Here is a 57,671-nt window from a genome sequence, read left to right as displayed (position 1 = left end):
TCGGGGGTCGCCGTGTAGAAGAGCGGAAGGATCGGGTTGTCTTCCACGCTTTCGTAGAAGACCTCGCTGCCCAGCTCCTTGGCGAGCAGCTCGGCCACGCTCGTCTTGCCGATCCCGATCATGCCTCCGACGCAGATCACCGGCATACCTCACTTCTCCCTGGGGGTCTTCTGTTCACGGGCGGGGGGCTGTGCACCCCACACCACTGAGACGCGTGTCGGCGGTCGCCCGATTCCCCAAGACCTTCTCGACCAGCGTCCTGTGGTTCCCGTCCGGAGCAGGGCCCCCACGCACGCCGCGCACCTCGACCGGCCGGACCCGACCGTTCCGAGGTGCCGCGGACCGCGACGAGCCACCGCCGCGCGGCCGCCTTGAAGCATAAATGACAACCCGACCCATTCCGGCCAGTGCGCCGGCGCCCCCTCGCCCCGCTCTCCCCGGAACGCGCCCCCGGCTCCGTGACGTCCTGTCGGGCGGGAACCCGGCCGGAGTGGCACGGCGGCGTTCCCGTCCTCTCCCGGACCCCGGCACGCGCTCTCCGCGTACGGCGCCGGCGGCCGGGCGGCTCCGTCACACGCCCTCGGCGGATCCGAACAGCAGTACCGAAACACTTCGGGCGCCGCGGCGCCGACGGCCGGTGGGAACTCCCGTCATCACAGGTCACACGGCACGCCCTCGGCTCCAGGGCACCTCCGGATCTTCACGGTTCGAAGGTCAACCTTCAAAGGCTGAGCACAAGTTGCATACATTCCCCTCTTCAGGGGGCCCACCATGCTCTAGATTGACCGTGCTTCGCATCCTTGGACGCGAGGCGGCAAGAAGTGATCTACAAGTCTGACGTCATGGACCGCCGGCATTCGCGTCCCCGGCGTCCGACGTGAGTGATCGATTCGTGGAGCCCGAGGGGGGAGCCTTGGGTCGGGGGGCAATCGTCAACGGGTTCCCGCGCGCCTCGGGGCCCTGACAGGACATACGTATCCGCTGTCGGCCGAGTGGGGTCTTCCACCCGTGCCGCACGGGCAGGCATGCCATGCGGGGGGCCGAGCCCCCCGGGGAAAGCACAGCGCGACGCGGGGGGCGGGGGCCTCCCGATGGGGACGAACAGCGCGGCACGGGAGGTGGGGCCTCCCGGGGGACGAACAGTGCGGGGGGCGCGGGCCTCCCGGGGGGAGGAACCGTGTGGAACGAACACGTGGAGTCCACGGGCGACCTGGGGGGAACCGTGCAGCAGGGGGAAGGGGAGTTGATCGGGCCGTTATTATCGGCGCCCGGACGTACGGCGAGCCGAGCGATCAGCCGGCCCGCCATCGACTGGGCGCAGCGGTACCGCCACACGGTGATCATCAGCGACACCGTGGCCACCGCCTTCGTGGTGATGGCGATCGGCGGCTTCTTCGGGGTCAGGGACGCGGCCAACTGGCACGAGAAGTGGAGAATTCTCGCCTTCGGCACCGAACTGCTGGTGCTGGGAGCGCTTGCGGTGACCCGGTCCTGGGCGCCGGCCGTGCTCGGGCAGGGCGCCGAGGAGTTCCGCCGGCTGGGGCGCTCGCTGTTCACGGCGGCCGTCGTACTGGCCCTCGGCGGGATCGCCCTCACCTCGCACAACATCAAGCTCTGGATCTTCGTCGCGATACCGGCCATCGCGCTCGTCACGATGACCGAGCGGTACCTGCTGCGCCTGTGGCTGCACAAACAGCGCAAGGAAGGGCGGTGCCTGCGACCGGTGCTCGCCGCCGGAAGCCCGGCCACCGTGCGCGATCTGATCGCCCGAACCCGCAAGTTCCCGCACCTCGGGTGGCGAGTGGAGGCCGTGTGCACACCGGACGGTCTCTGGCTCGACGGTGACCACCTGGACGGAGTGCCCGTCGTCGGCCGGCTGACGGACGTCGCGGGCCACGTCCACCGTGACGGCTACCGTGTCGTCGCGGTCACCCCGGACCCGCACTGGTCCCCGGACCGGCTGCAACGACTGGCCTGGAACCTCGAAGGCAGCGATGCCGAGATGGTCGTGGCCCCCGTGCTGATGGAGGTGGCCGGCCCGCGGCTGCACGTCGACGCGGTGCTCGGGATCCCGCTCCTGCGGGTCAGCATGCCGATCTTCACCGGGGCCCGCCGGGCGGTCAAAGAGGTCGTCGACCGGCTGGGCGCGGCGGTGTTGCTGATGCTGTTCACGCCGCTGATGGCGCTCGTCGCGCTGCTCGTCCTGGTGGACAGCCGGGGCGGGGTGTTCTACCGCCAGCGCAGGGTCGGCAAGGACGGCCGCGAGTTCACCATGGTCAAGTTCCGCACCATGGTCGCCGGGGCCGACAGGGCACGTGCCGCGCTGGCCGAGCTCAACGAGGGCGCCGGCCTGTTGTTCAAACTGCGCCGGGATCCGCGGGTGACCCGGGTGGGATCGATGCTGCGCCGGTACTCGCTCGACGAGCTCCCGCAGCTCCTCAACGTGCTCACCGGATCGATGTCGCTCGTCGGTCCGCGGCCTCCGTTGCCGGAGGAGTCCGCCGCGTACGGCCCGGACATCCGGCGGCGCCTGCTGGTCAAGCCCGGGCTCACCGGCCTGTGGCAGATCAGCGGACGCAGCGACCTGCCGTGGGAGGAGGCGGTCCGGCTGGACCTGCGGTACGTGGAGGACTGGTCACTCGCCCTCGACACGGTGATTTTGTGGAAGACACTGCGCGCGGTGGTTCAGGGGCAGGGCGCCTACTGATGCGCGGGGAACGTTGTCCGGTCGGCTCACGTACCGCAGGCCACAAGGGCCTGCCTGGGGGGAGGAACGGGTTATGAGGGTCAGCGTCTTGGGGCTCGGCTACGTCGGCTGTGTGTCGGCCGCGTGCCTGGCCAGCCTGGGGCACGAGGTCATCGGGGTGGACGTGAACCAGGCGAAGGTCGACCTGGTCAACGACGGCAAGGCCCCGGTGGTCGAGGAGCGGATCGGCGAGCTCATCGCCGAGGTCGTGGGGTCCGGTGCGTTACGCGCCACCAGCGACGTCCGCGAGGCGATCATGGGAAGCGACGTGTCACTGGTCTGCGTGGGCACCCCGTCGGAGCCCAACGGCAGCCTGTGCACCACGTACCTGGAGCGGGTCACCGAGCAGATCGGTGCCGCGGTGGCCGAGCGGGGTGGGCGGCAGACCATCGTGTTCCGCAGCACCATGCTCCCGGGCACCTGCCTGAACCTGCTGGTACCGATCCTGGAGAAGTACATCGGCGGCACCGCCGGCGTGGACATCGGGATCGCGGTCAACCCGGAGTTCCTGCGCGAGGGCACGAGCGTGCAGGACTTCTTCGACCCGCCCAAGACCGTCATCGGCGAGCTCGACCCGGCGAGCGGCGACGTGGTGGAGGCGCTGTACGACGGACTGCCCGGTGAGGTGTTCCGGGTGCCGATCCCGACGGCCGAGGCGATCAAGTACGCGGACAACGCCTTCCACGGCCTCAAGATCGGCTTCGCGAACGAGCTGGGCGCGGTGTGCCAGGCCCTCGGAGTGGACACGCACCAGGTGGTGGACGTGTTCCTGGCCGACCGCAAGCTGAACATCAGCCCCGCCTACCTGCGGCCGGGCTTCGCCTTCGGTGGCTCCTGCCTGCCCAAGGACCTGCGCAGCCTGCTCCACGCGGCACGGCGGGCCGACGTCTCGGTGCCGATCCTCGCCCATGTGTTGCCGTCCAACTCCGAACACCTCCAGCGCGCGGTGGAGTTGGTCGAGCGCACCGGAAAGCGTCGGGTCGGCATGTTCGGGCTGTCCTTCAAACCCGGCACCGACGACCTCCGCGAAAGCCCGCTCGTCGAGCTGGCGGAGAGACTCTTCGGCAAGGGCTACGACCTGCGGATCTACGACCCCAACGTCAACCTCTCCCGGCTGCTCGGCGCGAACCGCGAGTACATCGAGACCCGGCTGCCGCACCTCGCGCAATTGCTCGCCGAGTCGGTGGGCGAGGTGCTCGAACATGCCGAGGTCTGCCTGGTGGGGACCAAGGACCCGGCCGTGTTGTCGGCGCTGCCCCATGGCGACGGCCCGCTGATCGTCGATCTCGTCCGCCTTCCCGACGCCGACGCGCGCCGGACCGAACCGGGGTACATGGGCCTTGCTTGGTAACTCGAACCGCGGCGACGGCAGGACGCGTCGCGCGCTGGTCCTCGTGGAGAACCTTTCCGTGCCGTTCGACCGGCGGGTGTGGCAGGAGTGCACGACGCTGCGCGACGCGGGCTGGACGGTGCACGTGATCTGTCCCCGGGGGACCACGCGGGACACGGAGTCGGAGGTCGTGATCGACGGGGTGCGGATCCACCGCTACCCGTTGCGCGCGGCCACCGGAGGACCGGCCGGCTTTGTGCAGGAGTACGGGTCGGCGTTGTGGCACACGGTCCGGCTGGCCCGCAAGGTCGGCCCGGTCGACGTGGTCCACGCCTGCAATCCGCCGGACCTGCTGTTCCTGCCGGCGCTGTGGATGAAGCGGCGCGGGGCACGGTTCGTCTTCGACCAGCACGACCTGGTACCCGAGTTGTACCTCTCCCGGTTCGACCGCGGCCAGGACCTGCTGTACCGCGCCGTGCTCGCGCTGGAACGACGGACCTACCGGGCCGCCGACGTCGTGCTCGCCACGAACGAGAGCTACCGGGACGTCGCCATCCGCCGTGGCGGCCGGCGGCCGGAGGACGTCTTCGTGGTGCGCAGCGCGCCCGACACCGACCGGTTCCGGCCGGTTCCGGCGGAGCCGGAGTTGAAGCGCGGCAAGCCCCATCTGCTGTGCTACCTCGGCGTCATGGGTCCGCAGGACGGCGTCGACTACGCCCTGCGGGCTCTGGCGAAGCTGCGCGACGAGCTGGGGCGGACCGACTGGCACGCGGTGTTCGTCGGCGCGGGTGACAGCTTCGACGCCATGGTGGAGCTGTCCCGGCAGCTCGGCCTGTCGGATCAGGTGCAGTTCACCGGGCGCATCCCGGACGGCGACCTGGTGCGCTACCTGTCCACCGCGGACGTGTGCCTGTCCCCCGACCCGCTCAATCCACTCAACGACGTGTCGACCATGAACAAGGTCCTGGAGTACATGGTGATGGGTCGGCCGATCGTCTCGTTCGACCTCCGTGAGGCGCGGGTCTCGGCCGGTGAGGCCGCCGTCTACGCGCCCGCCAACGACGAGGCGGAGTTCGCCAAGCTCATCGCGCTGCTGCTGGACGATCCGGAGAAGCGGGCCCACATGGGCAAGATCGGCCAGGAGCGGATCAACGGACCGCTCTCCTGGCGGAACTCGCAAGCCTCGTTGCTCGCCGCCTACGCCGCTGCCCGCCCTGACGCCGCCCGCGTGTCGAAGGGCGACCCGGACCGGGCGGGAGGAGACCGCACCGTTGAGTGATGACACGATACGCCTGGTCACGATGGGGCGGATCATCCGTCGGCGCCGGCGACTCCTCACCCTCCTCGCCGTGGTGGGTGCGCTCGTCGGCTACGGCACCTCGTTGCTGTTCCCGCCGCAGTACACGACGTCGGCATCGGTACTGCTGCCAGGGGCGTGGCAGGAGCGCGAGCTGCTGACCCAGGCGGAGATCGCGACCAGTTCGGTGGTGCTCGACCGCGCCGCCGCCACCCTCGGCTGGACCGAGGTCAGCGGCGGCGAGCTGCGGGACCGGGTGAGCGCCACCACCGCCGACGGGAACATCATCACGATCTCGGGTACCTCGGACACCCCGGAGCGCGCACAACGGCTCTCCGACGAGGTGGCCCGGCAGTTCGTCACGTTCGCCGCGCGGATCGCGGGCGCCGGCGCCGACCCCGAAGCGGCGGCGCGGCCCGAGGCTCTGCGGCAGATGGTGACGCAGACCAGCCGTCGCATCACCGAGCTCGCCGATGCGGCCGATCCGGGGAAGTCCGTGGAGAGCGTGCAGACCCGCACCGAACTCGCGAAGCTGCGTACCGCGTTGCAAGAGGCCGTCAAGAAGCTGGAACAGGCCGACCCGTCCGCCGCCAAGGCCAACATGGTCGTCATGGGGCCGTCGGCCAGGCCGGCCGGCGAGGCGCCGCCGACGAGGCTGCAACTCATCGTCGGCGGGGCGGGGTTGTTCTTCCTGCTCGCGGTCATCGGTCATCTCGCCACCGCACGGATGAGTCGCCGGCCGCGCACCGAGGCGGAGATCGCCTCGGCGCTCGGCTCGACGCTGCTGGGTACCGTCGACGTACCCGGTGAACGGCCCGCGCACCGGCCGGAAGGCCGTGGCCCGCGGGCCACGATCCGCCGGCTGCTCGGCCTCGACGTCCGGTGGGACGTACCGGCGCCCCGGGCCTCCGGCGACGAGGCCGGCAGGCGCGTCCGCTACCGGCGGGTGTGTGCCCGCCTGCGGGAGCAAGTGCCGCACCCCCGGCCGTTGTTGGTCCTCGTACCGGACGGCGATGAGATCGCCCTCAGGGCCGCCGAGCAGCTCGTCGCCGAAGCCGAGGGCGAGCCGCCGCTGCGGGTGGTCGAGGTTTCGGTGTCCCGGCCGCTCGTGCAGGAGCGCGACGACGAGTCCGGTGTCCTGGTCGTACTGAGCGCCGGCAACTGGACCACGGCCGAGCTCGCCGACATCGCCGGGGCGTGTGCTGATGCCCGGCAGGAGGTCGTCGGCATCGTCCTCGCCGGCCCGGTCCGGGCCCGCCCGGCCAAGTCCGCCGGCGAACCTCCGCAGGACGCCACGCCGGTGTTCGCGGGGGGCGTCGACACGGCGGGGGGTTCGGCGTGAGCACGCCCACGCCTTCGGAGCCGGCGGCCACCGCTCCCCTGATAAACCTCCAGGCGCTGGTGGTCGCGGTGCGTCGGCGTCGCCGCCTGTGGTGCTGCATGGCGCTGTTGGGGCTGCTCGCCGGCGTGGCGGTGGCGGTCCTCATGCCCCCGCCGCCGACCGCGGTGACCACGGTGCTGGTGGCACATCAGGCGGACCAGCCGAACGACCCCGGAACGCTGATCCGCACCGACGTCGGACTGCTGCACACCACGCGGATCGCCGGCAAGGCCCTGCAGGCCCTCGGATCCCCGGAGAAACCAGAGGACTTCATGCGGGACTACGGGGGCATCGGCTTGTCCAACAACCTGCTCCAGATCACCGTGACGGCGGGCAGCGACGCGGAGGCGACGGCGCGGGCCAAGGCACTGGCCGACGCGTTCGTCGCGGACCATGTGCGGCGGATCCGGGAGGCCGCGGACGCCGAGGCCAAGACCCTGCTGGACCAGCGTGACCGCATGCAGGCCGAACTCGCGCAGGTCAACAAGTCCATCGGGGACTCGTCGCCGCAGAGCGGGCCGAAGGCTTCGGCGAACATGGAGTCGCTCTTCACCCGCCGGGCCGAACTCGGTTCGCGCATCACCGACTTCGGCCGGCGGGCCGCGGAGGCGCGCATCGGCACGCCCCGGCTCGTCGCCGGCACCCAGGTCGTGGACGACGCACGCGCGGTGCGGCACTCCCTGCCCAGGAGCGCCGTCACCAATGCCGGGGTGGGACTGGTCCTCGGGCTCGTCCTGGGGCTCGCGGTGGCCGCGGTCGGCGCCGTGGTGGCGGACCGTCCCGTACTGCGCCGGGAGATCGCCGCGAACCTCGGCGCCTCGGTCATCGCGGAGCTGCGCCGCACGCCCCGACGGTCGGCCGGGCCCTGGCAGCGCCGACGGACCCGGACGGCGAGGACACGGCTCACCACGACCCTGGCCCGTACCGTGCGCGGCTCCGCGGAACCGGTGTCGCTGCTGGAACTGGGCTGTGCGGGCACCGCGAGTGTGATCGCCCTGGACCTCGCCGGCGCGCTGACGGAGGAGGGGCCGGGTCCGGTGGTGATCGTCGACGGTCTGCCCGGCCGGCGGCTCGCCCACCACCAGCCGAAGCCGGGAGACCCCGCCGTGGTCGACGGCGAGAGCGCCGCGGGCCTGTCCGAGCAGGAGCGGCGGCTCGGTGTCGGCTCGGTGGCGCCCGGCTCGGCGTGGACCGACCTCCAGTACCTCGGCACGCGGACCGTGCTCGTCGTGCGTGCCGGGCACGGCAGCGCCGCATGGCTGCACACCGTGGCGCGACAGCTCGCGGACCTGGGCATCACGGTGATCGGTGTGGTGCTGATCGACCCCGATCCGCGTGACCGGACCGACGGCACGCTGTGGGACGGGGCGCACACCACGCCGCGCGGCCGGAAGGAGCGGACGGCCCGGCAGAACGGGACGGAACGGCCGCGGACGGAACGGCCGTCATGGGCACGGGTCCCCAACATCGACCAGGAAGCGCGGTAGGACATGTGTGGCATCGCAGGCACGTACCGATGGCCGGACGGGAAGGTGGTGACCGACCGGCTCACCGACACCCTCGCCCATCGCGGTCCGGACGGGGCGGGCCGGTACAGCCACAACGCCGGTGACGGCGAAGTGCACCTCGGGCACCGTCGGCTGGCCATCATCGACCTGTCCGAGACCGGCGCCCAGCCGATGGTCTCGGGCGGCCTCGTCCTGACGTACAACGGCGAGCTGTACAACGCGCCCGAGCTGCGCGCCGAACTGGCGGCCGCCGGGGTGCGCTTCCGCGGCACCTCCGACACCGAGGTGGTGTTGGAGGCCTGGCGGCGTTGGGGCACGGACTGTCTGCCGCGGCTGCGCGGCATGTTCGCGTTCGGGATCTTCGACGAGCGAACCGGTGACCTGGTGCTCGCCCGCGATCAACTGGGCATCAAGCCGCTGTTCCTGCTCCGGCGCGGTGGGGGCCTGGTGTTCGCCTCCGAACTCAAGGCGCTCGCCGCCGCCACCGGCGGGTCGCTGCAGGTGGACCATGCGGCGCTGGTGGCCTCACTGCTGTACTACTGGGTGCCCGACTCGCGCTGCGCGTTCCGCGAGGCGGAGAAGCTGCCGCCGGGGAGCTGGCTCCGGTGCCGGCCCGACGGCAGGGTGGAGCGCGGCCGGTACTGGAACCTCCGGGACGTCGCCGCCGAAGGCCAGGAGCGGGCTCGGAGCGGCGAGCGGCCGGATGTGGCCGCCGTCGTCGAGGAGTCGACCCGGCGCCACCTGCTCTCCGACGTACCCGTGGCGACCTTCCTCTCGGGCGGTCTCGACTCCAGCTATCTGACCGCGCTGGCGGCCCGTGACCGACCCGGGATCTCCGCCTACACGATCGGGTTCCGCGCCGAGGACGCCAAGTTCGAGGCGATGCCGGACGACCTCCACTACGCGCGGCGGGTGGCCGAGCGGTTCGGCGTCGACCTGCACGAGATCGAGATCGCTCCGAACGTGCTCGACCTGCTGCCGCGGATGACGTATCACCTGGACGAGCCGATCGGCGACCCCGCAGCGATCAACACCTTCCTGATCTGCCAGGCCGCCCGGGAGGCCGGGGTCAAGGTGATGCTCTCGGGGATGGGTGCCGACGAGCTGTTCGCCGGCTACCGCAAGCACCTGGCCAACCTGCTCGCGCTGCGCTACCAGCGCGTCCCGCGGCCCCTGCGGCGCGGCCTGTCCGGGGCCGTGGACCGGCTGCCGGTCGCCACGGCCCGTCGGGGGTACCGGTCGGTGCGGTTCGCGAAGCGCTTCCTGTCCTTCGCCGATCTGCCGGAGGAGACCGCGTTCCGGCGGAGCTACACCATGTACGACCAGGACGAGTTACTCGCCCTGATCGATCCGGACCTGGCCGGGACGGTGGAGGACGTCCTGACCGAGCACGCGGACGTCTACCGGGACAACGACCTCGACGACTTCGTGAACCGGATGTGCCTGGGCGACGCGCGGATGTTCCTGCCGGGCCTGAACCTCGCCTACACGGACCGCTCCAGCATGGCCGCGTCGACCGAGGTGCGGGTGCCGTACGTGGACGTCGAGGTGGTCAAGGCGGCGTTCGCCGTGCCCGGCGATCGCAAGATCGTCGGCCGGCAGGGCAAGGCCGTCCTCAAGGAGGCGGCGACCTCGATCCTGCCCCGGGAGATCGTGTACCGGCCCAAGGGCCTGTTCAGCGCCCCGCTGCGCGCCTGGATGAGCCGGGATCTGGCACCGCTGGTGCGCGAGGTGGTGCACGACGGGGTGCTCGTCAATTCCGGGTTCCTGCGCCGTGACGCGCTGGCGCGCATGGTCGCCGAGGACGCCTCCGGGCAGCGGGACTTCTCCAAGCATCTGTGGCACGTGCTGACCCTCGAGTACTGGTACCGCGGCGCGACCTCTGGCTCCGGCCAGGGCCCTGACTTGACGGCTTAGAACAACAGGAGTTCTGGTGAAACAGGTTGTGCAGAACTACAAGAGCGGCGAACTGGCACTGCTCGACGTGCCGGTGCCGGGGTGCAAGCCGGAGGGCGTGCTGGTCAGGACCGCCTACTCGCTGATCTCCACCGGGACCGAGCTCATGAAGGTGTCCGAGGCCGGCATGTCGATGGTGGGCAAGGCCCGCTCGCGTCCGGATCAGGTGGCCAAGGTCATGCAGAGCGTGGCCACCAACGGGGTACCCGCCACCTACCGCAAGGTGATGGGCCAGTTGGACTCGTACACGCCGCTGGGTTATTCGCTGTGCGGGGTGGTCGAGCAGGTCGGCGCCGGGATCGACGACGTCAAGGTCGGCGACCTCGTGGCCTGCGCGGGCAACGAGCACGCGCTGCACGCCGAGCTGAACTGGGTGCCGAAGAACCTCTACACCCCGGTGCCGGACGGTCTCGCGCCCCGGCACGCGGCCTTCGGCACCGTCGGGTCGATCGCGATGCAGGGCGTGCGCCAGGGCGAACCGCAGCTCGGCGAGGTGGCGTTGGTCATCGGTCTCGGGCTGATCGGGCAGCTGGTGGTGCAGCTCCTCGGCGCCTCGGGGGTCCGTGTCATCGGGGTCGACCCGGACCCGGCGCGCTGCGAGCTCGCCGAACGCCTGGGCGCCGCGGCCTGCGGTGATCCCGCGTCCGCGGCCGTGGAAGCCGCCGTCGCCGAGCTGACCGGCGGTCACGGCGTTGACCAGGTGTACCTGGCCGCCGGCGGCGACAGCAACCAGCCCGTCGAGCTGGCCGCGCGGCTCTGCCGGGACCGCGGCCGGGTCGTCGACATCGGCAAGTGCCGTCTGGACCTGCCGTGGAACGCGTACTACGAGAAGGAGCTCGACGTCCGGTTCTCCCGCTCGTACGGCCCCGGGCGCTACGACCCGGCGTACGAGCTCGAGGGGCGGGACTACCCGATCGGCTACGTGCGCTGGACCGAGCGCCGCAACCTGGCGTGCTTCCTCGATCTCCTCGCCCGCGGTCGCGTCGACGTGGAGCCCCTGGTCTCCCACGTCGCCGACTTCGACGACGCCGTCGAGACGTACGGGCGTCTGAAGGACGGCGATCTGAAGGCCGTGGCCGTGCTGTTCCGCTACCCCGAACAGAAGGAGGAGGCGGGCGTGGCGCAGGCCACGGCGGTGAGCGTCCCCGCCGTGCGACGCGGCGGCGGAGCCGCCGGGCCGACCCGTTCCGTCAAGGCGCCGGTGCGGCTGGGTTTCGTCGGCGCGGGCAACTACGCGACGTCGATGCTGCTGCCGCACCTGGCGGGGCGCGAGGGCGTCGAGTTGTCCGCGGTCGTCACCACGACGGCGCTGTCCGCGGCCAACGCCCAGCGGAAGTTCGGCTTCGCCCGGGCGACCACCGATCTCGACGCCGTGCTCGGCGACGGGTCCATCGACGCGGTGGTCATCACCACCCGGCACAGTTCGCACGCCGAACTGACCCGCAGGGCGCTGTCGGCGGGCAAGGCGGTGTTCGTGGAGAAGCCCCTGGCCCTCACCGAGGACGAACTCGCCGGGGTGCTCGCGACGGTGGAGGAGTCCGGCAACGACCGGTTGCAGGTGGGCTTCAACCGCCGGTTCGCACCGCTCCTGCGGGAGGCCAGGAAGCGGTTCGGCGCCCGGACCGGTCCGGCGAGCCTGCGCTACCTGATCAACGCCGGTCGGTTGCAGCACGGTAGCTGGTACCTGCGACAGGGCACCGAGGGAACGCGTTTCGTCGGCGAGGGCGGGCACTTCATCGACACGGCGAGCTGGCTGCTGGGTGCCGATCCGGTCTCGGTGTACGCGGTCGCCACGTCCGGCAACGAGGACCTGCAGGTCGTGCTGCGCTACCCGGACGGGTCGACCGCGACCATCAGCTACGTCACCACCGGCTCGCCCGGCTTCCCCAAGGAGACGCTGGACCTCGTCGCGGACGGCAAGGTGCTGCGGCTCGACGACTTCGTCCGCGCGTCGGTGTATTCGGACGGCCGGGGCGGCCCCAAGCGGTGGGTCAGTTCACGACTGCCCAAGGCCCGGGACAAGGGACAGTCCGCCGAGTTGGCCGCGTTCGTTCGGGCCGTACGGACCGGCGGGCCGATGCCGGTGTCCCTGGAGTCGTTGGTCGCCACCACGACGGCCACCCTCGCCGTGCGGGCCGGCCTGGCCGGTGGGGCGCCGGTCACGTTGACGGGGGCGCGATGACCACGAGCGCGGGCTGGTACCTGCGCCGGCTGTCCCGGATGGGTCCGCGGGAGGTGGGCGGCCGGGTGGGCGACACGGTGCGCAGGCGCCGGTGGCGGTCCGCGCTGCCGGAGCGCCCGGTCGTGGCCGGCGCCCGGTTCACCGCGGTACTGCCCGCCGGGACGCTCGACGCGGTGCCGGCGGACGCCGCGAAGCGTCTCGTGGCCGAGGCGGACCGGCTGATGGCCGGGCACGCCGAGTACTTCGGGGTGGACCGCGACGACCTGGTCGACCCGGACTGGTGCCTCGACCCGAAGACCGGGCGCCGCGCTCCGTGGGGTTACGCCTTCGACGTGCCCTACCGGGACGAGGACGCGGTCGGGGACATCAAGCAGATCTGGGAGCTGTCCCGGCACCAGTACCTCACCGTGCTCGCCGCCGCCTACGCGGTCTCCGGGGACGAGCGGTACGCCGAGCGGGTGGCCGAGCACCTGCGGGCGTGGTGGGCGGCCAACACGCCGCTGCGCGGGGTGCATTGGATCAGCGGCATCGAGTTGGGGATCCGGCTGCTGTCCTGGGTGTGGGTCCGCCGGCTGCTCGACGGCTGGCCGGGAGCGGCCGGGCTCTTCGAGGACAACCCGGTGGCGCTGGACCAGATCTGGCATCACCAGCGTTGGCTGGCCGCCTTCCCCAGCCGGGGGTCCTCGGCGAACAACCACGTCATCGCCGAGGCCGCCGGGCAGTTCGCCGCGGCCTGCGCGTTCGGCTGGTTCCCCTCCTCGGCGCGTTGGCGGGACGAGGCCCTGCGGTCGTTGGACCGGAACCTGCGGGGCAACACCTTCGGCTCCGGCCTCAACCGCGAGTTGGCCACCGAGTACCACGGTCTCGTGCTGGAGCTGGGGCTCGCCGCCGTCGCCGAGGCGGACGCCCGCGGTGTGGCGGTCCCCGCGACGACGCGGCTGGTGCTGCTGCGGATGACCGACGCCCTCGCGGCCGTCGTGGACGGCCGGCTTCGGCCACCGCGCCAGGGGGACGCGGACGACGGGCACGGTCTGGTCGTGGACGGCGCGGGCACCGACCGCTGGGGCTCGCTGCTGGCCACCGGGGACGCCGTGTTCGGCCGGCTCCCCTGGTGGCCGACGGTGACCGGCACCGACGTGCGTACCCCGCTGCTGGCCGCGCTCATCCGCCCGGGCGCGCCGGCCGTGACCCGCCCGGCGAGCAGGCCGGCCCACTTCGCCGACGCGGGAATGACCATCCTGCGCGGTCCGGGGGAGATCTGGTGCCGCTGCGACGGTGGCCCGCACGGGTTCCTGTCCATCGCCGCGCACGCCCACGCGGACGCGCTGTCCGTGGAGGTCCGGCACGACGGGGTCGACGTGCTCGCCGACCCGGGGACGTTCTGCTACCACGGCCAGCCCGAGTGGCGGCGGTACTTCCGGTCGACGCTCGCCCACAACACCCTGGGGTTGGACGGCGGTGACCAGTCCGTCTCCGGAGGCCCGTTCCTGTGGACCCGGCACGCCCGCAGCCGGGTCCTGGTCGCGGACACGTCCGGCGCCTCCGACGGGGGGACGGCCCGCTGGTGCGCCGAGCACGACGGCTACGAGGGCTCCGTGCACCGGCGCCGGGTGGAGCTGTCCGCCGCGAGCCGGGAGCTGCGGGTGGTCGACGAGGTGCGCGGACCGCGCCGGGCCGCGCGGTTGGCGTTCCACCTCGGCCCGGTGATCGCCGCGGACCTGGTGGGGAACCGGGCGGAGCTCACCTGGACCCGGGACGGCGAGGACCGTTCCGCCGTGCTCGACCTGCCCGGGCGGTTGTCCTGGCGGGCGCATCGCGGCGAGACGGACCCGCCGCTGGGCTGGTACTCCGACGGCTTCGGGCGCAAGGAACCCACGACCACGCTGATCGGCACCGGTTTCGTCGACGGCTCGGCGGGGTTCACCACCGTGCTCAGATTCCGCGACTAGGGAGGACGCGTGGTGATCAAGAAGCGGCACTGGACGCTGCCGACGGCAACGCTGGTGCTGCTCCTGCCGGCGACCGGGTGCGTGGGCGCGCCGGGGGCACCGGGCCCGTCGGCGGAGCCGACCGTCGCACCGACCACGTCCGTGGCCCGGGTGTGCGCCACGCCCGCGCCGGGGCCCGCGCAGGCTCCGGCGGGGGCGGTGACCGTCGACCCCTCGGTGGTGGGTGACCTGGCCGCGAAGACCAGGAGCAGCCCTCCGAAGACGACGTTCTGGCTCCTGCCGGGAACGCACACGCTCGAAGCCGACCGTTACGCCCAGGTCCTGCCGAAGGAGGGGGACAGCTACCTCGGGGCGCCGGGCGCGGTGCTCGACGGCAGGAAGACCAACCAGTACGCGTTCGGTGGTGCCGCCGAGAACGTCACCATCCGCCGGTTGACCGTGCAGGGGTTCGTCGCGCCGCAGAACGAGGGTGTGGTCAACCACGACTCGGCCGACGGGTGGGTGATAGAGAACGCGACGATCCAGAACAACTCCGGTGCCGGACTGATGGCCGGTGCCCGCCAGCGGATCCGTGCCAACTGCCTGCGTGACAACGGACAGTACGGAGTGAACGCGTACAAGTCCGGGGGCCCCATCAGCGATCTGGTGGTCGAGGGCAACGAGATCGTGGGCAACAACGTCGACGAGTGGGAGCGCCGGCAGCCGGGCTGCGGCTGTACCGGTGGGATCAAGTTCTGGGCCGTCAACGGCGCGGACGTGCGCGGCAACTGGGTGCACGACAACCGGGGAACCGGAATGTGGGCGGACACCAACAACAATGACTTCCGCATCGAGGAGAACGTGGTCGAGGCCAACGACGGTGCCGCGCTGATCTACGAGACCAGCTACAACGCGGTCATCCGGAAGAACACGATCCGGCGGAACAACTGGGTCGAGGGCCGCAAGAAGGCCGACAGCGGCGACGCCTTCCCGTTCGCGACCGTCTACCTGTCCGAGTCCGGCGGTGAGCCACGGGTCCGGGCCCGCACGGACAAGATCGAGATCCATGACAACGTGCTGGAGGACAACTGGTCCGGGATCACCCTCTGGGAGAACGCCGACCGGTTCTGCAACAGCCCCGCCAACACCTCCTCCGGTGACTGCACGCTGCTGGTGAAGGACACCGACACCTGCGCACAGCCGACCATCACCACCGCGCCGCTCTACGCCGACTGCCGGTGGAAGACACAGCGGGTGGACATCCACGACAACCGCTTCGTGCTGGACACGTCCGTCGTCGGGTGCACGGTGAAGTGCGGCCGCATGGCGGTGCTGGCCAACTACGGCACCTATCCGGACTGGTCGCCGTACAAGGGCGAGCCGGTGGCCGAGGCGATCACCCACGAGCAGGAGAACCGCTGGCACGACAACGTCTACGTCGGACCGTGGAGCTTCGTCGCCCACGACCCGAGCCGGGAGCTCGACTTCGGGCAGTGGCAGGGCGCGCCGTACCGGCAGGACGTGGGCAGCACCTTCCGGTCACAGGCGGGGGGTTGAGATGGGTCGCAACCCGACGCGCGACGGACTGACACACGACAGGCCGGCGCGCGAGGCACTGCCGGGCGGACCGGACACGGCGGCCACACGGCCCGGGGCCGAGCCGCGCCCTCCTGTCGCTCCGCGGTTCGTCGGGATCGCCTGGGGGCTGCTGATCCTCAACACGCTCGGCTCCGCCGGGGCGCAGACCATCATCCCGTTGCCCCGCTCCCTCATCCAGATGGTCACCATGGGCTCGCTGGTCGCCGCGTTCGCGCTGGCGCTCGCCGTCAATCTCCGGCTGCGGATCCGGGCGAGCGCCTTCCTGTTCCTGCTCACGCTGCTGTTGGTGCCGAGCGTGATCTCCAGCGCGCACCTGGAGTCCGGGTTCGGGGCGCTGTTCCGCTGTACTCGGCTGGCTCTCTTCGTGGGTACGTTGTGGCTGCTCAGCCGCTGGTGGGACGGTGGGCACACATTCGTCCGGCACCACATCCGGATGTACTTCGCGGTACTCGCGTCGGTGGCCGCCGGCCTGCTCGTCTCACCGGGCGCGGCGATGCCCGAGGTCTACGGCGGGCGGCTGGTCGGCGCGCTGTGGCCGCTCACCCCGCCGCAGATCGGACAGTACGCCGCGGTGATCATCGGGCTGACCGTGCTGCTCCTCCTGGGCCGCCGGACCGACCGGGGCAACGCCGCGTTGGTCATCGTGCCGGCGCTCGTCCTGCTCGCGCTGACCCATACCCGGACGGCCACGCTCGGCCTGCTGATCGGGCTGGTGCTGGCGATCGGCTCGCTCGTCCTGACCAGCGCCGCCGCCCGCCGGTTCTTCGCCTGGGCGGTGCTGTGCTCCGTCGTGGTCGCGGTGGGGTTCAACTCCGCGTTGCAGGCGTGGTTCCTGCGCGGGCAGAGTCAGGAGAACTTCTCCAACCTCACCGGTCGGGCCAAGGTGTGGGACGCCCTGCTGGCGGCGCCCCGGACGGCCTCGGAGCAGATGTTCGGCGCGGGCCTGGGCGACAAGTCGTTCGGGGGGCTGCCGATCGACAACAGCTGGCTGGCCGTCTACAACGAGCAGGGTCTGACCGGTGTCGCGCTCGTGGGGGCGATCGTGATCGTGCTGGGCGGCGTCGCGCTCCTGCGCCCGCCGTCGCTCCAACGGGCCTGCGCGCTCTTCCTGATCAGCTACTGCGCGATCGCGTCGTACACCGAGGCCGGGCTCGGCGACGCCTCGCCGTACCTGCTGCATCTGACCGTGGCCGCCTCGCTGCTGGCGTCACCCGCCGCGGCCCCTCCCCTGTCGACGCCCGAAGTGTCCCGACGACGCACAGCCCAGCGGGCCCGGAAATCGGAGGTGATCTGAGCATGCACGTCCTCGTGGTGCACAACCGCTACGCCTCGGCGCAGCCGAGCGGTGAGAACAAGGTCGTCGACCAGGAGGTGGGGCTGCTGCGCGAGGCCGGCCACCGGGTAGAGGTGTTCGAGCGGCGCAGCGACGACATCGCCGCCCGGTCCCTGGTGTCCAAGGCCGCGTTGCCGTTCCTCGTGCCGTGGAACCCGACGGTCCGCTCGGAGCTCGCCGCCCGGCTGCGCTGCGAGCGGCCGGACGTGGTGCACGTCCACAACGTCTTCCCGCTCCTGTCGCCCGCGGTGCTGGCCGCCTGCGCCGACGCCGGTGTGCCCGCCGTCGCCACCCTGCACAACTACACCCAGGTCTGCCCGCCCGGCACGCTCCAGCGGGACGGCCGGCCCTGCACCGAGTGCGTCGGGGCGACGCCGCTGCCGGCCGTACGGCACGGCTGCTACCGGGGCTCCCGGCTGGCGACGGTGCCGCTCGCGGTCAGCCTGTCGGTCAACCGGCGGCGGTGGTGGTCCGGTGTGGAACGGTTCTTCTGCATCTCCGGGGCGCAGCGCGACGTGCTGGTGCGGGCCGGCATGCCGGCCGATCGGCTGGCGGTGAAACACAACTTCGTGCCCGAACCGGGCACGGTCAGAACGGGCGACGGCGAGCACCTGCTCTATCTCGGCCGGCTCGCGGAGGCCAAGGGCGTCCGGCTGCTCATGGCCGCCTGGGACGAGATCGCCGCCGGCGGCGGTGTGGGCGTGCCGTTAGTGATCGCCGGCACGGGGCCGCTGGAGCGGGAGGTGACCGCCTGGGCGGCGGGCCGGGACGACGTGCGGTACGTCGGCCTGTACGACGAGGCCCAGTGCCGGCAGGCCGTCGCGCGGTCGGTCGCCGTGGTGGCTCCCTCGACCTGGCTGGAGGCGTTCGGCCTGGTGGTCGTGGAGGCGATGGCGGCGGGGGTCCCGGCCGTCGCCGCCGGTCACGGCGCCTTCGTCGAACTCGTCGAGGACGGGGTGAGCGGTCTGCTCCACCGGCCGGGCGACCCCGCCTCGCTCGCGGACCGCTTGCGCCGGGTCACGGCCGAGCCGGACCGCAACCGGGAGATGGGGCGGGCCGCCCGGCGCCGTTACGAACAGGGGTTCAGCCCGGCCGTCGGGCTGGAGCGCCTGGTGGAGGGGTACCGCACCGCGATCGCGGTGCGGTCCGGTGGCGGGCACGGCGCGCCGCCGGTCGGAAATGGAGGCTCGCCGCGGGAGACCCGCGCGGGCAGGGATGGGGGCAGTTGATGACACGATGCCGACTCTGCGGCTCGGCGACGCTGGCGAGCGTCGTCGACCTGGGGGCGACCCCGCCGTGCGAGAGCTTTCTCGCCGCGGACGAACTGGACCGGCCGGAGCCGACGTACCCGCTGCACCTGCGGGTCTGCACCGACTGCTGGCTGGCGCAGATCCCTCCGCTGATCACGCCGGAGGAGACCTTCACGCAGTACGCGTACTTCTCCTCCTACTCGACCTCCTGGGTGGAGCACGCGCGCACCTTCGTCGCCGACGCCGTGCGGCGCCTCGCCCTGGGCCCCGACGCCTTCGTGGTCGAGGTCGCGAGCAACGACGGGTACCTGCTGCGGCACATGGTGGACCGGGGGGTCCGCTGCCTCGGCATCGAGCCGTCGGTGAACGTCGGCGCCGCGGCGCGGGAGGCGGGTGTGCCCACGCTCACGGAGTTCCTGGACCCGGCCACCGGTTCGGCCGTCCGCGCCGAGCACGGTCCGGCGGACCTGGTCGTGGCCAACAACGTGTACGCGCACATCCCCGACGTGGTCGGGTTCACCCGGGGGTTGCGCGCCCTGGTCGCCGACGACGGCTGGGTCTCCATCGAGGTGCAGCACCTGCTGACCCTGATCGAGGAGAACCAGTACGACACGATCTACCACGAGCACTTCCAGTACTACACGGTCGCGTCCGCGATCCGGGCGTTGGCGAGCGGCGGACTCTCCCTCGTGGACGTCGAGTTGCTGCCCACGCACGGCGGTTCGATCCGGCTGTGGGCACGGCCGAGCGAGGCGGCCGGCGAGCCGAGCCGGCGCGTGGCCGACGTGCTGGACCGGGAGAAGGCCGCCGGGTTGCAGGACCTGTCCGGGTACACCGAGTTCTCCGATCGAGTGGCCAAGGTCCGCCGGGACCTCCTGCGGTTCCTCATCGAGGCGGCCGAGCGCGGCGAGAGCGTCGTCGGGTACGGCGCCCCGGGCAAGGGCAACACGCTGCTCAATCACTGCGGCATCCGCCCCGACCTGCTTCGGTACACGGTCGACCGCAACCCGTACAAGCACGGCAGGTTCACCCCGGGCACCCGCGTCCCGATCCTGTCACCCGAGCAGATCGCCATCGACCAACCGGACTACGTGCTCGTCCTCCCGTGGAACCTGCGGGACGAGCTGATCGAGCAACTGTCCTTCGTGCACGCCTGGGGCGGCCGACTGGTCTTCCCCATCCCGGAACTGAGCATCGTGGAGGTCACACCGTGAAGGTCGTCCTGTTCTGCGGTGGTTACGGGCTGCGCATGCGCAGCGGAACCTCCGACGACGTGCCCAAGCCGATGGCGATGGTCGGCCCTCGGCCGCTGATCTGGCACGTCATGCGCTACTACGCGCACTTCGGGCACACGGAGTTCATCCTGTGCCTGGGGTACGGGGCGCACCACATCAAGGACTTCTTCCTCAACTACGAGGAGACGACGTCCAACGACTTCGTGCTGCGGGGCGGACGGACCGAGCTGTTGTCCACCGACATCGCCTCCTGGACGATCACGTTCGTGCAGACGGGCATCGAGTCCCCGATCGGGGAGCGGCTGCGCCGGGTGCGGCAACACCTGGACGGCGACGAGATGTTCCTCGCCAACTACGCCGACGTGCTCACCGATGCCCCGCTGCCGGAGATGATCGACTCCTTCTCGCGGCGCGACGCCGGCGCGTCGATGATGGTGGTGCCGCCCCAGTCCTCGTTCCACTGTGTGGAGCTCGGCGAGAACGGCCTGGTGGGGGGCATCACCGCGGTGAGCGACATGCCGCTGTGGGAGAACGGCGGTTACTTCGTGCTCCGACAGGAGGTCTTCGACCACATACCGGAGAACGGGGACCTGGTCGCCGACGGATGCGCCCAACTCGCCAAGCAGGGACGGCTGGTGGCGCACCGGCACCGCGGTTTCTGGAAGCCCACCGACACCGTGAAGGAGCGGGCCGCACTCGACGCCGCCTACGCCGTCGGCGACCGTCCGTGGGCCGTGTGGGAACGGAACGGCGCGGGGGCGGACGCGACCGCCGGCAAGGGCGGCGCCGGGGCGTGGATCTCGTGATCCGGCTCGGGACCGGGCGCCTGGACCGGATCGTCGCGGTGGGCGCGCACTGCGACGACGTCGCCATCGGCGCCGGCGGCACGCTGCTGACGTTGTGCCTCGCGCGGCCCGGCATCCGCGTCGACGTACTGGTGCTCTGCGGTGGGGGCGGGGAGCGGGAGCAGGAGGAGCAGGCCGCGCTCGCCGCGTTCTGCCCGGGCGCCGACCTGCGGCTGACCGTGCTCAAGCTGCCGGACGGCCGGCTGCCCGCGCACTGGGACGAGGCCAAGGCCGCGGTCGAGGAGCTGCGCGGGCAGACCGATCCGGATCTGGTGCTCGCGCCGCGCACCGAGGACGCGCACCAGGATCACCGCGGGCTGGCGAAGCTGATGACCACCGCGTTCCGCGACCATCTCGTGCTCGGCTACGAGATCGTCAAGTGGGACGGCGATCTCGGCAGGCCGACGGCGTACCAGCCGCTGTCGCCGGAGATCGCCGAACAGAAGGTGCGGCTGTTGCAGGAGCACTACCCCTCACAGCAGCACCGGCCCTGGTACGACCGGGAGGCCTTCCTCGGGCTGGCCCGGATCCGGGGCATCGAATGCAACGCGCGCTACGCCGAGGCGTTCGCCGTCACCAAACTCACTCTCGACCTGGGGGAATGAACCTTGCGCGTACTGCTGACCGGACACCAGGGCTATCTGGGCACCGTGATGGCCCCGGTCCTCGCCGCCGCCGGGCACGAGGTCGTCGGGCTTGACGCCGGCCTGTTCGCCGACTGCGTTCTCGGCCCGATGCCCGCCGACCCGCCGGGGCCTCGGGTGGACCTGCGCGACATCACGGCCGACCACGTGGCCGGGGTGGACGCCGTGATCCATCTGGCCGCGCTGTCCAACGACCCGCTGGGATCGCTGGCGCCGGAGCTCACCTACGACATCAACCACCACGCCTCCGTGCGGCTGGCCGAACTGGCCCGCGACGCCGGAGTGCGGCGCTTCCTGTACGCGTCGACCTGCTCCGTCTACGGCGCGGCCGGCGGAGACGACCTGGTGACCGAGGACGCCCCGCTGCGCCCGGTGACGCCGTACGCGGAGTCCAAGGTGCGGGTGGAGGACGACCTGCACGCGCTGTCCGACGGCGACTTCAGCCCGGTGTTCATGCGTAACGCCACCGCGTTCGGCTACTCGCCCCGGCTGCGCGCCGACATCGTGCTGAACAACCTGGTGGGTCACGCGCTGCTGTCCGGTGAGGTGTTGGTGCTCTCCGACGGCACTCCCTGGCGCCCGCTGGTGCACGCCGCCGACATCGCGCGGGCCTTCGCCGCCGCGCTGACCGCGCCGCGCGAGGCGGTGCACGACCGGGCGTTCAACATCGGCAGCGAGACCAACAACGTCACGGTCGCCGAGATCGCCGAGCAGGTCGCCGAGGCGGTGGACGGCTCGAAGGTGGTGATCACCGGGGAGACCGGTGCCGATCCGCGGTCGTACCGGGTGGACTTCTCCCGGTTCCGCGCCGCCGTGCCCGGCTTCGACTGCGAGTGGACGGTGAAGCGGGGCGCGCTCGAACTCGCCGACGCCTACCGGCAACACGGCCTGACCCGGAAGGACTTCGAGCAGCGTTTCACCCGGCTGGCCGTGCTGCGCGCGGCGTCCGAGTCCGGCGCCGTCGACGACACCCTGCGGTGGCGCCGATGACCGCGGTGGGCGCGCGGATGCACGAGCTGGTGGAGCGGTTGTATCCGCTGTGCCGGAGCATCACCGGCGACGGTGTGCGCGCCACCTTGGAGATCGTCGGCGAGTACATCCCGTTGCAGGTGCACGAGGTGCCGACCGGGACCCAGGTGCTCGACTGGACGGTGCCGCAGGAGTGGAACATCCGGGACGCGTACATCGCCGACGCGGCCGGCAACCGGGTCGTCGACTTCGCCGCGTCCAACCTGCACGTGCTCGGCTACAGCGTGCCGGTGTCGGCGACGATGCCGCTGTCCGAGCTGCGTGAACACCTGCACACCCTGCCGGAGCAACCGAGCCGGGTGCCGTACCGCACCAGCTACTACACACCGGAGTGGGGGTTCTGCCTGGCCCAGGAGACCTTGGACGCACTGCCGGACGGCGACTACGAGGTCCGCGTCGACTCCACGCTCGCGGACGGACACCTCACCTACGCGGAGCACGTGGTCCCCGGGCAGGTCGCCGACGAGGTGATCGTCTCCTGCCACGTGTGCCACCCGTCGTTGGCCAACGACAACCTGGCCGGCATCGCGGTGGCGACGTTCCTGGCGCGGGCGCTGGCGGAGCGGACCCCCTACTACACCTACCGGTTCCTCTTCGCACCCGGCACCATCGGCGCCATCACCTGGCTGGCCCGCAACGCGGAGCGGGTGGAACGCGTCAAGCACGGGCTGGTGCTGGCCTGCGCCGGCGACTCCGGCCGGCTGACGTACAAGCAGAGCAGGCGCGGCGACGCGGAGATCGACCGGGTGATGCGGCATGTGCTGGGCGCCTCCGAACGCCCGCACCACGTGGCCGAGTTCACTCCGTACGGCTACGACGAGCGGCAGTTCTGCTCGCCGGGGTTCGATCTCGGCGTGGGCTCGCTCAGCCGGACCCCGTACGCGGGCTACCCCGAGTACCACACCTCGGCGGACAACCCGGACTTCGTCTCCCCGGAGGCGATGGCGGACACGCTCGCCGTCTGCCGGGAGGCGTTCGCCGTGCTCGACCGCAACCGGCGGTACGTCAACCTCAGCCCCTACGGCGAGCCGCAACTGGGACGGCGCGGGTTGTACGCGTCGCTCGGCGGCCGCAGCGACGCGAAGCAGGCCCAGATGGCCATGCTCTGGGTGCTCAGCCTCTCCGACGGCGAGCACGGTCTGCTGGACGTCTGCGAGCGGTCCGGGTTGCCGTTCGACACCGTCGCCGCCGCGGCCGACGCCCTGTGCGGCGCCGGACTGATCAAGGCGTGACACCGATGACCACCGAGGGGGAGAAGACGGCGACACCGGCGGTCCGGGCCGAGGAGGGCCGGCGGTCCGCCGCGCGGGCCGTCCTCGGCCGGCTGTCCTGGGGGCTGGCCGATCAGGCGGCCTCCAGCATGACCAACTTCGCGGTGGGCATCTACGTGGCACGCTCGCTGGGGCTTGCCGCGTTCGGCGTGTTCAGCCTGGCCTGGCTGACCTACGGCGTGGTGCTCAACGTCGCGCGCGGGCTGGCCACCGACCCGCTCGTGGTGCGCTTCAGCGGTGCGCCGGAAGCCTCGTCGCGGGTGGCGGCGGCCCGCTCGTCGGGGGCCGCGCTCGGCGTCGGCATCGTCCTCGGCGCGGCGTGTCTGCTGGTCGGGCTCGGCCTCGGCGGCAGTGTGGGGCCCGCGTTCGCCTGCCTCGGCGTCGTGCTGCCGGCGCTGCTGCTGCAGGACGCCTGGCGGTTCGCGTTCTTCGCCGCCGGCACCGGCCACAAGGCCTTCGCCAACGACCTCGTGTGGGGCATCGCCCTCGTCCCGGCCATGGTCATCGCCGCCCGCGTGGGCAGCGTGGCCGCTTTCGTTCTCGCCTGGGGCGCGTCCGCCGCGGTGGCCGCGGGGTACGGCTGCTTCCAGTCCGGCATGCTGCCCCGGTTGTCCCGGGCTCGCGAGTGGCTTCGCGAGCAGCGCGATCTCGGCTACCGGTACTTGGTCGAGAACGTCACCCTCAGCGGCGCGAGCCAACTGCGGGCGTACGGGCTCGGTGCGATCGTCGGGGTCGGCGCCGTGGGTGCGGTCCGGGGCGCGGAGCTGCTGCTCGGCCCGTTCCTCGCCCTGCTGATGGGGCTGTCGCTCGTCACCGTCGCCGAGGCGGCGCGGGTGCTGCGGCAGGCCCCGCACCGGCTGGGCCCGTTCTGCCTCGCGCTGGGCGGCGGGCAGGCCGCCGCCGCGCTGCTCTGGGGCGGGGCGCTGCTGCTGGTCCCGGACCGGCTCGGCGAGTTCGTGCTCGGCGGCGTCTGGCATTCCGCCTCGCAACTCATCCTGCCGGCCACGCTCGGCGTCGCGGGCGCCGGCCTCGGCAGCGGCGCGGCGGCCGGGCTGCGCGCGCTCGCCGCGGCGCGGCGCAGCCTGCGCTGCCAACTGTTCGCCTCCGCCTGCTACGTCGGCGGCGGGCTCGGCGGGGCCGCCGTGGCCGGCACGGTCGGCTCGGCCTGGGGCGTCGCCGGCGCGACCGTCTGCGGTTCGGCCGTGTGGTGGCTGCACCTGCGGTCCGCCCTGCGCGAGCGCCACCACGACCACATCCCCGAAGTGAGGACATCATGACCGCCCAACCCCGGCTGAGCATCGGCCTGCCCGTCTACAACGGCGAGGAGTACCTGGAGCAGTCGCTCGACGCCCTGCTCGGCCAGACCTACGAGGACTTCGAGCTGGTCATCTCCGACAACGCCTCGACCGACGGGACCCGGGACATCTGCCGCCGTTACGCCGCGCGGGACTCACGGATCCGCTACCTCGGGCTGCCCCGGAACATCGGAGCGGCGCCGAACCACAACCACGTGTTCACCGAGTGCCGCGGCGAACTGTTCAAGTGGGCCTCGCACGACGACCTGTACGCCCGGGACCTGCTGCGGCGCTGTGTGGAGGCGCTGGACGAGAGGCCGGACGTGATCCTCGCGCACAGCGGCCAGGCGGTCATCGACGGCGACGGCAAGGTGACGGTCCCGTACGAGTACGGGCTCGCCACCGACTCCCCCCACGCGCCGGAGCGCTTCCGCAGCCTGCTGTTCGAACCCGGTGGCGACGACTTCTACGGGGTGATGCGGGCGGACGTGCTGCGCCGGGTGAAGCCGCACGACAGCTACCACCACGCGGACCGCACGTTCGTCGCCGAGATCACCCTGCACGGGCCCTTCCACCAGGTGCCGGAGCTGCTGTACTTCCGTCGCGACCATCCCACCCGCGCCGAGCGGGCGAACCCTTCCAAGCGCTCCCGGTGCGTCAATCTGGACCCGCGCCGGGCGGGCCCGCTGCACCCGACGCCCCGGCTGCTCGCCGAGTACGTGTGGGGCTTCGCCTCGGCGATCCGGCGGGCGCCGTTGTCACCGTCCGACCGGCGCGCGTGCCGGCGCCACCTGGCCGCGTGGATGACCAGCCGGTTCCGGCCGGGCGCCGGCGAGCGGGTCGAGGACCGCGCCCCGGTCGACGCGTCCCTCCTCGACGTCTCCGTCGACGCCCTCGTCGCCGGCCGTGAGGGGAGGCGGGCATGACCCCCCGAGACGGAACCCGGACGCGTGTCGGGGTGTTCGGCCTGCTCGGCTCCGGCAATCTCGGCAACGACGGGTCGCTCGAAGCCGTCCTCGGGTACCTCCGCGCCGAGCACCCGGGGGCGGTCGTGGACGCGCTGTGCGGCGGACCCGAGGTCGTCACGGCCCGGTACGGCATCCCCGCGACGCGACTGCACTGGTACCGCGGGGAGTACCGGACCGCGTCGCGGGCGGGCGCGATCGCGGGCAAGGGTCTGGGCAAGATCGTCGACGTCTTCCGCACCGCCGGCTGGGTGCGCCGGCACGACGTGGTGATCGTGCCGGGCATGGGCGTCCTGGAGGCCACGCTGCCGCTGCGTCCGTGGGGCTTCCCGTACTCGCTGTTCCTGCTCTGCGCGTCCGGCAGGCTGTTCGGCACCCGGGTCGCGCTGGTCGGCGTCGGGGCCGCCGCGATCGGCAACCGCCCGACCCGCACCCTCGTGCGCTGGTCGGCGCGGCTGGCCGGCTACCGGTCGTACCGGGACGCCCTGTCCCGCGACGCGATGCGGGCGATGGGCGTGGACACCACGCACGACGAGGTCTACCCGGACCTGGCGTTCGCCCTGCCGACGCCGCGGGCCGGCGCTCCCTCGGACCCGCCGGGCCCGGTCGCCGTCGGTGTCATGGCCTTCCACGGTGGCGACGACGACCGCGCCCGCGCCGAGGAGATCCACCGGCGCTACCTCGACGGGACGATCCGTTTCGTCCGCGCGCTGGTCGAGGACGGCAGGCCGGTCCGGCTGCTCACCGGCGACGCGTGCGACGCGCCGGTGGTCGCCGCGATCCTCGACGCGGTGGACTCGCCGCTGGTCACCGCTGCCGAGGCGGCCTCGCTGGCCGACCTGATGGAGGAGACGGCCGCTGCCGACACCGTGGTGGCGACCCGCTACCACAACCTGATCTGCGCGCTGAAGGTCGGCACCCCGACGCTCGCGCTGAGCTACGCGGCGAAGAGCGACGCGCTCATGGCGCGGATGGGGCTGGAGGCGTACTGCCACCCGGCTCGCGAGGTCGACGCCGACCGCCTGCTCGAACAGTTCCGGGAGCTGGAGAAACGGTCGGCGGAGCTGCGCCGGGTCCTCACCGAGCGCAACGCGGTCGCCGTCCGGCAACTCGACCGGCAGTTCACCGCCCTGACCGCGGCCGTCTTCCCGGCGGCCGTCCACACCCACGCCCTGCGGGAGACCCCATGAAGGCGACCGAAGTCCCGACGATCGCGGGCGCGTACCTGTTCGAACCGACGCCGTACGCCGACGAGCGCGGTTTCTTCTGCCGGACCTTCGACGCCGGCCTGGTCCGCTCGGTGGGCCTCGACCCGAACGCCTTCATCCAGGACAGCGTGTCCCGCTCGGTCCGGGGCGTTCTGCGCGGCCTGCACCTGCGCTCCGGCGCGGGCGAGGCCAAGCTGGTGCGGTGCTCGTACGGGAAGATCTTCGACGTCGTCGTGGACCTGCGGCCCGACTCGCCGACCTACCGCGGCCGGGCCTTCTTCGAGCTGTCCGGCGAGACCCAGGCGACCCTGTACATCCCGGCCGGGTGCGCGCACGGTTTCCAGGCGTTGACCGAGACCGCCGACACCTCGTACCGGATCGACCGCGCGCACGATCCGGCCGAGGACGTGACGATCGCCTTCGACGACCCGGAGCTCGCCATCCCCTGGCCGCTGCCGGTCGTATCCATGTCCCGGCGGGACCGGGAGGCGCCGAGCCTCGCCGAGGTCCTCAAGCACCAGGAAGGTTGAGGTTCGGCGTGCACACCGAAGACACCGAAGACGCCCAAGAGACCGACGACTTCCGGCTGCCCCGCTCGCGGCTGGCCAACGAGCGGCTGCACGCCCTGATCCCGGGAGGCGCGCACACCTACGCCAAGGGCGACGACCAGTACCCCGAGAACCTGGCCCCGGTCATCAGTCACGGCCGCGGTGCCCACGTGTGGGACGTGGACGGCAACCGCTACATCGAGTACGGCTCGGGCCTACGGTCGGTCAGCCTGGGCCACGCCCACCCCCGCGTGGTCGAGGCGGTACGGCGGGAACTCGACCGCGGCAGCAACTTCGTCCGGCCGTCCATCGTCGAGGTCGAGGCCGCGGAACGATTCCTGGCCACGGTGCCTACCGCCGAGATGGTGAAGTTCGCGAAGAACGGCTCCGATGCCACCACCGCCGCGGTCCGTCTGGCCCGCGCCGTCACCGGGCGCCCCAGGGTCGCCGTCTGCGGCGACCATCCGTTCTTCTCCGTCGACGACTGGTTCATCGGCACCACTCCGATGTCCGCCGGCATTCCGGCGACGACCACCGAACTCACCGTGGCCTTCCCCTACGGGGACCTGGCCGCCACGCGGGAGCTGCTCACCCGGTACCAGGACGAGATCGCCTGCCTGATCCTGGAACCCGCCGGCCACACCGAGCCGCCGCCCGGGTACCTCGCCGGCCTGCGCGAGCTGGCCGACCGGCACGGCTGCGTACTGATCTTCGACGAGATGATCACCGGCTTCCGCTGGTCCGAGGCGGGCGCCCAGGGCCTGTACGGCGTCGTCCCCGACCTCTCCACGTTCGGCAAGGCACTGGGCAACGGATTCGCCGTCTCGGCGCTGGCCGGGCGCCGCGACCTGATGGAGCGGGGCGGGCTGCGTCACTCCGGCGACCGGGTGTTCCTGCTGTCCACCACGCACGGTGCGGAAACGCACTCGCTGGCCGCGGCGATGGCCGTGCAGACCACCTATGCCGAGGAAGGCGTCACCGCACGGCTGCACGACCTCGGCGAGCGGCTGGCCGCCGGTGTACGCGAGGCCGCGGCGGCCATGGGCGTCGGCGACCACGTCGTCGTCAAGGGCCGTGCCAGCAATCTGGTCTTCGCCACCCTCGACAAGGACCTGCGGCCGTCGCAGCGGTACCGCACCCTGTTCCTGCGCCGGCTCCTCGCGGGCGGGGTGCTGGCCCCGTCGTTCGTGGTGAGCAGCGCGCTCGACGACGCCGACATCGATCACACCGTCGACGTGGTGGCCCAGGCGTGTGCGGTGTACCGGAAGGCGCTGGACGCCGCCGACCCGAACCCTTGGTTGGCCGAGCGTCCGGTGAAGCCCGTGTTCCGCCGCCTGGCGTGACATGACGTGAGGTCAGTGGGACTGGTGCCGACCGGTGTTGTCCGGCCGGTCGGCCATCCGGTCAGCCGTCCGGTCGACCAGCCACGCGGTCGCCGGTACCAGCGCCAGCGCGGTGCACCAGCCACCGAGGACGTCGGTCGGGTAGTGCGCGCCCAGGGCGACCTGCGCCCAGCCCATGGTGGCCCCGGCGACCAGCGCCGCGGCGAGCGCGAGGAGCGTGCCGGCCGTCCGGCCGAGACCGAGGCGACCGGTCGCGAGCAGCGCCCCCACGAGGGCGAGGGCGGTGAGGAAGGCGGTGTGCCCGCTCGGGTAGGACAGGTACCCGCCATTGATGGTGCGCCCCACCAGGTGCTTGAGCAGCGTCGTCGTCCCCACCGTCACGCCGACACCGGCGACGACGAGCACCGCAGCACGCGGACTGCGGAGCAGCAGGCAGCCCCCGACCACGGCCGTGACCACCACCGCCGCTCCGGCGGGCTCCCCCAGGAAGTCCGTGGCCAGAGCGACGTGCCTCCACGGCGATCGCACTCCGTACACCGCCGAGTGGACCCACGCGTCCACCGTGCCGGGCTCGCTGTGACCGGCGTACAGGAACCCGAGCAGGGCGACCACCAGCGCGGCGAGGACCGCGATCAGCCCGATCCACGCGCGGAGCGACGGGGGCAGCACCGCGGGCGCCGGCCGGCCGGGCACACGCCCACCGCGCGGGTCCGTTCCGGCCAGACGATCCAACACGGCCCCTCCGTCATGTCCGACCGACCATCAGGCCGATCAACCGCCCTGCCGACGGCGGCTCCTGTCCTACGACTCCTCCACACCCTAGTGCTGTGACCGGAAAGGTTCACCAAGTCACAGCGAGCGGTCGAGTACCCGGGTGAGGAAGCGTTGTGTGGCCTGCTCCCGCGGGGCGGTGAGGACTTGCTCCGCGGTGCCCTGTTCCACGATCACGCCGTCCTCCAGGAAGCAGACCTGGTCCGCGACCTGTCGGGCGAAGCCCATCTCGTGCGTGGCCATGAGGATGGTCAGGCCGCGCTGCTTGAGGTCCGCGACCACGTCCAGCACCTCGCCCACCAGTTCGGGGTCGAGGGCCGAGGTGATCTCGTCGAAGAGGAGCAGCTCCGGCTCGGTGGCCAGTGCCCGGGCGATGGCGGCGCGCTGTTGCTGTCCGCCGGACAGCCGGTCGGGGTGTTCGTGCGCCTTGTCCGCGAGTCCGAGTCGGGCCAGCAGTTCGCGGGCCGACTCCTCGGCCCGCTTGCGCGGGACGCCGTGGACCCGGCGCGGCGCGAGCGTGATGTTGTCCAGCACGCTCAGGTGCGGGAACAGGTTGTAGGCCTGGAAGACGATGCCGATCCGCCTGCGGGCGACGTCGGGATCCAGGCGGGGGTCGGTCAGTTCGCTCTCGCCCAGGTGGATGGTGCCGTCGTCGACGACGTCCAGCAGGTCCACGCAGCGCAGCAGGGTGGACTTGCCCGAACCCGAGCCGCCGATGAGGCAGACGACCTGGTGCTCGGCGACGTCCAGGTCGATCGAGCGCAGGACGAGACGCGACCCGTACTGCTTGCGCACGCCGCGGATCCGCAGCAGCGGCCCGCTCATCGGCCCGCCTCCGCCCAGGTTCGCTGCGCCGCACGGCGCTGGAGCCGATCGGCGAAGCGGGTCAACGGAATGGTCACCGCGATGAACAAGACAGCCGCTCCCAGGTACGGGGTGTAGTTGAAGTCGTAGTCCGCCTTGATCTGCGCGGCCCGCAGCGCCTCCAACGGACCGAGGACGGCGACCAGCGCGGTGTCCTTCTGCAGTGCGATGAAGTCGTTGAGCAGGGGCGGGAGCACGTTGCGCACCGCCTGTGGCAGCACCACGTGTCGCAGGGTCTGTCGTTCGCCCAGCCCCAGGGCGCGCGCGGCGTTGCGTTGCGCGGGGTGGACGGAGTTCAGTCCGGCGCGCAGCACTTCGCCGACGTAGGCGCTGTAGGAGAGGACCAGGGCGATCACTCCGAGCACCCAGGGCTCCGAGGGGGTGCCCTGCAGCCTCAGGGCCGGCAGCCCGAACCCGACGAGGAAGACCAGGAGCAGGGTCGGCACGCCGCGAAAGACGTCCACGTAGACGGTCGCGGCCAGCCTCAGCGGTGCCAGTCCGGGTGCGCGGGTCACCCGTACCAGGGCGATCAGCAGGCCGAGGACCAGGATCAGCACTTCGGCGATCAGGAACATCTGGATGTTGAGCCAGAAGGCCCGCAGGAGTTCGGGGAACGCGTCCCGGAACTCGGCGCCGTCCAGGAACAGGCTGTGCACGCGCTCCCAGCCCGGCGAGGTGACCGCTGCCGCCGCCATCGCCGCCAGGCAGAGCAGGGTGCACAGGGCGGCGATCCAGGTGTGGCGTCGTTTGCGGGAGCGGCGGTACCGCTCCCGCTCCTGCTCGCGTTCGCTGGGTCGGTGAGTGTCGTTGGGCGGTGTGGCCGGCTGTTTCCGGGCGGCCGTCTTCACGAGGTCCACGGTCGGCCCGCTACGGCTTCAGCTCGGGGACGTTCGCCGAAGCGGACAGCCATTGCGAGGTGAGTTTGGCGAGTGTGCCGTCGGCCTTGAGGGCACTCAGGGCCTGGTTGACACAGGGGGTGTAGCCGCTGCCCTTGGGCAGGACCAGGCCGAACTCCTCGGGGGTTCCGCCCGCGTAGCCGAACTGTCCGATGATCTTGGCGTTGTCCAGCTCCGAGCCGGCGAGGTAGAACACGGTCGGCAGGTCGGTGACGATCGCGTCGATCTGACCGTTCTTCAGCGCGTTGACCTCGTCGTTGGTGGTGTTGAACACGCTCGGTCGGCGCGCGGGCTTGAGCTGGTCCAGTACCGCCTGGTAGCTGGTGGTGGCGACCTGGACGCCGATCCTGGCGTCCTTCAGTTCACCCAGCGAAGTGGCCTTCGCGAAACCGGAGTCGTTCAGCGTCAGGATGGCCTGGTCGGCCGTGTAGTAGCTGCCGGAGAAATCCACCGCCTTCGCGCGCTGCGGGGTGATGGAGATCTGGTTGATGTCGAAGTCGAAGTTCTTCGCCCCGGGGGCGTAGGAATGGGCGAACGGTTCGACGACCCACTTCACCTGGTCCCGAGCGAATCCGAGCTTCCCGGCCACCGCGTAGGCCACGGCGCTTTCGAAACCCTTCCCGTTGGCCGGGGTGTTGCTGTCGAACCAGGGCGCGTAGGCCGGGGAATCGGTCGCGACGGTCAACTGCCCGCTCTTGTGGAGGCCGGCGCTGGCGGTGGTGCAGGTGGGGCCGGCGGATCCGGCCACGCCGGCAGGACTCTCCGGCTGGGGTGCGCAGGCGGAGGCCGCCAGCAGGACAACGACGGCGGAAGCCGCAAAGGTGATGCGGGTGCGGAACATGGAGGGTCCTTCGAAAGGGTCCGGAAAAGAGGTACGGGAACGGGCGGAAGCCGTGCGCTCAGCGACACAGATCAGCGGCGCAGCGCACGTTGTCGACGTGGCGGCGGCGTACCAGCGGGATGGTTCCGGACATGCGTTTCAGCATTCCGGGTGGTGGAGCGCGGTGTCAATCTCGTCAGACACCGTCGGGGAACGCGCTGATCACATGTCAGCCGGCGAGACGGAATACCTGATCACCCTGGCGCAGACCGAACAGTTCGGCCGCCGATCCGCCGCGAACGACCAGCTCCGCGAAGCCGATCCCGGAACTTCCGACGGTGATTCCGGGTTCGCCGAGCGGGACGTCGGGCAGCCGGTCGTAACATCGCACCCTGACCCCGCGGCCGTCGCGCCGGCTGTGGACGGTCAGCCCGTCCGTACCGTCGTAGCCCGGCAGTTCGAGGGCGGGACGGTCCAACTTGCAGTTGCCGAAGTTGTCCACGACGGCGACCCGCACCGCCTGCTCGGCGGGCGCACGCACGGCCAGGGGCTGCGCGGGAACGGGACGGCCGTCCGCCAGCCAGCGGGCCAGCAGCGGCACGTACCAGAGGCTGCGGAACTGGGTCCGTACGATCTCCTCGACCTCGGTGTCCGCCAGCTCGGCCCAATCGGCGGCAGCGGCCTCCAGCACCTCACGGACGTCGGTCACCTGGACCTCCTCCAGGCCCAGGTAGGTCGCCAGCGGGGCGAGGACGCGGTGGTTCACCGTGCTGATGACAAGGTGCTGCCCGTGGCGGAAGTAGCAGAACGGCACGCCGTTGGGCCAGTGCCCGTCCCGCGGGGCGATGTTGACCATGACGACCACCGGCCGGGTCGGCCCGCCGGTCAGGTCCGTGGAACGCAGAAGATCGAGCAGGGTGAGGGCGGCGGCGCCCTCCGGGTCCGGTCCGCCGAGCGGCAGGACCGTCGGTGTGACGCCGAAGAGGGTGGCGATCCGGGCGGACTGACGGGCCAGCGCGTTGGGATCGGCGCAGTCGGTGAGGGCGACGACTGGCAAGTGGGACATGGCGGGTACTTCGCCTTCTGTCGGTGACGGGCGGTTCGGGGGGCGGGCGGGTCGGTGACGGTGGGCGGGTCGGGTGACGGTGAGCGGGAAGAGCCGACGGCCGGGGACCGACGGCGACCGGGTCCGGATTCGGGGCGGGTCCGGGCAACAAAAAACGGACCCTCCGTTTCCGGAGGGTCCGTCGCAGCTGGTGCGCACACGGCTTCGCTAGCGAAGCGCCTCCGGGGGTGGGGGCATCATTCGCATCATGGCGAGGGTGGTGGTGTGCTGCATGGACGGGACTGTAGCAGCAGGTGGGAGCGTCGGGGACGACCGTCCACAACGTGAACACTCCGGCTCGGCCGGCGCGCGTGACACCACCGGTGACCACTGCCGGTACGGCCCGGCGCGCCCCGAACCACCGGGGCCGCCACCCTCCGGGAGCCGCGCCGAGTGGCCGCTCGGCCTTCACACTCCGTGACGAATCGCGCTTGAGGAGGGCATGCCACCACCTGGGGTCAAGATCAATCACGTCACGGATCCGTCCCAGCGGGCGGATGGCCGAGAACAGGTCCGAACAGTGGCGGGAACCCTCTTCCCGGCTGGTCGGCGGCGTCCTCCGGCGCGACGAACCGGACGGTCGCGCGCGGCCCCGGCCAGTGCGTGTAACAGGAAGGTATGAGGGAACGGTTGGGCGGAACGGCCCTTCGGCCGGATGGGTCTTGGGTATCAGAGGCGTTCGCTCGTACCGACCCGAGCGGCCGATGCCACCCACCGAGTTCCGAGGAAGCAACGATGCGCGTTCACAAGCTCACCTTCACAGCCCTGGCCGTCGCCGCCGGCCTCTCGCTCACGGCGTGCCAGAACGGCGATGACGGTGCGGCACAAGGCAGCCCGTCGTCCGCGTCCACCGCGACACCGGCCGCGTCCACCCCGCCCTCCTCGGGCGGCGGTTCGAGCTCGGGCGGTTCGGACCAGGGCGGCGGCAAGAGCTCTGCCGGCACGGGCTCCAACGGGAAGGGCACGGCCGCCGGGGCCGGGACCGGCTCCGACAAGGGCAAGACCGACAAGTGCCGCACAGGCGACCTGGAGATCACGGCGATCGACGGCACCGTCGGCGGCGACACCGAAGGCACCGTCGCCGTACAACTGAAGAACCGCGGCGGCAAGGACTGCACGCTCTCCGAGTACGCGGGCGTCGACGTGAAGACGGCCTCGGGTTCCCTGTCCGCGAAGCGCACCGGCGAGCACCCCGGCGCGACCACCCTCAAGAAGGGCGCCGCGGTCTCCTTCGGCGTCACCTACCCGCTCAACGCGTCGGGCGGCTCCGGCGTCCGCGTCACGGGACTGGTCGTGACCCCGCCGGACGAGACGAAGTCGGTCACCCTCGCCTGGCCGGGCGCAGCCACCCTGCCCGTCACGGAGGGCACCGGCTCCCCCGTCAAGGTCGGCCCGATCGGAAGCGCCGGCCAGGGAGGCTGACGAGCGGGGGCGACGACACGAGTCGCCGCGCTGGTGGCGAGCAAGGCCCCGCGTCCGGGGGAACGACGCGGGGCCTTGCTCGCCGCCATGGGCGACGGGGGCACCGGGAGGCGTCGGCTCCGGTGCTGTGGCGTCCGGGCACACAGGAAGGTGCCTGATTGTGATGACCGCCCACATGTACCGCCGACCTGTGGACTCCTACGTTGTGCCGACACGGAACGTCCCCACAGGCCCCTGGAAGTGGTGCACATGGTCTCCCCCGCAACCGCCCCGAAGGCTCCGTCCGGCATCAGACGGATCGTCGCCGCGAGCCTCATCGGGACCACCATCGAGTGGTACGACTTCTTCCTCTACGGAAGCGCCGCCGCCCTCGTCTTCAACAAGCTGTTCTTTCCCACCGCGGACCCGCTGACCGGAACGCTGATCGCGTTCGTCACCTACGCCATCGGTTTCCTCGCGCGCCCCCTCGGCGGGATCGTCTTCGGGCACTTCGGCGACAAGGTCGGGCGCAAGAAGCTGCTCGTGCTGAGCCTGCTCCTGATGGGCGGGGCCACCTTCGCCATGGGGCTGTTGCCCACGTACGGCACGATCGGGGTCGGGGCGCCCGTCCTGCTCACGGTCCTGCGGCTCGTGCAGGGCTTCGCGTTGGGCGGCGAGTGGGGTGGTGCCGTGCTGATCGTCTCCGAGCACGGGGGCGACGAGCACCGCGGTTTCTGGGCATCGTGGCCGCAGTCGGGTGCGCCCGGCGGGAATCTGCTGGCCACCGGGGTACTGGCGCTGCTCGCCTCCGTACAGTCCGAGGCGGCCTTCCTCGCCTGGGGTTGGCGCGTCCCGTTCCTCCTGTCGGGGGTGCTGGTGATCGCCGGCCTGTGGATACGGATCTCGGTCTCCGAGTCGCCGGTCTTCCTCGCCGCGCAGGCGAAGGCGGCGGCCGAGGCGAGGAGGTCCGGCGCGGTCGCGCGGAAGGCGCCCGTGGTCGAGGTGTTCCGCAAGAGTTGGCGCGAGGTGCTCACGGCGATCGGGACCCGGTTCGGCGAGAACATCTCGTACTACGTCCTGACCTCCTTCCTCCTCGTCTACGTGACCACTCACCTCGGGATGTCCAAGGGCACGGCCCTCAACGCCGTGTTGATCGGGTCCGCCGTCCACTTCGTCACCATCCCCGCCTGGGGCGCGCTGTCGGACCGGGTCGGGCGCCGGCCGGTCACGATGATCGGCTCCGTGGGAATGGCCCTGTGGGCGTTCGCCTTCTTCGCCCTGGTGGACTCCCGGTCGTTCCTGGTGATCACGGTGGCGGTGACGGTCGGCCTGCTGCTGCACGGCGCGATGTACGGTCCGCAGGCCGCGTTCATCTCGGAGATGTTCGACACCAAGGTCCGTTATTCCGGCGCCTCGATGGGCTCCCAACTCGCCTCGATCGTGGCGGGGGCACTGGCACCGATCATCGCCGTCGAACTCCTGAAGGACCACGGCTCCTCGCTGCCGGTCTCCGTGTACCTGTGCGCCGCCGCCGTCGTCACCACCTTCACCGTGGCCATCGCCAAGGAGACCCGCGGTCGGGATCTCACGACGCCCGCCGGCGCGACCGCACCCGCCGAGCGACGCCCGACCGCCCGCGTCGGACAGTCCTCCGACATCGCCTGACCGGGGCGAACGCGCGCCCGGGAACTGCCAGCATGAGCCTCGTGAACGACGCGACCCACCACGACGCGCCCGACGGCGGCGCCACCACCCCCGGCGCCCTCGGTTCCCACGCGGCCGGCCCCCACCCGACCGGCCCCGAAGCCACCCGCCCACAGGTCCCCGACTCCAACCCGGCCGCCGCGGCCCTGAGCGGGCTGCTGCGCCTGCTGGCCGAGGGGGCGCCCGCCGAGCACCTGACCACGGCCGCCGCGCGGGCGCGCGACGGGGGCGCCTGCGCGGCGGAGGCGGCCCTCGTGGAGGAGGCCGCCCGGGCCGCGTTGGGCATCCGGCGCACGCTCGACCAACATCGGCGCCGGGAGGCGGAGTTGACGGCGCTGTTCGACACGGCCGGCGACCTGGCGGCCCTGCGTGACCTGGATTCCGTACTGCGGGCGATCGTCCGACGGGCCCGCACCCTGCTGGGTACCGATGTCGCCTACCTGACCCTCAACGACGCGACCGTCGGGGACACGTTCATGCGCGTCACCGACGGTTCGGTGTCGGCCGCCTTCCAGCAGTTGCGGCTCGGCATGGGCGAGGGGCTGGGTGGGCTGGTGGCACAGACGGCCCGTCCCTATGCGAGCAGCGACTACCGCGCCGACGGCCGCTTCCGGCACACGACCGCCATCGACCGCGGTGTCGGCGAGGAGGGGATCCGGGGCATCCTGGGGGTCCCGCTGCGGGTCGGTACACGGGTGATCGGGGTGCTGTACGCGGCGGACCGGGCGGTCCGCGCCTTCGCTCCCGACGCCGTGGCGCTGTTGTCCTCGCTCGCCGACCATGCGGCCGTGGCCATCGACGGCGCCCGGCTGCTGGAGGAGACGCGCGCCGCGCTCGTCGAGCTGAACGAGGCCAACGAGACGGTCCGCGCGCACAGCGAGGCGATGCGGCTGGCCACCGAGACCCACGACCGGCTCACCGAACTGGTGTTGCGCGGCGGCGAGATCGCGGATCTCGCCCGGGAGGTCGCGGCCCTGCTGGGCGGCGGCATCGTCATCCACGACGTCGACGGCACCGAACTCGCGCGGGTCGCCTGCGAACCGATCGCCCCGCCCGTACGGGGTGTCGCGGAGTCCCGCTCGGGCGGCCGGGCCGTCCCGGTGGACGGGACGTGGGTGTGGGCGGTGTTGGCCGGGCCCGAACTCCTCGGCAGCATCGCCCTGACCGGGCGGGCGCCGCTCACCGAGTCCGAGCGGCGGTTGTTCGAGCGCGCCGGTCTGGTCACCGCCCTGCTGTTGCTGCTCCGGCGCTCCATAGCGGAGGCCGAGGACCGGGTGCGCGGCGAACTCCTCGGTGATCTGCTGGCACCGGAGGACGGCGACCGGGCCCGCGATGCCGGGAGCCTGACCCTGCGAGCGCGCAGGCTGGGCCTCGACCTGGCGCGACCCCACTCGGTGCTGGTCCTGCACTGCGAGGAGGCCGTACGGGCGCGGCTGGCCGCCGAGACCGCCCGCCGGGCGCGTTCCCTGCGGGGACTCTCGGGGGCGTACGAGGGACGCGTGGTGCTGGTCGTGCCCGCCGTCGAACCGGGCGACCGGCCCGGCCCGGTCGCCCGGTCCCTGGCCGCCGAACTGGGGCGCGTACTGGAGACCCCGGTCACGGTGGGCGCGGCCGGTCCGGCGGATCGACCGGGTGGGTTGTCGGCCGCCCACGCCGAGGCCCTGCGCTGCGTGGAGGCCCTGCACACGCTCAATCGCACGGGCCACGGCGCCGCCCTGCCCGATCTGGGGTTCCTCGGGGTGCTGCTCGGCGACCGGGCCGACGTGGGCGGGTACGTCGAGCGGGTGCTCGGGCCGGTCATCGCGTACGACCACCGACGCGGCACCGAGCTCGTCCGGACCCTCGACGCCTACTACGCCCACGGCGGGAGCCTGTCCCGGGCGAAGGACGCCCTGCACGTCCACGTGAACACGGTCGTGCAGCGGCTGGAGCGGATCCGCAGACTCCTCGGCGACGACTGGAACTCCCCGGCCTCCGCCCTGGAGCTGCAACTCGCCCTGCGACTCCACGGCTTGTCAAGCCGATGACGACACCCCCGCGCGCCGGCCGGCCCGGCACGGCACGGCCCGATCGACGGAACACCCCCTACGGCGACTCCTCCAGCCCCTCCGGCAGGCGCCCGGTGTGCAGCACCCCCAAGGTCTGGGTGGCGCGGGTGAGGGCCACGTACAGGTCGCTCGGTTGATGGTCCGCGGGCTCCACGACGATCACCGTGTCGAACTCCAGACCCTTGGCCTGGCGGGGCTCCAGCAGCACGACCTCGCAGGTCAGGTCCGGTTCCGCGCCGGCTCGTACGCCGGGCAGTGCGCCCGCGAGCTCCTCGTGCAGCGGGCGCGGGGCGATCACCGCGAGCCGACCCTCGGCGGGCGCGGAGTCGCGCACGGCCTCCGCGACGGCGCCGGGCAGGTCGTCCGTCGCCCGCACCCAGGGGCGCACCCCGGTGGAGCGCACCGACCCGGGCGGTTCGAAGCCGGGGTGTCGGGCCCGGAGCACGGCGGCCGCGAGGTCCATGATCTCCGCGGGTGTGCGGTAGTTGACCGCGAGGCGCACCAGTTCCCAACGGTTCTCGACGTACGGGTCCAGGATCCGTTCCCACGAGCCGCAGCCCGCCTCGTCACCGGTCTGCGCCGGGTCTCCGACGAGGGTCATGGAGCGCGTCGGGCAGCGTCGCATCAGCAGCCGCCAGGCCATCGCGGAGAGTTCCTGCGCCTCGTCCACGATGACGTGCCCGAAGGCCCAGGTGCGGTCGGCGGCGGCCCGCTCGGCCGCGCTGCGGTGGTCGGCCTCCTCGTGCCGCTCCGCCATCCGTTCGGCGTCGATGAGGTCGTGGGCGGCGAGGAACTCGTTCTCGGTGTCCTCGAACTCGTACGACTCCGAACCGAGCGAAAGGTCCAGAACGCCTTGGGCGTAGGCGATGCGTTCCAGTCGCTCGCGTTCCTCGGCGGCACGCCGGGCGCTGTCGTCGAAGCCGAGGAGTTCGGCCGCCTCGTCGAGCAACGGGACGTCCGCCGGCGTCCAGTCGTCCGTGGTGCGGCGGATCAGCTCGACGTCCCGCTCGGGAAGGTGTTCGGGGTCCGCGAGGAACTCGGAGATCAGTCGGAGGGGGGTGAGCGGGGGCCAGAGCGTGTCGATGGCCGCGTGCACCTCGGCGCTGGTCGCGATCTCCTTGCCGAGCTGCGCGACGTCGTCGGGGCCGAGCAGGTTGGGGCCGCCGTACGGATCCGCCCCGAGGCGGTCCGCGAGCTGCTCGGTCAGCGCGTCGATGACCCGGAACGCGAAGTAGGGCCGGGCCAGGTTGTGCGGCAGTCCGGTGGCGCGGGCCCGGTCGCGGGCCTCGTACGCCATGGTGCGGTCGAGCAGCAGCGTCCCGTAGTCGTCGTGGTCGATCTCCAGGGCGGGCTCGGGCACCACGTCGGCGTCCTCGCCCGCACCGGCGGGTACGGACTCCGGCAGCGACTGCCGGTCCGCCACGACCCGGGCGAGGATCTCCGCCATCCGGATGTCGCCCTTGACGGCGGCGGCGCCGGGGCGGTCGGTACCGGTGGCGTGGACGCCGGGGTACAGCTCGCCCGGGGTGGCGAGCAGCACGCCGGTCTCGCCGAGGGAGGGCAGCACTTCCCCGATGTAGCCGAGGAAGGCCGGGTTGGGGCCGACGATGAGGACGCCGCGCTTGGCGAGCGTCTCACGGTGGGCATACAGCAGGTAGGCCGCGCGGTGCAGTGCGACGGCCGTCTTCCCGGTGCCCGGTCCGCCCTCCACCACGAGCACCCCTTGGTGGGAGGAGCGGATGATCCGGTCCTGCTCGGCCTGGATGGTCCGCACGATGTCGTGCATCCGGCCGGTCCGGGCCGCGTCGAGCGCGGCGAGCAGCACGGCGTCCGCGTCGGCTCCCTCGTGGCCGGTGCGCTCGGTGTCGGCGAGGTCGAGGATCTCGTCGTGCAGCGCGACGACCTCCCGGCCCCGGGTGGTGAGGTGCCGGCGCCGACGCAGCCCCATCGGCACGTGCCCGGTCGCGAGGTAGAACGGACGCGCGACATCGGCGCGCCAGTCGAGCACGAGGGGTGTGCGCTCGCTGTCGTCCTGCCGGATTCCGATACGGCCGATGTGGTGGTCCCGGCCGTCGGAGAACTCCAGTCGGCCGAAACAGAGACCGTTCTCCCCCGAGTCCAGAGCGGAAAGCAGACCGGACTGCTCGGCGACCAGCACGTCCCGCTCCAGGCGCGCCTGGAACCCGCTCCCGACGTCGGACAACGCGCCGCTCATCGCGCGTTCGGCCTGGTCACGCAGGTCATCGAGGCGGGTGTAGATCCCGTCGATGAATTGCTGCTCGACACGGAATTCTTCGGTTGACAATTCCACTCCTGACGCGGTACGATGTCCCCGTAAAGCTGTTTCATGTTCATTGACTGCCTCACATGAAACGTCAAATATACCCCCAGACGACAGCTCCGGCCGCCATTCGGCTCGGAGCTTTTTTGCGCTCCCGGAACCAATGGATCGACAGGACCTGGATCGGCAGGACCGTTCACGGGTCGGACCACTCGGCCTATTTTGCACTAGTGCATATATTTGATGTTCCTAGTTCATAGAGCTAAAGTGTCGCCATGTCTGCGAAGATCCCCGCCCCCGTCACCCTGACCGGCCGGCACGTCACCCTCGTTCCCCTGTCGATGGATCACCTCGGCGACCTGTTCGCGGCCGGAGGCGGTGACGACGAGGTCTGGCGCTGGCAAGGAGGCGTGGCGCCGCGCACCGAGGCGGAACTGGGCGCGACGCTCAGCGGACTGCTCGAGGACGCGGAGCGCGGCACCTACTTCCCCTTCGCCGTCATCCACCGCACGAGCGGCAGGGCGATCGGCTGGACGACCTTCATGGACGTCGACGTCGCCCACGAGCGACTGGAGATCGGCTGGACCTGGTACGGGCGCGCCCACTGGCGCTCGGCGGTCAACACCGAGACCAAGCTGCTCCTCATGACCCACGCCTTCGAGGAACTCGGCATGGGGCGAGTCCAGTTGAAGACGGACCACATGAACCTCCGCTCGCAGGCGGCCATCGCCCGACTCGGCGCACAACGTGAGGGCGTACTGCGTCGGCACCGCCGCCGCCCGGACGGCACCTGGCGGGACACCGTCTACTTCTCGCTGCTCGCCGAGGAATGGCCGGACGTCAAGTCTCGCCTCGGGGCCCGCCTCTGACATCACCCGAGGTGCGCGCCACGTCCGGACACCCGGTGCGCGCCACGTCCGGACACCCGGGGCGCGCCACGTCCGGACACCGAGGCCCGGCGCGCCCCGACCGCGAGGGCTCGACGGACGGTCTCCCGCCACAAGGGCGCCATCCGGCCAATTGATTGACATGGGCCTGACATTTCAAGACCCCTGTGGGACGTTCCGAGCGGCGCGGCCCCCACGCCTCGCCGTACACCCCCACAAGGACGTGGCAAAGAGGAGCGACATGAGGAAGATCTCCACATGGCCCCGCGTCACCGCACTGGCCGCCGCGCTGGTTCTCGGCGGCTCGACCACCGCACTGGCCCTGGGACCCACCGCCGATCAGCGGGTCGACGGGGTGATGGTCGTGGCGGGCAACACCTGCGCCTGGACCAACGCCCGCACCAGCGCCAGTCCCCCGAGCACCCTGACCGTCGACCGCACCACCGTCAACGCCCCCGGCGGCAACCTGGCCTGCGGCGGCGGGATCACCGCCTCCCTCAACAACAACCCTTCGTTCACCTTCGACGACGCGGCCGCGCTCGCGAAGACCGACGCCATCGACATCACCGGCAAACAGAGCTTCATCTCCTGTCGCTACAAGGCGACGAACATCGTGTGGAACCGTGACGGGTCCACACGGAAGTACGTCAACCAGGCCTTCACCGCGACCAAGACCTCGGGAAGCTTCCTCTGCCCGGGCTCCGTCACCACCCCGGCCGGGGACGCGTCCATGCTGTTCCACTGACCCCGACCAGGCCCGTCTCGCCCCGCGAGGGCGAGACGCGCCGCCGACACCGGTTCGGCTTCGGGACGTCCGCCGGCGCGTCCCCCCACGAGAGCGCCCCACGGGGCGCGTGGCCGACGGCCCGCTCCCCGGCCGCTCGCGAGGACCGGCGACGGCGCTCAGCCCGCGTCCCGGATCCTGCCGTACCGCCGGTCCAGACCGCGGCCCCACGCCACGCAGGCGACCATGACCGCCGTCCCGCCGATGACGAAGAGGGCGGGGTCGGGCCGGTGACCCATGGCGGCGCGCCGCTCCTCGTACGTGGTGGCGGCGCCGAACCCGACGCAGGTGTCCCCCGGAGTCATGGTCCGCCCGCCGCAGGTGGGCCGGTCCCAGGCGCCGGCGAGCAGTCCGACCACGCCCAGGACGGCGGTCACGCATCCGAAGAGGCCCACGAGGGCGAGCGCGACGAGACCCGCGCCCGTGCGCGAAGTCCGAGCCGGGGCGGACATCGGGGAGGTGACCGGTCCCGAGGAGCCGGCAGGTGCGGAGGTCGAATCGGCGGCCGGGCACGTGTCCGGGTCTGCCCGACGGGCGGCCGGCAGGCAGCCGCGCAGCCAGGGCACGTCGAGGTGGGTGTCCTCCAGGCGTACGCCCTCGGCGGTGATCTCCTCCAGCGTGCCGTCGCGCCGGTACGAGGAGACGCGCAGTCCCGAGAGGCCCTCGCCCGGCCAGACCGCCGCGGCGACGACCAGTCGGCCGGTGTCCTGGCCGCCGGTTCCGCGCGGGGCCGGCGACTCGTGCACGTACACCGCGCATTCGGCCCCGACCCCCGCGAGCAGATCGCGCAGCGTGTCCGACGCGCCGATGTCGGGGAACGTTCCCACGGGCGCCACGTCGGGAGGACGGTGTGCCCGGATCCTGCCGGGCAGTGCGCCGTGCCGGCGCATCGTGGCGCACGCCTCGCGGAAGGCTTCCCACAGGACGCGTTCGAGGTACTCGTCGGGTTCCGGCGGAGGGCCGGACTCGTCACCGGTCATGGTGTGAGTCTGGCCCTCGGACCGGTGGACCGAAAGGAGAATCCCCTGACCGATACCTCGATCAACACCCCCGACATGGGTGCGATTTCACCCCGCGCCACACCCGCGCGCGGTCACCCGTGCGACGGAGCCGGCGCGGGTGGGGCCGTCAGGCGGTGAGGTGCGCGGCCGTGGGGACGACGACGCCGAAGAGGTCGGCGATGGTGGTGAGGCTCGCCGTCTGGAGGGTGGCGGCCGGTACCGGGGTTCCGTCGGGCCCGGGCAGTGGGCGGGTGGCGGTCGCCTCGGCGACCACGGTGGGCCGGTAGCCCAGGTTGAAGGCCCCCTGGGCGGTGAAGGTGACGCACATGTGGGTCATGAACCCGGCCAGGACCAGGTCCTGGCCGGCTCCCAGTTCCGTCAGGGTCTTCTCCAGTTCCGTGGCGTGGAAGGAGTTCGGGAACTGCTTGACCACGACCGGTTCGCCGTCGCGGGGGGCGACCTCGGCGCTGATGGCCCCGATCTCGGCGCGAATGTCGTACGGGGTGCCCTCGCCGCCGTCGTTGATGATGTGGATCACCGGCGCTCCGGCGGCCCGGGCGGCGGCGAGCAGGCGACCGGCCGCCTCCAGGGCGGGCTCGGCACCCTCGAGGGCCATCACGCCGGTGCGGTAGGTGTTCTGGAAGTCGATCATGAGCAGGGTGGAGTCCGCGAGGCGGGCGGGCGTGTTGTCGAGGCCCATGACCTGGCGCAGGGTGCTGGAGGTGTTCACGGTGAGTGGAGTCCTTCGGTCAGTCAGTGGTGCGGAATCGGCGGCGGTATGCGGCCGGGGTGGTCGCGAGCTGTTTGCGGAAGGCGCGGTGGAGGGTTTCCACCGAACCGAGACCGGCCGCCGTGGCGACCTGTTCCAGGGCGTCGTCGGTGGTTTCGAGGAGCCGCCGGGCGGCTTCGACCCGTACCGCCTCGACGTAGGCGGCGGGGCTGGTGCCCGTCTCCTTGCGGAAGACGCGGGCGAAGTGGCGCTCGCTCATGCACATGCGGGCCGCGAGCGCGGCCGCCGACAGGTCCGCGTCCACGTGTTCGGTGACGTGGGCCCGCAGTTCGTCGATGTCCCTGCGGGTGGCGGCCGGACGGCTGAGGGGAACGCTGAACTGGCTTTGTCCTCCTTGTCGCTTGAGGTACATCACCAGCTGTCGGGCGACGCCCAGGGCCAGTTCCTCCCCGTGGTCCTCGGCCACCAGGGCCAGCGTCAGGTCCATGCAGGCGCTGATGCCGGCCCCGGTCCACAGTCGGCCCGAGCGGACGAAGATGGGGTCCGCGTCCACCTCCACCCGGGGGTGTTCCGAGGCCAGTTGGGCGGCCGTGGACCAGTGTGTGGTGGCCCGGTGGCCGTCGAGCAGACCGGCCGCCGCGAGGAGGTGGGCGCCCACGCAGACCGATGCCACGCGGCGGGCGTGCGGCGCGGTGGCGGCGATCCACTCCACCACTTCCGGGTCGACGAGCGCGACGGGGCCCTCCTCGCCCGGAAAGACGGCGCCGGGGACGAGCAGCGTGTCCACGGCGGCGCCGACCTCCGCGAACGCCAGGTCAGGGACCAGGCGGACGCCGGCGGAGGTGGTCACCTGACCGCCTCCGGGGGCGGCCAGTCGCACCTCGTAGAGGCGACGGCCGGCCACCCGGTTGGCGAGGGCGAAGACCTCGGCGGGGCCGGTGACATCGAGAAGGTCGACATCGGTGAAGACCGCGATGACGACCCGGTGGGGCGTGGGCATGCGTCCATCGTCGTCGCCCTCCGGGATGGCCGCAATGACGGTTGTCTGTCACATCCGGCCATGGCCCGGGCGCGTACGGCCCGATCGGCCTGCCCGGTCGGCCCGGTCGGCCCGGTCGGCCCCGGGTCAGGAGGAACGCGGCCCCAGCCGCGCCACGGCGGCGCGTCCGGACGTCCGTACCCGGCGGACGTCCGGGCCGGTCAGCAGGGCGGCGTCATAGCGATCCAGTGCGGTGGCGCTTCCCGGTGTCGGCCCGTCGATCACCGCGGGCCCCTCCAGCGCGACCACGAGCAGGGTCTCGCCGGGCTCCGGCGCGAGGGTCTGTTCGCCGGTCGTGACGCGGACCTCGGCGGTCGTCTCTTCCCGGCGGTACATCACGTTGAAGTTGACGACCGGTCCGTCCAGGAGACGGCAGTCGGTGGGCCGGTCGCCGGGGAAGTGCCGGGGTGCGAAGCGTCGGTCCAGGAGGCTGCGCTCGCCCGCGATGGTCAGGTCCATGCCCGCGCCCTCGGCGACGGTGAGGATCCGGTCGACGCCTGGGAAGGCCGAGAAGGGGCCGTCCGCGGTGACGTCGGCGAGGCTGACCCGCCACCCGAAGTCGTCCATGTCCGCGCCGTGCGGCCAGACCGCGATCTCCCGCGTGACTCCCCCGCCGTTCTTCCACGGCGCCGCCGGCCGCTCGGCCGCCCGGTGGATCCGCGTCGTTCCCCCGCCGGTCGCACCACTGCCCGTACCGCTGGTCATGCTGCCGCCCTTCCGGGCCCGGGTGCTCCCCCGGGCCCGGCCGAGCCTAACGCTCTAGTTGACGGAGAGGTCGTCGCCGTACACCGGGCCCTGCCCGTACCAGCCGTGCAGGTAGACGGTCACGGTGCCGGAGGCGCCGGTCGTGAAGGGGACGGTCAACTTGGACCACCCGGTGGAGCCGGTCCACGCGCTGCCGGTGGCCCCGCCGCGTACGCCCAGGTAGGCGTAGCCGCCCTGGACCCACCCGCCGAGCGTGTAAGCGGTGTTCGGCGCGAGGGTGAGGGTCTGCGCGCATTCCCCCGTCTGTCCGGCGGTGGGCGAGGCCTTCAGGGCGTACGAGCCGCCGTGCGCGGGGGCGGTGACGACCGCCCCGCCGCTCTGGCAGCTCCACGGCGCGAGCGTTCCGCTCTCGAAGCCGCCGTTGACCAGCGCCCCCGCGCCGCCGCCCGGGCCCGACACCGTGAGGGTGAAGGGGGCCGAGCGGGTGAGTCCGCCGCCGGTCCCGGTGACGGTCAGGGGGTACGTTCCGGGGGTCGCGGTGCCGGCGGCGGTGACCGTCAGCGCGGCGGATCCGCCCGTGGTGACGGAGCCCGGGGCGAGGGTGGCGCTCACCCCGGCGGGCGTTCCGGTGACCGTCAGCGCGAGGGGCCGCGCGGTTCCCGAGGTGAGGGTCGTGGCGACGGTCGCGGTGGTCGTGCCGCCGGGGGCGACCGAGGCCGAGCCGGGGGTCACCGCGACGGAGAAGTCGTCGACGACCGGGCCGCCGCCGCCGGTGAACGGGGCGAAGGTGTGGCTGAAGTACCAGGGGTCCTGGACGATGCCGGAGCAGGTGTCGGAGCCGCCGGTCCCGGGGCAGCCGCCGTTGTCGCGCTGGAGCGCCCAGAAGGAGAGGGTGTTGAGGCCCTTCGCGGTGGCCCAGTCCTGGACGACCTTCGCGTCGGCGGTGGTGAAGGTCTCGGCGGGGCCGTAGTCGTCGATGCCCGGCATCTCGGTGACGCCGATCATGCCCCAGAGCTGGGCGGGGGTCTTGGTCGGGTACAGGGTGGCGAGTTGGCCCTGGAGGCCGGTGGCGGCGGTCTTGGTGTCCTCGGCCATGGCGTGGGCGGCGCCGTCGTAGTAGTCGAAGGTCATCAGGTTGACCACGTCGACCCGGGCGCCGGCGGTCTTGGCGCTCTTGAGCACGGCCAGGCCGCTGCTCGCCAGGCCGCTCGTGGTGGTGGGCAGGGTGTACGAGACCTGCAGGGGGCGGCCGTTGGCGGCGGCCCAGTCCTGGAGTTTCCTGATCGCCCGGTTGCGGCGGTCGATGCCGGCCTTGTCGGTCAACGAGTTGTCCTCGATGTCCATGTCCAGGCGGGAGACGTCGTAGGTCGTGACGACCTTCTGATAGGCGGCGGCGATCGCGTCCACGTCCGTGCAACTGTCGGCGATCTCGGTTCCGCCGTTGTCGGCCGCGTATCCGCCGAAGGAGGGGATCACGTCTCCGCCGCGGGAGCGGATCGTGGCGAAGTCGGCGCCGAAGACGGAGCCCGATATCGGGCTGCCCGTGTCGCCGTTCCAGTACGGCGTGCAGGATCCCTTGGCCTCGGTCTGGACGAAGGCCATGGTCAGGTACGTGGCGCCGGATTTGAGGGCGAGGTCAGCGGGGCTGTCGGAGGAGTACGCCTCGAAGTACGGGGCGAAGACGTGCGCGGGCAGCGGGGTCGCGGCGTGGGCGGTGCCGTCGACCACCCCGACCACGAGTCCGGCGGAGGCCACCAGGGTGGTCAGGGCGGCGAGTAAGGAGTGGACGGGCTTGGAACGACGTCTCATCGATGCTCCCGGTGGGGCGCGAGCGAACGGGCGGACGCCTCATGATTGGTCTGGACCAACACCGGGTCAAGGGTCCAGACCATTTCTTGAACCGGACAACACACTTGGCGGCGAAGGGCGCACACGCGCCGGCCGGCCCGGTCCGAACCGGTCAGCGCAGGATGCCCGCCTGTCCGGCGGCCCGGATCCACGACGGGAACTCCGACAACAACCTGTCGTACAGCTCGGCGTCCGAGATCGCGTCGATGTCGTCCACCGCGAAGAACCCGACGTTGTCGACCCGCCGGCCGGGCATGTCGTCGAAGCGTTCCAGCACGCCGAAACCGGCCCGGCCCAGGCCGACGAACTGCCAGAACACCGGCTCCTCGACGGCAGCGCGCAGTTCCTGTTCGATCTCGTTGTTCCGGTACACGCCGCCGTCCGAGAAGAAGAGCACGAGGGTGGGCACGGGCACCGCGGTGGCGCGCACGTAGGCGCGCACCTCCGCGATGACCTTCTGCTCCTCGTTCTGGAACCCGACGGCGCGCATGTCGACCTGCCCGCCGGTCAGGCCCTTCGGGGGCTTCTTGCGGCCGAACAGGCTCATCTGGCCCACGCGGACGTGCAGACGGATCCACTCCGGGAGTTCACCGATGGTCAGGTCGGGCAGCCGTGCGGGGTTGGTGGCGAAGGTCCACGCCTGCATCTCGCCGTCGTCGTCGAGCTGCGCGGCGACGGCGGCCATCCGCTCCACGACACCGGCCACCGTGCCGCGCGAGTAGAGCGTGGACATCGAACCGGACGCGTCGAGGACGAGGATGACGCGGGCGGTCACTCCCGCCGCTCCGTGCTTCGTCAGACTCACGGCGACCTGCCGCTTGCGCAGCGACAGGCGCCCCCGCATCTCGACGGGGAGCCGCTCCTCCCCCTTGATCAACCGGACGGCGGGCGCGGCGTTGGAGGCCTGTACGGAAGCGGGGGCGGGGGCCGGCGCGGGCACCGGGGTGAAGGCGGGCGTGGGCGGCACCGTCGACGGGGGCACCGGGGTCGACGGGGTTACCGGGGTCGGGGCGGCTACCGGGGTCGGGGCGTCGTCCACCGTGATGCCGTAGTCGGTCGCCAGCCCCGCCAGGCCGCTCGCGTATCCCTGACCCACGGCCCGGAACTTCCACGCGCCCGCCCGCCGGTAGAGCTCGCCGCTCACGTACGCGGTCTCCGTGTCCGCCGTCATGTCGAACCGGGCCAACTCCGCGCCGGACACGGCGTCGAGCAACCGCAGGTGGAGCCCGGGCACCTGCCCGAAACTGCCCCCGTCGGCGGACGCGCACAGCACGACGCGCTCGATCGCCGGCTCCAGCGCCGCCAGGTCCACCCGGAGGGAGTCGGCGCCGGGCTGCTTGCCCAGGTGCCGCACGGCGTCCGAGGAGTGGCGCGGCTGGTTGTAGAAGACGAAGTCGCCGTCGGAGCGCACCCGTCCGTCACCGGTCAGCAGCAGGGCGGACGCGTCCACGTCCGGGACCCCGGGACCGGCCGACCAGCAGAGCACGGCCCTGACGGACGACGCCGGGACCGGCAGGTTGGCGCCTTTGCTCAGTGATGTCACAGCGGACAGTCTGCCCGCCGCTCCGGCGGTCCCGGAAGTACGTGCCCCCGGCGAGGCTCCCGGGTCGGGGGCGGCGGGTGGTGTGGGGAGGGGAGAAGCGGTCCGGCGTGCGTGTCGGCCCCCCACGTCGGACCGGCCAGGAGACGACGATGTCCCGGACCCGGCTCGATGCCGGACCCGGGACACCCGAGGATCTAAGCCGTCTCCACCGTGCGGCACACGAAGCCCAGGCGGGTCAGCGCGCGGGTCACCTCGCCCGCCGTGAAGTCGCGACGGTCCTGGCGGGTGATCACCTCACCGACCTGCTTGACCGGGTACGTACGGCGGCCGATGATCACTGATTCCCCGGTGACGGGTTCGGCCTTGATCCCCTTCATGGACTCCAGGACCTCGGCCTTGGTGAGCTCGAAGGGGAAACGGGCGATGACGCAACGCATGATGCCTCCGCGGGGGACGGGAAGGTGAACGCCGGACCGGACGGCCGCGAAGGCGGTCAGGACGTGAGGGCGAGGACGCCCAGGGTGTAACCGTGCTCGTCGACCACCGGGGACACTTCCAGGACACGCCCGCGCATGGCGGTGCGGGCCTCTCCCACCCCGACCGAGGACTCCGTGAAGGGTCCCCGGTCGAGCGGGATGTCGCGCAGGCGGGTGGGGGCCGCGCCCCAGGATCCGCCCCGGTGCGCGTCGAGCTGGGCCCGGGTGACCAGACCCGAGCACCGGCCCTCGTCGTCCTGGAGGACCAGGTGTTCCGCCCGGGCGCTGATCAGCACCGAGCGGGCCACGTCGACGGGCATGTCGTCGCCGACCCGGGGCCCGAGGTCGCCCATGGCGTCCCGGGCCGTCAGGCCGGTTCCGTCGCCCGGTCGGGCAAGGGTGCGCACGCGTTACGCCGCGCTGTCGTACGAGCGTCGCCGGGCCTGCGCCGGGCGGCTGCGCCGGCCGCGGGTGGAGGCGGCACTGCGCGTACGCCGCTCCGTGACCGGTGCCGTGATGGTGACGGGCACGCCGGAGGGGGCCTGTGCACCGGTGATGCGGTTCAGCTCGGCCTCGCCGGAGCGGACCTGGGTGGTCTGCGGGGTGATCCCGGCGGCGGCCATCAGGCGCACCATCTCGCGGCGCTGGTTCGGCAGGACCAGGGTGACGACGCTGCCGGACTCGCCGGCGCGCGCGGTGCGACCACCGCGGTGCAGGTAGTCCTTGTGGTCGGTCGGCGGGTCGACGTTCACGACCAGGTCGAGGTTGTCGACGTGGATGCCCCGGGCGGCGACGTTCGTGGCGACCAGCACGGTCACGTGGCCCGTCTTGAACTGCGCCAGCGTGCGCGTGCGCTGCGGCTGCGACTTCCCGCCGTGCAGCGCCGCGGCGCGCACCCCGCTGTTGAGCAGGTCCTGCGTGAGGCGGTCCACCGCGTGCTTGGTGTCCAGGAACATGATCACGCGGCCGTCGCGGGCGGCGATCTCGGTCGTGGCGGCCTGCTTGTCGTGGCCCTGGACGTGCAGCACGTGGTGCTCCATCGTCGTCACGGCACCGGCCGACGGGTCCACCGAGTGGACGACCGGGTCGGTGAGGTACCGGCGCACGAGCAGGTCCACGTTGCGGTCCAGGGTCGCCGAGAACAGCATCCGCTGCCCCTCGGGACGCACCTGGTCCAGCAGGGCGGTGACCTGCGGCATGAAGCCCATGTCGGCCATCTGGTCGGCCTCGTCGAGGACGGTGATGGCGACCTGGTTGAGCCTGCAGTCGCCGCGCTGGATGAGGTCCTTCAGCCGGCCGGGCGTCGCGACGACGACCTCGGCCCCGCCGCGCAGCGCGCCGGCCTGACGGCCGATGGACATGCCGCCGACCACGGTGGCCATCCGCAGGCGCATCGCCTTGGCGTACGGCGTCAGCGCGTCGGTGACCTGCTGCGCGAGTTCGCGCGTCGGTACGAGGATCAGCGCGAGCGGCTGTCCCGGCTCGGCGCGCTGACCGGCGGTGCGGGCCAGCAGGGCCAGGCCGAAGGCCAGCGTCTTGCCGGAGCCGGTGCGGCCGCGGCCCAGGACGTCGCGGCCCGCGAGCGTGTTGGGCAGGGTGGCGCCCTGGATCGGGAACGGTACCGAGACGCCCTGGGCGCCGAGTGCCGCGAGCAGCGCCTCGGGCATGTCCAGGTCGGCGAAGGCCTCGACCGCGGGCAGCGCCGGGGTCAACGTCACGGGAAGGGCGAATTCGCCCTGCGGGGCGGCGGAGCGGCGGCCGTAGCCGCCGGAGCGGTTCCCCCCGCCGGAGCGGGAGCCGCCGCCGGAGCGGCTGGGCGCGGAGGAGCCGAAGCGGCTGCCGCGGCTGCCGCCGGAGGACCCGTAGGAGCCGCCGGAAGAGCCGTAGGAGCTGCCGGAGCCGGACGATCCGTACGAGCTGCCGGAAGAGCCGTAGGAGCCGGACGAGCCACCGGAGGAGGCCCCCGTGCGGGAGCGGGACGAGCGGTCGTTGGTGCGAGCTGCGCGGTTCATGCAGAACCTTCCTCGATGCGGCGCGTATCGAGGAATTCCTGGCATTGGCGTGAGCCGCAGCGGATTCGCAAGAACGAGCCGAAGAAATGACACAACAGGGCCGAGCCGAACACGCGGAGCGGAACGGAACGGTTCACTGCTGAAAGGGGCGTCACCCTGCCCGGCGGCCGTGGCACAGGCCGGGCATCGGGGGCGACGGCCGGGCGGACTTCCACCCGGGCGGGTCGTGGGCGCTCCGGCAGACGATGCTGCCGCGCCGCTCACGCGGGCCGTGACGGCCGGCGGAGCTGGGAAAAAGCAACGAGCTGGGGCCCGCACCCCAAGGTGCGGGCCCCAGCTACGCAGTACTTGTCAACGCTTAGGCGGGAACGATGTTCTCGGCCTGGGGGCCCTTCTGGCCCTGCGTGACGTCGAAGTTCACCTTCTGGCCTTCCTGAAGCTCACGGAAGCCCTGGGTGGCGATGTTCGAGTAGTGGGCGAACACGTCAGCGCCGCCACCGTCCTGCTCGATGAAGCCGAAGCCCTTTTCCGCGTTGAACCACTTCACGGTGCCAGATGCCATATGAATTCTCCTTTGGGGCTGTACCCGGACCCACACTGTGCGGGCACCGGAGTCGAAGTAATGATTGCCCCGTCCGAAAAAACATCCGGAAATAAAAAGTGCACCCACCGAAATGAATCCGGGGGGAGCACTTGAAGTCTTTGGGAACCACAACTGCAACTGAGAAGAACAGTAGCACAGCGCTAGCCGATGAGCGCGGAAAGTTTTCGCGTCTCGGCCTGTCGTCACATAAACCCTGCACGCGTATTCGCTGAATTTCTACACCGGCGGCAACAGGTATGGGCCGCCGGTCCGGCGTTCAGGGGGTCTTGTCGTCGGCGTGGCCGGACCCGCTCATCCGCGCATTGGCCCGCAGGGCCTCTTCCAGTTGGTCCTCGAGCGCGATGATCCGGCACGCGGCGTCCACCGCCGTGCCCGCGTCGACCAGCTCGCGGGCGCGCGCGGCAAGGTGTAGCTGATGGCGGGAGTACCGGCGGTGGCCGCCCTCCGAGCGCAGCGGAGTGACCAGTCCGGCCTCTCCGATCACGCGCAGGAAGGCGGGCGTGGCGCCCAGTATTTCGGCGGCCCGGCCCATCGTGTAGGCGGGGTAGTCGTCATCGTCGAGACTGTCGGCGAGCGGGGACTTCTCGGGGGGCATGACACCTTCGTTTCGCTGGCTCACTACGCCAGAAATACTAGGCCCCTCGCACACCAATGACTACATTCGTGAGCGTAGATTTACCTGACCGGGTGAGGTATCCCCCTCCGGACCGGGGGCGACGTGCCGTCGGCGCCACACGTCGCCCCGGTACGAGCGGCGGGCGCGCCCGCCGCTCGTCCGAGACGGGGCGCGGTCAGCCGCGGAAGTCGGCCGTGCGTTCCGGGGAGGCTTCGGCGAGGGCCCGGGTGACGGCCGTCACGCCGGCGCGCAGTCCGTAGACCGGCGTGTCGGGCTGCTGGCGCCAGGACTCGTCGATGCCGCCGGCGTCGACGGTGTCGAAGCCGAGTTCGTCGATGAGGTCCCGGACGGCCTTCTTGGCCGTCTCGTCGTCCCCGGCGACCGGTACGGCGATCCGACCGGGGGCGCCGGCCGGCAGCGGCTTGTCGAGGATGTCGTCGGCGTAGGTGCCGTTGAAGGCCTTGATCACCGGGTGGCCCAGGTGGTTCTGGGTCCAGCGGCTCTCGGTCAGGCCCTCGTCCTCGATGGCGGCGATGCGGCCGTCCCGCTGCTTCGGGTAGTAGTTGCCGGTGTCGATGACGGCGAAGCCCTCCGCCGCCCCGTCGAAAAGACCCGCCGGCAGGTCCGGCACGTTCTTCAGCGGGACGGTGACCACGACGATCTCGGCGCCGCGGGCGGCTTCGGCGACCGTGACGGGGGTGGCCCCGGTCTCCTCGGCGAGGGCCGAAAGGGTTTCGGGGCCGCGCGAGTTCGCCACCGAGACCTCGTGGCCGAGTGACGTGAGCCGACGGGTGAGGTTGCCGCCGATGTTGCCGGCGCCGATGATGCCGATCTTCATGAGCCCTCCAGTGCGTGCGGAGTTCGGGTGTCGCGCTTGTCCGAACTCCTCGGAGGCGCGCGGCATTCCACCCTTCGGCGATCGATTTCACGGTTCCCCCGTACGGGCGACTCCCGGCCCCCTCAACGGGTGCGGCGCGGTCCCGGGGGGCCGCCGACGCCGTCGGGCGTGACGCTCGCCCGGCCTCCGATTCATCAAGGCCGGCGTGGCCGGATTCGACCGTCGAGGATCAGTCATATCGCCGGCGGGATAACGATTCTCATTCATGCCGACCAGGCCCCACACTCATGATTCGTTTACGCCTGAACCTTTTTGACGGGCCGCCGGTAACTCCACGGGGCGGTCATGTGACGGAAAGGAGAGGAACACCCGTCACGTCGGATTCGAGCCGGCGCATGGCTCGACTTTCACAAGATCCGTTATGTAGTGTTCCGTTTATCCACCGCCCAACGGGGGGCGGGAGAGCAGCCACAGGCTTGGTATGGACCAGTTCCGTGCCGGGCCTCGCTCGCGGGCTCGGCCGACCACCGCCCCCGTCATTCGCCGTTCCGCTCCATACGTGACCCGACACGGGGGACCTTCATGCGGTTCCAGCTTCTGGGGCCCTTGAGTATTGCCCACGGCCCCGAAACCGTAGTTCTCAAACCATCCAAACCAACCAGCCTGCTCGCCGCTTTGCTGTTGCATCCGGGCACGGTCGTTTCCACCGACTATTTGTTGCGCGCCGTGTGGGACGAGGAACCTCCCGCCACCGCACGGGCGGCACTTCAGACGTGCGTCCTGCGACTGCGCCGACTATTCGTCAAGTACGGCATATCCGCCACCACCATTGAGGCCGTACCCGGTGGATACCGTATGGCCAATGACGTCGAGACCCTCGATCTCGCACTGTTCCGATTTCTCGCGGGGCAGGCGCGGGCCGCCGACGGCGAGGAAGAGGAGTTGTATCGACTCCGCGCGGCGCTCTCCCTTTGGCAGGGCCGGCCGCTGGCCAACGTCGCCTCGCGCATGCTCCAGCGGGACGCGGCACCCGCGCTGGAGCAGGAACGGTTGCGAGTCCTGGAGCGCGTCTGCGATCTGGAACTCGCCGCCGGGAACTGTCATCAGGTGCTCGTCGACCTCTACGAGGGGGCCCGCCGGCATCCGGTGCGCGAACGCTTCACCGAGCAGCTCATCGAGGCCCTCTACCGCACCGGGAGACAGGCGGAGGCGCTGGCCGAGTACCGGGCGATCAAGGACCGACTGCGGGACGAGCTCGGGGTCGATCCCGGACCGGGACTGCGGCGGTTGGAGCTGGCCATCCTGCGGGCCGAGGAACTCGGGCGGCCGATCCCCGTCGTCGCTCGAAGACCTCCGGTGGTCGCGGAGTTGCCGGCCACCACCGAGCGGGTGTGGCCCGTGACGGGTTTCACCGGGCGCGAGGCCGACCGCGGCGCCATCGCGGCACGGTTGACCGCCCCTGGCGGGCCACGGCTGGTCGTGGTGTCGGGTGCGCCCGGAATCGGCAAGTCGGCGCTGGTCCGGCAGAGCGCGTACGAGGTACAGGACACCTTCCCCGGAGGGGTGTTCACGATCCCGTTGGCCCGGCCGGACGGAAGTCCCGTCGACGTCGAGGAGGCCCGCAAGCTGCTGCCCGAACCCGGCGACGGCAGAAGGCTGTTGATTCTCGATGACGCCGCCGGCGCCGGACAGGTGCTTCCGTTGCTGCCGGTCGCGGGCGACACCTCCGTGGTGGTCAGCAGTCGACGCGGACTCGCGGCCGTCGTCGCGACGCGCGGCGGCTCCGTGCACCGGCTGGACGTCCTCGGGGCCGGCGAGGGGTACGCGCTGCTCGCCGGACTCGTCGGGGAGGAACGGATCGCGGCCGAGGCGGAGGCCGCCCGCGAGCTGGTCTCCGTCTGCGGGTACTTTCCCCTCGCCCTGCGGATCGCCGCGGGCCGGCTGCTGACCCGCCCCGGGCTCTCGGTCGCCGACTGCGCGGCGTGGCTCGCGGAGGACCCTCCCGCACGGCTGGCCCTGGCGGAGGATCCCCGGCTTTCCGTGCCCGAGGTGTTCGGCCAGGCCCTGGCCGCCCTCGGCCAAGAGCCGCGCGAGGCGTTCCTGCGCCTCGGCTCGCTCGAACCGGGGGCCGACCTCACCTCCGCCGGGGCCTCGACCGTCCTCGAACAACTGGTGGAGGCCGGGATGCTGGAAGACGGACCGCCCGGTCATCCGTACCGTCTGCACGCTCTTCTGCACGGCTACGCGCGTCACATCGCGCGTGAACGCGCCACCGCCCCTCCCCCGGCGCACTGACGCCGACTGCCCCCCGCCTCGGCCACCACGGCCCGGCGTCCCCCACCACACCTCCCGACCCGTCCGTCCCGCTCCCCGTACCGCCCAGACCGCAATCAGGGGTGACCCATGTCCCAAGCCAGTTACGAAGCCGTCGCCACGACCCGGCCCCGGATCCGCCGGGACGTGCTCTTCACACAGACGCCCGAGGGCGTGCTGTTCCACAACACCGACGGCGGGTTCCGGCTCAACGCCCGTACCGCGTACCGGTTCGCCACTCTCGTGGTGCCGCACCTGACCGGCGAGCACACCGTCGCCGCGTTGTGCGAGGGGCTCGGCGACGACCACCGGGCCATGTTCGGTGAGCTCGTCAAGACCCTCTACGAACGGGACTTCGCCCGCTCCGCCGGCGAGCCGGCGACGGACGCGGCACCGGTCCTCCCGCCCGATGTCGCACGGCGCTTCGCCCCGCAGATCGCGTACGCCGATCACTACGCCGACGACGCCGAGATCCGCTTCCTGCGGTTCCGCGACACGCGGGTGGCGGTGCTGGGGGACGACCCCATCGCCCGCTGGTGCGCCCTGAGCCTGGTGCGCAACGGCTCCGCCCTCGTCGGGGTGCTGCCGGGACCGGACCTCGGCGAGATCGAGCGGGAGGCGGCGGAGGCCTCGGCCGACGGCGCCCCGGTGGAGGTGCGCCCGCTGGCCGAGCTCGGAGCGGAACCCGGGTGGGCCGCGTTGGACGGTTTCGACACCGTGGTGGTGACGGGCGGGACGGCTGCGGCGGCCCGGCTGCTGCCCCTGCTGCGCGCCGGCATACCCGAGGGCCGCACCCTCCTGCCGGCCTGGTCGTACGGCTCCGACGCCGTCGTCGGCCCGTTGATGGCCCACGGGACCACGGGGTGCTGGGCCTGCGCGGCCCTGCGGCTCGGCGCGAACGGGGACACCGGCGGTGCCTCGGCCGAGCTGTGGAGCGCGCTGGCCCTCCCGGGGGCGCCGGTCGGGCCGGTGCCGGGAGGGCCGCTGGCCGCGATGATCGGCAACCTGCTCGGGTACGAGGTGTTCCGCACGGCCTCGGGCGCCCTGCCGGCGGAGACCTCCGGCCGGCTCCTGGTCCAGGACGTGGAGTCGCTGGACGTCACCGCCGAGCCTCTGCTGCGCCATCCGCGCTGTCCGTTCTGCTCGGAGTCCGATCCCCGCGAGGCGGAGCCGGTGGACCTCGCCGCGGCCGGCGCGTCGGGCGCGGTGTCACTGCCCACGGTGGAGACGGCCCGCGAGGCCGACGCCCTGGTGGAGGAATTGAACCGGCGCTCCACGCTGGTACGGCCACGCGCCGGGGTGTTCACCCGGTACGCCGACGAGGCCCTGACCCAACTGCCCTTGAAGCTCGGCGTGGTCGAGCTGGGCATCGGTCACACCGGCCGGCGCTCGGTGGCCGCCTTCGACGTCCACCACGTCGCCGGGGCGCGGATGCGCGCGTTGGACGCGGCCGCGCTGGTGTACGCCGAGCACGTGGTTCCGGCGCGCGGCC

46 protein-coding genes and 1 pseudogene (2 of these 47 cut by a window edge) are annotated in these 57,671 nt (G+C 71.8%); 28 read left to right on the top strand and 19 right to left on the bottom strand.

The window, feature by feature from the left end:
- Positions 1–146 carry the beginning of a deoxynucleoside kinase gene (locus ACFYW3_RS05345; protein ID WP_351751744.1) on the bottom strand. 517 nt of this gene lie to the left of the window's left edge, so only the first 146 of its 663 coding nucleotides appear in the window; the start codon lies at positions 144–146; the stop codon falls past the left edge of the window.
- Between the two features lie 1,076 nt (positions 147–1,222).
- Between ACFYW3_RS05345 and ACFYW3_RS05340 the strand changes: the two genes are divergently transcribed.
- The 21 genes from ACFYW3_RS05340 to ACFYW3_RS05240 all read left to right on the top strand — a co-directional run bounded on the left by ACFYW3_RS05340 (position 1,223) and on the right by ACFYW3_RS05240 (position 28,893).
- Entirely contained in the window at positions 1,223–2,707 is a 1,485-nt protein-coding gene (locus ACFYW3_RS05340) for a sugar transferase (protein WP_389385637.1), read from the top strand.
- A gap of 73 nt (positions 2,708–2,780) precedes the next feature.
- A complete protein-coding gene (locus tag ACFYW3_RS05335) occupies positions 2,781–4,097 on the top strand; it encodes a nucleotide sugar dehydrogenase (RefSeq protein ID WP_351751740.1) in 1,317 nt (438 codons plus the stop codon).
- The gene (locus ACFYW3_RS05330; protein WP_351751738.1) at positions 4,087–5,355 is read left to right on the top strand and encodes a glycosyltransferase family 4 protein; all 1,269 of its coding nucleotides are present in this window, start codon (positions 4,087–4,089) and stop codon (positions 5,353–5,355) included. The genes ACFYW3_RS05335 and ACFYW3_RS05330 overlap by 11 nt, the downstream gene beginning before the upstream one ends.
- Positions 5,348–6,715, top strand: coding sequence for a Wzz/FepE/Etk N-terminal domain-containing protein (locus ACFYW3_RS05325; protein ID WP_389385598.1), 1,368 nt, complete (start codon positions 5,348–5,350; stop codon positions 6,713–6,715). Before ACFYW3_RS05330 ends, ACFYW3_RS05325 begins: the two co-directional genes overlap by 8 nt.
- Positions 6,712–8,241 carry a Wzz/FepE/Etk N-terminal domain-containing protein gene (locus ACFYW3_RS05320; protein ID WP_389385597.1) on the top strand — a complete coding sequence of 510 codons (1,530 nt, stop codon included), beginning with the start codon at positions 6,712–6,714 and terminating at the stop codon, positions 8,239–8,241. The genes ACFYW3_RS05325 and ACFYW3_RS05320 overlap by 4 nt, the downstream gene beginning before the upstream one ends.
- Before the next feature lie 3 nt (positions 8,242–8,244).
- Positions 8,245–10,179, top strand: coding sequence for an asparagine synthase (glutamine-hydrolyzing) (gene asnB, locus ACFYW3_RS05315; RefSeq protein WP_389385596.1), 1,935 nt, complete (start codon positions 8,245–8,247; stop codon positions 10,177–10,179).
- 16 nt (positions 10,180–10,195) lie between these two features.
- Positions 10,196–12,400 (top strand): bi-domain-containing oxidoreductase, encoded by a 2,205-nt coding sequence (locus ACFYW3_RS05310; RefSeq protein WP_389385595.1) that lies wholly within the window; start codon positions 10,196–10,198, stop codon positions 12,398–12,400.
- The gene (locus tag ACFYW3_RS05305; RefSeq protein ID WP_389385594.1) at positions 12,397–14,349 is read left to right on the top strand and encodes an alginate lyase family protein; all 1,953 of its coding nucleotides are present in this window, start codon (positions 12,397–12,399) and stop codon (positions 14,347–14,349) included. Before ACFYW3_RS05310 ends, ACFYW3_RS05305 begins: the two co-directional genes overlap by 4 nt.
- A gap of 9 nt (positions 14,350–14,358) precedes the next feature.
- A complete protein-coding gene (locus ACFYW3_RS05300) occupies positions 14,359–15,885 on the top strand; it encodes a right-handed parallel beta-helix repeat-containing protein (protein ID WP_351751729.1) in 1,527 nt (508 codons plus the stop codon).
- A gap of 1 nt (position 15,886) precedes the next feature.
- Positions 15,887–17,221 (top strand): O-antigen ligase domain-containing protein, encoded by a 1,335-nt coding sequence (locus ACFYW3_RS05295; protein WP_389385593.1) that lies wholly within the window; start codon positions 15,887–15,889, stop codon positions 17,219–17,221.
- A 2-nt stretch (positions 17,222–17,223) separates the two neighbouring features.
- Positions 17,224–18,489, top strand: a complete 1,266-nt coding sequence (locus tag ACFYW3_RS05290) for a glycosyltransferase (protein ID WP_389385592.1) — start codon at positions 17,224–17,226, stop codon at positions 18,487–18,489.
- Positions 18,489–19,724 (top strand): class I SAM-dependent methyltransferase, encoded by a 1,236-nt coding sequence (locus ACFYW3_RS05285; protein ID WP_351751723.1) that lies wholly within the window; start codon positions 18,489–18,491, stop codon positions 19,722–19,724. The genes ACFYW3_RS05290 and ACFYW3_RS05285 overlap by 1 nt, the downstream gene beginning before the upstream one ends.
- The gene (locus tag ACFYW3_RS05280; RefSeq protein WP_351751721.1) at positions 19,721–20,551 is read left to right on the top strand and encodes a glucose-1-phosphate cytidylyltransferase; all 831 of its coding nucleotides are present in this window, start codon (positions 19,721–19,723) and stop codon (positions 20,549–20,551) included. The genes ACFYW3_RS05285 and ACFYW3_RS05280 overlap by 4 nt, the downstream gene beginning before the upstream one ends.
- Positions 20,548–21,195 (top strand): PIG-L deacetylase family protein, encoded by a 648-nt coding sequence (locus ACFYW3_RS05275; RefSeq protein WP_389385636.1) that lies wholly within the window; start codon positions 20,548–20,550, stop codon positions 21,193–21,195. The genes ACFYW3_RS05280 and ACFYW3_RS05275 overlap by 4 nt, the downstream gene beginning before the upstream one ends.
- A gap of 3 nt (positions 21,196–21,198) precedes the next feature.
- Positions 21,199–22,224 (top strand): SDR family oxidoreductase, encoded by a 1,026-nt coding sequence (locus tag ACFYW3_RS05270; protein ID WP_351751720.1) that lies wholly within the window; start codon positions 21,199–21,201, stop codon positions 22,222–22,224.
- The gene (locus tag ACFYW3_RS05265) at positions 22,212–23,495 is read left to right on the top strand and encodes a DUF4910 domain-containing protein (RefSeq protein ID WP_351751718.1); all 1,284 of its coding nucleotides are present in this window, start codon (positions 22,212–22,214) and stop codon (positions 23,493–23,495) included. Before ACFYW3_RS05270 ends, ACFYW3_RS05265 begins: the two co-directional genes overlap by 13 nt.
- Before the next feature lie 5 nt (positions 23,496–23,500).
- On the top strand, positions 23,501–24,811 hold the full coding sequence (locus tag ACFYW3_RS05260) for a hypothetical protein (protein ID WP_389385591.1): 1,311 nt from the start codon (positions 23,501–23,503) through the stop codon (positions 24,809–24,811).
- Positions 24,808–25,755, top strand: coding sequence for a glycosyltransferase family 2 protein (locus ACFYW3_RS05255; RefSeq protein ID WP_351751716.1), 948 nt, complete (start codon positions 24,808–24,810; stop codon positions 25,753–25,755). The genes ACFYW3_RS05260 and ACFYW3_RS05255 overlap by 4 nt, the downstream gene beginning before the upstream one ends.
- The gene (locus tag ACFYW3_RS05250; protein WP_389385590.1) at positions 25,752–26,984 is read left to right on the top strand and encodes a polysaccharide pyruvyl transferase family protein; all 1,233 of its coding nucleotides are present in this window, start codon (positions 25,752–25,754) and stop codon (positions 26,982–26,984) included. Before ACFYW3_RS05255 ends, ACFYW3_RS05250 begins: the two co-directional genes overlap by 4 nt.
- A complete protein-coding gene (locus ACFYW3_RS05245) occupies positions 26,981–27,532 on the top strand; it encodes a dTDP-4-dehydrorhamnose 3,5-epimerase family protein (RefSeq protein ID WP_389385589.1) in 552 nt (183 codons plus the stop codon). Before ACFYW3_RS05250 ends, ACFYW3_RS05245 begins: the two co-directional genes overlap by 4 nt.
- An 8-nt stretch (positions 27,533–27,540) precedes the next feature.
- Complete coding sequence (locus ACFYW3_RS05240; RefSeq protein ID WP_389385588.1) at positions 27,541–28,893, top strand: glutamate-1-semialdehyde 2,1-aminomutase; 1,353 nt, start codon at positions 27,541–27,543, stop codon at positions 28,891–28,893.
- 12 nt (positions 28,894–28,905) lie between these two features.
- Here the strand turns inward: ACFYW3_RS05240 and ACFYW3_RS05235 are convergent, their stop codons facing one another.
- The 5 genes from ACFYW3_RS05235 to ACFYW3_RS05215 all read right to left on the bottom strand — a co-directional run bounded on the left by ACFYW3_RS05235 (position 28,906) and on the right by ACFYW3_RS05215 (position 33,310).
- Complete coding sequence (locus ACFYW3_RS05235; protein WP_389385635.1) at positions 28,906–29,586, bottom strand: phosphatase PAP2 family protein; 681 nt, start codon at positions 29,584–29,586, stop codon at positions 28,906–28,908.
- Positions 29,587–29,742: 156 nt separating this feature from the next.
- Complete coding sequence (locus tag ACFYW3_RS05230; protein ID WP_351751711.1) at positions 29,743–30,489, bottom strand: amino acid ABC transporter ATP-binding protein; 747 nt, start codon at positions 30,487–30,489, stop codon at positions 29,743–29,745.
- Complete coding sequence (locus ACFYW3_RS05225; RefSeq protein ID WP_389385587.1) at positions 30,486–31,385, bottom strand: amino acid ABC transporter permease; 900 nt, start codon at positions 31,383–31,385, stop codon at positions 30,486–30,488. Before ACFYW3_RS05225 ends, ACFYW3_RS05230 begins: the two co-directional genes overlap by 4 nt.
- Positions 31,386–31,395: 10 nt before the next feature.
- On the bottom strand, positions 31,396–32,265 hold the full coding sequence (locus tag ACFYW3_RS05220) for an ABC transporter substrate-binding protein (protein ID WP_389385586.1): 870 nt from the start codon (positions 32,263–32,265) through the stop codon (positions 31,396–31,398).
- Between the two features lie 208 nt (positions 32,266–32,473).
- Complete coding sequence (locus ACFYW3_RS05215; RefSeq protein ID WP_389385585.1) at positions 32,474–33,310, bottom strand: SAM hydroxide adenosyltransferase; 837 nt, start codon at positions 33,308–33,310, stop codon at positions 32,474–32,476.
- Between the two features lie 774 nt (positions 33,311–34,084).
- Between ACFYW3_RS05215 and ACFYW3_RS05210 the strand changes: the two genes are divergently transcribed.
- The 3 genes from ACFYW3_RS05210 to ACFYW3_RS05200 all read left to right on the top strand — a co-directional run bounded on the left by ACFYW3_RS05210 (position 34,085) and on the right by ACFYW3_RS05200 (position 38,481).
- Positions 34,085–34,771, top strand: a complete 687-nt coding sequence (locus ACFYW3_RS05210; protein ID WP_389385584.1) for a DUF4232 domain-containing protein — start codon at positions 34,085–34,087, stop codon at positions 34,769–34,771.
- Between the two features lie 249 nt (positions 34,772–35,020).
- Positions 35,021–36,415, top strand: a complete 1,395-nt coding sequence (locus ACFYW3_RS05205; protein WP_389385583.1) for an MFS transporter — start codon at positions 35,021–35,023, stop codon at positions 36,413–36,415.
- A gap of 32 nt (positions 36,416–36,447) precedes the next feature.
- Positions 36,448–38,481 (top strand): helix-turn-helix domain-containing protein, encoded by a 2,034-nt coding sequence (locus ACFYW3_RS05200; RefSeq protein ID WP_389385582.1) that lies wholly within the window; start codon positions 36,448–36,450, stop codon positions 38,479–38,481.
- Between the two features lie 58 nt (positions 38,482–38,539).
- On the opposite strand, the gene ACFYW3_RS05195 is transcribed toward ACFYW3_RS05200, so the two are convergent.
- Complete coding sequence (locus ACFYW3_RS05195) at positions 38,540–40,807, bottom strand: HelD family protein (protein WP_389385581.1); 2,268 nt, start codon at positions 40,805–40,807, stop codon at positions 38,540–38,542.
- Between the two features lie 251 nt (positions 40,808–41,058).
- Between ACFYW3_RS05195 and ACFYW3_RS05190 the strand changes: the two genes are divergently transcribed.
- Together ACFYW3_RS05190 and ACFYW3_RS05185 are read left to right on the top strand one after the other, a co-directional pair.
- The gene (locus tag ACFYW3_RS05190) at positions 41,059–41,652 is read left to right on the top strand and encodes a GNAT family N-acetyltransferase (RefSeq protein ID WP_389385580.1); all 594 of its coding nucleotides are present in this window, start codon (positions 41,059–41,061) and stop codon (positions 41,650–41,652) included.
- Between the two features lie 259 nt (positions 41,653–41,911).
- Positions 41,912–42,415 (top strand): hypothetical protein, encoded by a 504-nt coding sequence (locus tag ACFYW3_RS05185; protein WP_351751700.1) that lies wholly within the window; start codon positions 41,912–41,914, stop codon positions 42,413–42,415.
- A 158-nt stretch (positions 42,416–42,573) separates the two neighbouring features.
- Here ACFYW3_RS05185 and ACFYW3_RS05180 read toward each other — a convergent pair whose 3' ends face one another.
- The 12 genes and pseudogenes from ACFYW3_RS05180 to ACFYW3_RS05125 form a co-directional block, all read right to left on the bottom strand.
- On the bottom strand, positions 42,574–43,434 hold the full coding sequence (locus ACFYW3_RS05180; protein ID WP_389385579.1) for a hypothetical protein: 861 nt from the start codon (positions 43,432–43,434) through the stop codon (positions 42,574–42,576).
- A 148-nt stretch (positions 43,435–43,582) separates the two neighbouring features.
- Positions 43,583–44,155: an isochorismatase family protein gene (locus ACFYW3_RS05175; protein WP_389385634.1), complete on the bottom strand. Its 573-nt coding sequence runs from the start codon at positions 44,153–44,155 to the stop codon at positions 43,583–43,585.
- Between the two features lie 49 nt (positions 44,156–44,204).
- Positions 44,205–45,185: a DJ-1/PfpI family protein gene (locus ACFYW3_RS05170; RefSeq protein WP_351751697.1), complete on the bottom strand. Its 981-nt coding sequence runs from the start codon at positions 45,183–45,185 to the stop codon at positions 44,205–44,207.
- Positions 45,186–45,311: 126 nt separating this feature from the next.
- Positions 45,312–45,929 carry a HutD family protein gene (locus ACFYW3_RS05165; RefSeq protein WP_351751695.1) on the bottom strand — a complete coding sequence of 206 codons (618 nt, stop codon included), beginning with the start codon at positions 45,927–45,929 and terminating at the stop codon, positions 45,312–45,314.
- Between the two features lie 54 nt (positions 45,930–45,983).
- Complete coding sequence (locus tag ACFYW3_RS05160; protein ID WP_389385578.1) at positions 45,984–47,738, bottom strand: glycosyl hydrolase family 18 protein; 1,755 nt, start codon at positions 47,736–47,738, stop codon at positions 45,984–45,986.
- Between the two features lie 151 nt (positions 47,739–47,889).
- Positions 47,890–49,320, bottom strand: a complete 1,431-nt coding sequence (locus ACFYW3_RS05155) for a VWA domain-containing protein (RefSeq protein WP_389385577.1) — start codon at positions 49,318–49,320, stop codon at positions 47,890–47,892.
- Positions 49,321–49,526: 206 nt separating this feature from the next.
- Positions 49,527–49,757, bottom strand: a pseudogene (locus ACFYW3_RS05150) (SCO5918 family protein); the annotation flags it as partial.
- Between the two features lie 56 nt (positions 49,758–49,813).
- Positions 49,814–50,149, bottom strand: a complete 336-nt coding sequence (locus tag ACFYW3_RS05145) for a hypothetical protein (protein ID WP_389385633.1) — start codon at positions 50,147–50,149, stop codon at positions 49,814–49,816.
- A gap of 57 nt (positions 50,150–50,206) precedes the next feature.
- Complete coding sequence (locus tag ACFYW3_RS05140) at positions 50,207–51,808, bottom strand: DEAD/DEAH box helicase (RefSeq protein ID WP_351751691.1); 1,602 nt, start codon at positions 51,806–51,808, stop codon at positions 50,207–50,209.
- 358 nt (positions 51,809–52,166) lie between these two features.
- Positions 52,167–52,370: a cold-shock protein gene (locus ACFYW3_RS05135; RefSeq protein ID WP_030228921.1), complete on the bottom strand. Its 204-nt coding sequence runs from the start codon at positions 52,368–52,370 to the stop codon at positions 52,167–52,169.
- Positions 52,371–52,668: 298 nt separating this feature from the next.
- Positions 52,669–53,007, bottom strand: coding sequence for a MerR family transcriptional regulator (locus ACFYW3_RS05130; RefSeq protein WP_351751690.1), 339 nt, complete (start codon positions 53,005–53,007; stop codon positions 52,669–52,671).
- 196 nt (positions 53,008–53,203) lie between these two features.
- The gene (locus ACFYW3_RS05125) at positions 53,204–53,866 is read right to left on the bottom strand and encodes an NADPH-dependent F420 reductase (RefSeq protein ID WP_389385576.1); all 663 of its coding nucleotides are present in this window, start codon (positions 53,864–53,866) and stop codon (positions 53,204–53,206) included.
- Between the two features lie 675 nt (positions 53,867–54,541).
- On the opposite strand from ACFYW3_RS05125, the gene ACFYW3_RS05120 reads away from it, so the two are divergent.
- A complete protein-coding gene (locus tag ACFYW3_RS05120; RefSeq protein WP_389385575.1) occupies positions 54,542–56,161 on the top strand; it encodes a BTAD domain-containing putative transcriptional regulator in 1,620 nt (539 codons plus the stop codon).
- 108 nt (positions 56,162–56,269) lie between these two features.
- On the top strand, positions 56,270–57,671 hold the 5' portion of the coding sequence (locus tag ACFYW3_RS05115) for a TOMM precursor leader peptide-binding protein (RefSeq protein ID WP_389385574.1). 815 nt of this gene lie beyond the right edge of the window; 1,402 of the gene's 2,217 nt are visible here — the first part of the coding sequence; it begins with the start codon at positions 56,270–56,272; its stop codon lies beyond the right edge, outside the window.

It is taken from the genome of Streptomyces sp. NPDC002602 (assembly GCF_042889445.1).
Lineage (GTDB): Bacteria > Actinomycetota > Actinomycetes > Streptomycetales > Streptomycetaceae > Streptomyces.
The sequence above is the reverse complement of the archived record's forward strand: the minus strand, read 5'-3'. Positions and strand labels throughout refer to the sequence as shown.

Bases quoted from the DNA above. Each gene is read 5' to 3' on its own strand.
- ACFYW3_RS05215 (WP_389385585.1), bottom strand. From the start codon at position 33,310: ATGTCCCACTTGCCAGTCGTCGCCCTCACCGACTGCGCCGATCCCAAC.
- ACFYW3_RS05180 (WP_389385579.1), bottom strand. From the start codon at position 43,434: ATGACCGGTGACGAGTCCGGCCCTCCGCCGGAACCCGACGAGTACCTC.
- ACFYW3_RS05190 (WP_389385580.1), top strand. From the start codon at position 41,059: ATGTCTGCGAAGATCCCCGCCCCCGTCACCCTGACCGGCCGGCACGTC.
- ACFYW3_RS05305 (WP_389385594.1), top strand. From the start codon at position 12,397: ATGACCACGAGCGCGGGCTGGTACCTGCGCCGGCTGTCCCGGATGGGT.
- ACFYW3_RS05245 (WP_389385589.1), top strand. From the start codon at position 26,981: ATGAAGGCGACCGAAGTCCCGACGATCGCGGGCGCGTACCTGTTCGAA.
- ACFYW3_RS05135 (WP_030228921.1), bottom strand. From the start codon at position 52,370: ATGGCATCTGGCACCGTGAAGTGGTTCAACGCGGAAAAGGGCTTCGGC.
- ACFYW3_RS05175 (WP_389385634.1), bottom strand. From the start codon at position 44,155: ATGGGCCTCGACAACACGCCCGCCCGCCTCGCGGACTCCACCCTGCTC.
- ACFYW3_RS05185 (WP_351751700.1), top strand. From the start codon at position 41,912: ATGAGGAAGATCTCCACATGGCCCCGCGTCACCGCACTGGCCGCCGCG.
- ACFYW3_RS05250 (WP_389385590.1), top strand. From the start codon at position 25,752: ATGACCCCCCGAGACGGAACCCGGACGCGTGTCGGGGTGTTCGGCCTG.
- ACFYW3_RS05230 (WP_351751711.1), bottom strand. From the start codon at position 30,489: ATGAGCGGGCCGCTGCTGCGGATCCGCGGCGTGCGCAAGCAGTACGGG.
- ACFYW3_RS05145 (WP_389385633.1), bottom strand. From the start codon at position 50,149: ATGGGCGACCTCGGGCCCCGGGTCGGCGACGACATGCCCGTCGACGTG.
- ACFYW3_RS05140 (WP_351751691.1), bottom strand. From the start codon at position 51,808: ATGAACCGCGCAGCTCGCACCAACGACCGCTCGTCCCGCTCCCGCACG.
- ACFYW3_RS05130 (WP_351751690.1), bottom strand. From the start codon at position 53,007: ATGCCCCCCGAGAAGTCCCCGCTCGCCGACAGTCTCGACGATGACGAC.
- ACFYW3_RS05200 (WP_389385582.1), top strand. From the start codon at position 36,448: ATGAGCCTCGTGAACGACGCGACCCACCACGACGCGCCCGACGGCGGC.
- ACFYW3_RS05290 (WP_389385592.1), top strand. From the start codon at position 17,224: ATGCACGTCCTCGTGGTGCACAACCGCTACGCCTCGGCGCAGCCGAGC.
- ACFYW3_RS05210 (WP_389385584.1), top strand. From the start codon at position 34,085: ATGCGCGTTCACAAGCTCACCTTCACAGCCCTGGCCGTCGCCGCCGGC.
- asnB (WP_389385596.1), top strand. From the start codon at position 8,245: ATGTGTGGCATCGCAGGCACGTACCGATGGCCGGACGGGAAGGTGGTG.
- ACFYW3_RS05335 (WP_351751740.1), top strand. From the start codon at position 2,781: ATGAGGGTCAGCGTCTTGGGGCTCGGCTACGTCGGCTGTGTGTCGGCC.
- ACFYW3_RS05255 (WP_351751716.1), top strand. From the start codon at position 24,808: ATGACCGCCCAACCCCGGCTGAGCATCGGCCTGCCCGTCTACAACGGC.
- ACFYW3_RS05295 (WP_389385593.1), top strand. From the start codon at position 15,887: ATGGGTCGCAACCCGACGCGCGACGGACTGACACACGACAGGCCGGCG.
- ACFYW3_RS05165 (WP_351751695.1), bottom strand. From the start codon at position 45,929: ATGACCAGCGGTACGGGCAGTGGTGCGACCGGCGGGGGAACGACGCGG.
- ACFYW3_RS05170 (WP_351751697.1), bottom strand. From the start codon at position 45,185: ATGCCCACGCCCCACCGGGTCGTCATCGCGGTCTTCACCGATGTCGAC.
- ACFYW3_RS05285 (WP_351751723.1), top strand. From the start codon at position 18,489: ATGACACGATGCCGACTCTGCGGCTCGGCGACGCTGGCGAGCGTCGTC.
- ACFYW3_RS05220 (WP_389385586.1), bottom strand. From the start codon at position 32,265: ATGTTCCGCACCCGCATCACCTTTGCGGCTTCCGCCGTCGTTGTCCTG.
- ACFYW3_RS05260 (WP_389385591.1), top strand. From the start codon at position 23,501: ATGACCACCGAGGGGGAGAAGACGGCGACACCGGCGGTCCGGGCCGAG.
- ACFYW3_RS05205 (WP_389385583.1), top strand. From the start codon at position 35,021: ATGGTCTCCCCCGCAACCGCCCCGAAGGCTCCGTCCGGCATCAGACGG.
- ACFYW3_RS05160 (WP_389385578.1), bottom strand. From the start codon at position 47,738: ATGAGACGTCGTTCCAAGCCCGTCCACTCCTTACTCGCCGCCCTGACC.
- ACFYW3_RS05125 (WP_389385576.1), bottom strand. From the start codon at position 53,866: ATGAAGATCGGCATCATCGGCGCCGGCAACATCGGCGGCAACCTCACC.